The following is a 57,671-nucleotide window of genomic DNA, read 5'->3' as shown; positions in this document are numbered from 1 at the left end:
GGAGAGGGCATTTCGATCTGGGCATGAAAACTCTGAGGGAGCTAACCAAGCACGGTTCGAGCGAGTTTGCGGTCCGGTCGTTCGTCAAAGCTAATCCTGAACGCGCCCTGAAGATCATGACTCGCTGGGCCCGCGACAAGAACGAGCACGTCCGCCGTCTCGCCGCCGAGGGCTCCCGGCCGCGCGGTGTATGGGTGGCACATATAGAGGCCTTTCGCGAGGATCCGGGACCGGTGATCGAATTGATTGACCTGCTTCGCGATGATCCCTCGCTCTACGTGCGCAAGGCCGTGGCCAACAACCTCAACGACATCTCCCGCGACCATCCCGATCGGGCGATTGCAACTGCCCTGTGCTGGCAAAAAGACAATTCCCCGCGTACCGACTGGATCATCAAACACGGCTGTCGCACCCTGATAAAGACCGGCTATCCCCCGGTGTTTGAGCTGTTGGGATTCACTCCCAATCCCCGCGTTAAAGTAGAGCGCTTCGATTTATCTCCCGCCGATCCGATTATAGGAGCGAAAATCGGCCTGACTTTGATTCTGTCGTCTGCTGCGCGCAAGTCCCAGCGCATCGTTATCGATTACCGTGTGACTTATGCTCGCCCCAACGGTCGCAGCGGTCTCAAGGTATTCAAATGGTCGGAGAAAGAACTTCCCGCCGGGGGGAAGTTAGAACTGGTTACTTCGCTATCTCTCAGGGATCATTCCACGCGCAAACATCATCCCGGGAAGCATAAGATAGACCTGATGATTAACGGGGTGACGGCCGCTACGGCCGAGTTCACTACGCGAGGTCAAGGCTCTTAATCGTGTAGCCCGGGGGGCCCGTGCGATCCTCCGACTACCTGGAATTGTCAAAAGCCCCTTACGAAATAATCCGCTAGAGCTTTTTTATTCGCTCCAGCTTATCGATCAACTCCGCCGCCTCGCGTTTGGAGAGACCCTGTTCGACAAGTGCCTCTTCCGTAGTTTCAACCGCTGCAAGGGCCGGTTTAAGTACCGTTAATTCCTGAGCCGAAAACGACGCGGCGTTGAGAATGTAATCCTCGAACGCTTCATAAGCTAGCGGACAGACCGCTTTCACCATTTTGGTCATTACCTCGGCGTACAGCCGAATTTCCAACTGGGCATGTTTATCGAGTCGCAAGCGCAGGAAATGGAACAGGTTGTGCAGGTCGATTTTCCAATACCACTCAGTGTAAAGTGAAAGCGGCAGGTTGATCCGGGCCAGTTCGCGGGCGAGGCCGTCCTCGACCAGTTCATGATACCGAGCATAATTCGATCCCTGAGTCTGATTGAGCCAGTCGACGAACCTGGCTTTCAAACCGGCGGGAACTTCATCAAAGGTTCGGCCTTGTTTGTTGTCTTTCGCCTGGGAACCGATATGGGCTTCGTTCGGGATGTAAAATTCTTCTTTCATCACTGAATAACGGCCGCTTAACTCGTTGACGTTGGCGGTGCGATGGCGGATCCATTGCCGGGCGACAAAAATCGGGAGTTTGACATGAAATTTGAATTCGACCATCTCGAACGGCGAAGTATGCCGGTTGCGCATCAGGTAGCGAATCAAACCGCGATCCTGAGAAACCTTCTTGGTACCGGCTCCGTAACTCACGCGCGCCGCCTGAACGATGGCGGCATCGGAACCCATATAGTCAATCAGCCGGACAAAGCCGTGATCGAGGACATTGAATTGCTTATCGATTAAGGCGTCGGCTTTTTTTATTCTATCGTTAGCCACTGTTTTCCTCCGTGAAAAGACGATCCGGGTCGAATATAAGGCGCGACGACTCTGATTTCCAAAGGATTTCGAACCGGCATGAGATTCGATACTCAATTTGTGACGATGGTTGTTTCTGCCGCAACTTTTACATATCTTAGCCGTTCAGATTAGGAGTGTGATAAAGGAATCCTGTACATAGACTAAGGAGCAAACATGTCCGCACAAGACAGCTATAAAAAACTGATCGAGAGCATTCGCGAAATCGCCGTACTGGCTTCGGCTGCGGGAGTGCTTGGCTGGGATGAGCGCACCCACATGCCGCCCGAAGGCGCCCAGATACGCGCCGACCAGCTTTCTCTCCTTTCCGGCCTGGTGCACGAGCGCTTCACCGATCCCAAAATCGGTGATCTTCTTGCCGAACTGGAGCAGTCCGAACTCATGAAGGACAGCGGCAGCATCGAAGCCGCCAATATCCGCGAAACCCGCTACGACTACGATAAGGCAACCAAGCTGCCCAAGGATCTGGTCGAGGAAATGTCGAAGACGACCACCCTTGCTCAGAGTGAATGGGTTCGCGCGCGAGCCGCCAATAATTTCAAAGCCTTCCAGCCCTGGCTTGAAAAGGTTCTGAATCTTACCATTCGCAAAGCCGAGGCTTTTGGCTACGAAGGTGAGCCCTACAACGCGCTGCTCGACAACTACGAGAAGGGTATGACTGTCGATGTCGTCGCCGATACCTTTGAGGGACTTCGTAAGGAGCTGGTCGAACTGCTCGGGAAAATCAAAGACGCCCCGAAACGCCCCGATGTTTCGATTGTCGAGCGTGATTATGATGTCAATCTCCAGCGGGTTTTCGGTGAGTCCGTAGCTCAGGCGATGGGGTACAGCTTCACCGCCGGTCGCCTTGATATAACGACCCACCCGTTCTGTACCGGTCTGGGCCCCGGCGACACCCGCATCACTACTCGCTACAATCCGAAACGGCTCAACGATGCCCTGTTCGGTATTATGCACGAGGCCGGTCACGGGCTGTATGAAATGGGTTTGAACAAGAAGGACTATTTCGGTCTTCCGGCCGGCGAATCGGCTTCACTGGGGGTGCATGAATCGCAGTCCCGGATGTGGGAAAACCAGATTGGTCGTTCTTTGCCGTTCTGGCGCTATTTCTTCCCGCAGGCGCAAAGGATTTTCAGGGACAGTCTCAGCGGTGTCAAGATCGAGGATTTTTACGCTGCGATCAACAACGTCACCCCCTCTTTCATTCGCGTCGAGGCGGACGAGGCTACATACAACCTGCATATTCTTTTGCGCTTCGAACTGGAACGGGCGATGATCCGGGGCGATCTCAAACCGGCCGATGTTTCGAGTGAATGGAACAGTCGTTTCAAGAAATACTTCGGCATCGAAATCGATTCCGACAGCAACGGTTGTCTCCAGGATGTCCATTGGTCGAGTGGTCTTATCGGTTATTTCCCGACCTACAGCCTGGGCAATCTGATGTCGGCTCAGTTCTTCGCCAAGGCTCTCGAAGATATGCCCGACCTGTACGAGCAATTCGAGCGGGGCGAGCTTCTCAAACTGCGCGAATGGCTCCGGGTGAACATTCATCAGCACGGTACCCGCTATCGGGCGCCCGAGCTGTTGAAACGGGTTACCGGTCAGGAGCTGTCGTACAAACCGCTGGTTGACTATATGTACGCCAAGTACTCGGACATTTACGGATTCTAATCCGGGTATCATGGTTTTTATGGGGCCGGAGTCGATGACTCCGGCCCTTTCTTGTGAACGTGATTTTGTCCGAGAAGTCGTCTTCCCGATTAAATGGTTGCCAAGCCCGGTCTATCGCCTGCATTTTGTCGCTGAAAAAGGAAGCCGAGCCCAAAAAAAACGGAATCAGCGCGAGTTATGAGAATTGTCATTGTTGGCGGCGGTGTAGTTGGTTATTCGCTAGCCGATCATCTGCTTAGAGATAAACATCATCTGTCACTGGTCGAGTTGGACGCCAATCTCTGCCGTGAGATCTCGGAGAAATTAGACCTTCAGATCATTAACGGATCGGGGAGTTCACCGGCGGTGCTCCATGAGGCAGGTCTTCCGGAAGCCGACATGGTGCTGGCCGTGACGCCGAACGACGAGGTTAACATGGTCGTGTGCGCCATTGCGGCTCAATATGAGGTTCCCCGCCGTATCGCTCGTATTCGCAACCGCGAGTTCAACAACGACAGCGCCTCACTCAGCAAAATCGGTATCACCTCCGTGATTCACCCTGAGAAAGTTCTGGTGGACAACATCCTCCAGTTTGTCGAGACACCCCATGCCGTCGAGTCGGCTGATTTTGAAGAAGGCCGGATTTTACTTCGCGGTTACCGCGTCCGCGAGAATATGGAGATTGCCGGTAAAACTCCGCTGCAAATCAGACAGGAAATAAATCCGCATATCGTTTTGTTTGCCGCTCTCGTCAGAGCCGGGGAAGGGATGATCCCCGACGGCTCCACCGAGATTCTTCCCGGCGATATCGTTTATTCGCTTTTCCCGCGCGAATCATTGCCGCGCTTCCTGCAGATGATGGGTTTCGAACACAAAAAGCGCCGCAAGATAGTCGTCAGTGGTGATTCCTATGCCACGGCCGAACTGGCTCTGGCTCTCGATAAGACCGACAATAATGTCATTCTGGTCGATCCCAATCTCAAACATGCCGAAGAAATAGCCGCCCAGTTCGAAACGGTCCAGGTCATCCACGGCGATTGTACCCAGGCCGACATTCTCCGTGAAATCAACATCGAGTCTGCTTCCTTTTTCATCGCCAGCTCCAACGCCGCCGAATACAACATGCTCTCGACCCTGCTGGCTAAAGTCGAGGGGGCTCACGAGGTAATTGCCACCACCACCGACAACCAGCACGATGCTCTTTTCCATTCGATCGGTATTGACCATGTTCTCAATCCTCGTCTTACCACCGCTCGCGAAATTCTGGAAATCATCTCACGCGGACAGATCGGAGCGGTTGTGAGGCTGCATGATGTTGATATCGAGGCGGTCCGGTTCAACGTCAGCCCAACCAGCGATGTCGCCGGCATGCAAATCCGTAAGCTGGCATCGAAACTCAAGCGTGGGTCTATTGTGGGCATCATCGTACGCCAGGACCGAATGATCCTTCCGGGCGGCGACACCGTAATCGAAGCCGACGACCATGTCATTATGATCACCCGTCATAAAAACCTGGGGGCGATCTCGAAACTCTTCAAGGCTCGGGGATGATCCATGCATAAGACCGCAGTGGCGCTGGCCACAGGCAAGCTCATGCAGGTTATGGGACTGGTTTTGATTGTCCCGCTTGCCATCGCTTTCTACGATGACCGGTCTCTTGGTCTGTTGCAGGCGTTCGGCCGTCCGGAGACACTCGGATTCGTGATCGCCATCGCTTTCTCGCTGATTTTCGGAACGGCTGTCGCCTGGCTGTTCCGGAGCGCCCGTGAATTGCAGGGTACCAAAGAGGGCTATGCCGTGGTGACGATCGGCTGGATGATGCTTACACTCATTTCATCAATTCCGTTCTGCCTCTATTTTATGGAAGTCCGGCCGCCCGACAGCAACGGTTTCATGCTGGCCTTTACCGATTCTTTTTTCGAAGTCATGTCCGGCTTTACCACTACCGGCGCCTCGATTCTGACCGACATCGAGGCCGTCCCGCGCTCGCTTCTGTTTTTACGTGCGTTGACCCACTGGCTTGGCGGCATGGGGATCATCACTCTCGCTCTGGCGATCTTCCCGGCCATGGGTGTTTCCGGTTACCAAATGTTTCGCGGCGAAGTCCCCGGTCCCTCCAAAGATAAACTCGGTCCACGTCTGACCCATACCGCCTCGATTCTCTGGGGTGTTTATTGTCTGCTTACCGCCGTAGAGACAGGGCTGCTCATGATTGCCGGAATGGACTGGTTTGAGGCGATCTGTCATTCGTTCGCGACTATGGCCACCGGGGGATTTTCCACCCGTAACGCTTCTGTCGCCGGCTTCGAGTCCGACTGGATCACCTGGATTATCAGTCTCTTCATGTTTCTTGCCGGGGTAAATTTCGTACTGCATTTCAAGGCTCTCCGGGGTGATATCCGCGCTATGACCGACAACCGTGAATTTCGTTTCTACACCGGGGTGATCCTGGTCGCGATCGTTCTGGTCTCGGCTGTTTTGTACTTCGGCGGACCGAAACCGGTCAAGGAGGCCTCCGATCACTGGCGGCACCACCAACTGACCGCCGAGGAGTTTATTGATCATCACCAATTACACGCGTCTAAATATACGACTGTTTACGGTACGGTCCGTGAGGCGACTTTTCAGGTTCTCTCCATCACTACTACCACTGGTTTTGCCACTACCGATTTCGACATCTGGCCGGATTTCCTTCGTATTCTCATGATCGTGCTGATGTTCTTCGGCGGCTGTGCCGGTTCTACGGGTGGCGGCATGAAGATGATTCGTATCATGGTAGTGTTCAAGATGGCCATAAACGAACTGCGCAAGCTGACCTTCCCGCGTCTGGTGGCTCCCTTGAAGATCGGATCGAGCGCAGTCGATGACAAGATGTCAATCAACATAGTTTCCTTCTCGATTTTGTTTGTCGGTCTATTCGCCCTGGTCGCTATCCTGATGACCCTTTTCGTGCCTGATTTGACCACCGCCGTAGCAGCCTCGATCGCCACCATCGGAAACATCGGCCCTGGTTTGTCCGGTGTCGGAGCGGTTGAGAATTACTCCTGGATTCCGATCCCCGGGAAATGGATCCTGGTGGTTTCGATGCTCCTTGGTCGCCTCGAAATTTTCACGGTCCTGATCGTCCTCAGACCGGCCACCTGGCGTAAATAAAGAAAAGGCGCAGGGACAAGCAGTGCGAAAAAAGCGATAGATTTCCGTCTCGGCGCGTATAAACTGATCGAGGAACCCAGGAGACCATGCGAGAGCTTTTCCCGATTATATTCTCCACTATTGCCATTCTGGTTGTGGGTGGTTTGCAGGTGCTGTTGCTTTATGCCCTCAATCGGCCCTGGTGGCGACGGACCTGGATGCGGCGCTCATCCTGGTCGCTGCCCCTGGCCGGGATAGTTTTCGTAGCTCTCTGGGGTGTGGGAGCCTGGTTCTCGCTGACCTGGTTGTCGGATGCCGCTTCGCTGGCGGCAGTGCTGGTGTTCGTTCTCGAAGTGGCCCTTATGATCGCTCTGCCGATTTCCGGGATTCTCCATCTGACCGATTCCCTTGCTGATTTCATCGCACGCAGGATTAAAACCGCTGTCCCGGACAAACTCAACACCAACCGGCGTGCTTTTCTCAGAACTACGGCGTTGATCCTTCCGGCCGCAACTGTCGGGATGTCGGTCACCGGTGTCGCCCAGGCTCTCGGTTCGGTGAAAGTTTACGAGGAACCTCTCGCTTTTGCTACACTGCCGCCGCCGCTTGCGGGTCTCCGGTTGCTGCATCTTTCCGACATTCATCTGGGACACTATGTCAATCTCCACACCTTGGAACAGGTCCTGACCGAGGCCGAGCAGTTCCAACCGGATCTGGTGCTTGTCTCGGGGGATGTCTCCGATGAACTCGAAATGCTCCCCGAGGCTCTTCGGATGTTCGACGGTCTGCACCCGCGTTTCGGCGTTTATGCTACTCTCGGCAATCACGAGTATTTCCGAGGGGTAAAAAAAGTCATTCGCATTTTCGATGCCTCCCCGGTACCGCTCTTGATCAATCAGACTGTCATGGTCAACGCCAATAATGTCCCGCTGGCGATCGCGGGACTCGATGATCCCCGCTCGATGAGCAATGTCGGAGAGAGTTTCTTCGTCGATTCTCTGGTGCAGACTCTGGATGGAGTCCCCGAGGGAACATTCACGATTCTGATGAGCCATCGCCCTTACGTCTTCGAACCGGCGGCACGCCTAGGTGTCGATCTCACACTGGCCGGTCACACCCACGGTGGTCAGATAGGCTTCGCGGGACGTTCTGTCTTCGAACGTTTCTTCGGAGGAAGCTATCTCTGGGGGCATTATCGTATCGGTGATAACCGGCTTTTCACCTCGGCCGGAGTCGGTCATTGGTTCCCGTTCCGGCTCGGTTGCCCTGCCGAAGCACCGGTGTTCCGACTGGAGCGCCCCGATCTTATCTAGCCCGTTTGACATTGTCTCTTTTTCATAGACAAAATGACTTCATAAAAACTTTTTTTTGTTGCAATAGAGTTTCAAACTCCGGTAGATTTCGCTCGGTTGGATCGGGACGCGTAGCTCATTCTTGATTTGATTTGTCTATAGATTGCCTAACGAAGACAAAAGAGTACATAATAAAACTAACCAACGACCTAATGTTACAAAGGAGCACATGATGCCCGTAGCGAAGAAGAAGGCGCCGGCCAAGAAGAAGGCCGCTCCGAAGAAGACCACGGCCAAGAAGGCTGCCCCGAAGAAGACCACGGCTAAGAAGGCTGCACCGAAGAAGAAGGTCACGACCAAGAAGGTCGCGCCGAAGAAGACCACGGTTAAGAAGGCTGCTCCGAAGAAGGCCGCTCCGAAGAAGAAGGCCGCTGCGAAGAAGCCGGCTGCCAAGAAGGCCGCTCCCAAGAAAAAGGCCGCTGCGAAGAAGCCTGCTGCGAAAAAAGCCGCGCCTAAGAAAAAGACAGCGTCTAAACGTAAGCCGAATCCGGCTTTTATGCGTCCGATGGAGCTGTCTGCTGACCTGGGCGCTATCGTAGGCACTAAGGCAATCCCGCGCACTGAAGTCACCAAGAAGCTCTGGGAATACATCAAGAAGAACGGGCTTCAGGATACGGCTAACAAGCGCATGATCAATGCCGACGAAAAGCTGAAGAAAATCTTCGGCGGCAAGAAGCAGGTCTCAATGTTTGAGATGACCAAGCTGGTCTCCAAGCATATGAAATAGGCGAGACCCATTTTAGGTCCGGACCGCCACACGCCGGACTGTTGACGTCATAGAACGACACCGTGAAAGGCTGGAGCACCCGCTCCAGCCTTCGTTTTTGTATCCCATTTGTTGTATCCATCGTATCGGGTACGAAATCCCGGAGCACGCAGTAAAATCATGATCTTGCGTAGCGAGCGGCTTCGTGTCGCTCGTGTTACTATTGTGTTTTCTCGAAACTCCGGGCGTACACCTTTTTCAACCATCCCGACGAAGTGGGTCACAGAGCCTGGAGGATAAGGCCTTTGAGATACTGAGTCTCCGGCATAGCCTGGAGGACAGGGTGGTCGACGGCCTGGGTCAGGGAGCTAATGATGCGGAACCTCCGGCCCGAACTGCGAGCGGCCTGAAAAAGAATTTTGGAGAACTGATCGATATTGAGATTCTGCGAGCAGCTAAAAGTAGCCAGAATTCCCTCGGGCGCCAACAAACGCGCGGCAAGGCGATTGATGTCGCGATAGCCGGCCATTCCGGTTTTAAGACGGCTTTTTGATTTGATAAAGGCCGGCGGATCGAGGATGACCAGGTCGAACCGCTCCTTGCGCTCATTCAGGTCGCGAAGGATGTCAAGGCAATTGCCCTGCCGTGTGGAAACGATTTTCTCGACACCGTTCAAGCGAGCGTTATCGTTCAGGATGTCGAGAGCGGGGGATGAGCGGTCGACCGCGAGCACTTCGGTGGCGCCTCCGAAAGCGCAGTTGATCGAGAATCCGCCGGTGAAACTGAAACAATCGAGCACGCGTCGATTCCGAGCGAGCCGGCGTACGGCAGCGCGGGCATCACGTTGATCGAAGAAAAAGCCGGTTTTCTGTCCCTGCATGGTATCCACGATAAAACGCGCACCGGCTTCCTCGATAACCACCATATCCGGTACGGTTCCAGCCACAACGGAAGTGGCCTCGACAGGCAGGCCTTCGAGTTCGCGAAAAGGAGAGTCACATCGCAGAACGATGCCCGCGGGCTGGAAAACCCGATGGAGTGCCTCGATAATCCGGCTTCGCAGTCGTTCCATACCGAGAGTGAGCAGTTGTACAACTAGAATGTTCTCGTATTTGTCGACGATCAGACCGGGAAGAAAATCACTTTCAGAATAGACGGTGCGAAATGAACGCAACGAATCCAGCATCTCTTCGCGGTAGCGTAGAGCGCGACGCAGGCGTTGCTCGATAAAAGCGGTGTCGATTTCCTCGTGATGTGAGGTCAGCAGGCGGGCGGCAATGAGGGTATGGCGATTGTAATAGGCACATCCTAAAAAACCGCCTCGGGAGTCGGTCACATCGACAATCTCGCCCGAACCGGGAGCCTCTTCTACCCGCGCGATTTCGTTACTGAAAACCCAGAGATGACCGGTGCGAATTCGGTAGTCTTCTTTGGGCTTGAGGACAAGTCTGCTCATCTTCCGTCCTGACAGGAGTTATCGGACGCAGCAAAGTACAGTGTTGCGACTACGGTGTCAAGCCGGAGTGGCGGTGCGGTGTTCGCCGATCAGGAACGGTAGCGATCGATCACGGCCGTGCTGACCCAGTGCGCGCTCAGGCCGTTGGCAGTGTTGCTAAGAAAGAACAAGTATTTCCCATCGCGTGTTACGTTCGGCGCCGTCTCGTTGATTCCCGGTTTGTTGAGCTCGGTCATGGGACGAGCCAGGCCCCATTCACCGTTCGGCTTGCGGAAGCTGATGAACAGATCGGCGCCTTTGTCCTCCGAGGAAAAATCGACCCGTGAAAAGATGAGGTAGCTCTGGTCGGGTGCGATAAACGGTGCGTGTTCGTAGGTGGCTGCGTTGACGGTCGCCCCGAGGGCTTCGGGGACAGCCCAGGCGTCGTCAATAAAACTCGAGGAGAAAATATCTCCACCGCCTGAATTGAGCGAATGGAAATACAGATCGCCGTTGGCGGCCACGGATGTTTGCCAATGTACGCCCATCCGGTTGATATTGTTTCCTGCCGGCGTTGGTGTTCCCCAGCCATTCTCGTTTCGGTCGCTGAACCAGACATGTTCCCGGATGTTGTCGGCGATATTCATCGGTTCGGTCGATACAAAATAAAGGCGGATTCCATCGACCGACAGGATCGGGGCATCGGAGTTATCAAACCGATGGGGAAACTCGATGGGTGTCGGCGCCGTCCAATGGCCGTCGACCGTTCGTGAGCACAGCACATGTTCGTTGTTCATAGGCTTCCAGTAGACCTCGAGTCCATCGGGTGTGAAGACGGGACAACCGTGTAAATCGGGATCGATGAGTCCTTCGGCAAAGACCTGTGGGGTCGTTCCCGGTGGTGTTTGTCCGAGATAAGGACCGGTCAGATGTTGGAAATCTGGTTGTTGGGCGTGAACGGCAAGAGCCGTTAAAGTCAAGAGCAGGATGACGGGGCTGGTCGTTGTCATTTATACTCCCTGGTTGCTGAAGTTGCCGATAGGACGTTTGAGACGCCGTTTGGGTTTAACGATATCCGTTGATTCTTCCGGAGAGCAACCTGGCCGGAGAGCCACAAGCGGTCAAAAAAACATATATGATCCGGCGAGGTTGCTTCTTAATTTGAGGTCGTATGAAGTCGCCTTCGGTGAACAAGAAGCTGCTTCCGGTGCTGGCCGGGATGGTCTGGTCCGCGGTCGGGATTATGCTTTGCGTAGTAGCGGCGCATTGGCTGACGATGGAGGAGACGGCCTGGATTGTACCGGTGACGATCGGGGCGGCGGTCGGCTTAGTGGTTTATCGGTTCGGTTTTCTGAGGCTCGTGCGCAAAAACAAAATCCGACTCCTGACCCAGGCGACCGACCGTGAACGGGTATGTCTGTTCGCCTTCCAGAGTTGGCGTAGCTATTTGATTATCGTTATCATGGTGGTGATGGGCTACGGCCTTCGGCATTCTCCCATTTCCCGTCTTTACCTCTCGCCGATTTATCTGGCGATCGGGCTTGGTTTGTTTTTATCCAGTCTGCATTATTATTCTTCTAGTACCCAGGGTTGAGCTTGAACCGATGACGCCAATGGGGAGATTATGATTTTTGGATCGGCCCTGGTTTTCTGTATGAAAAACCGGGGCAAACTCCGGGCCGTTTGACCGATAAGTCGCGCTTCCAATGGCAATGGCTCAACCACTGTCTTTGTGAGGAGCTATGTGAAAAGGCAATCTCTCGGCCGAATTATCCACAATGCGAATTCGCACCTCCGCCCGAACCTGATAGATGTTTTCGGCTTACGGCGAAATGGGTTCGTTTTGCATATTTCGCATCTCGCGGGCGGCTGACCTCCCGGTCTGCTTCTCTACATCATGGGCTCACATCGGATTTTTCACAGAGCTTGTAGGGAATGTGAGGGGGGCTTGGAACCGTCGAACGGTGCGAGGAGCCCTGTAGGTCGAAACCCCTGGTCCCACGAGGCGGGACTCGCGAAGCGAGGTTTCGACAATCCCCTGAATACGGCCCCCCCGAGGTTCGACAAACCGTTGATCTTGTTTGCCCGACTTGCTACATTCCGCCGTGACCAATATCCGACGTTACAAAGGGAAAGAACAGGTTTACTTCTTGTCCCACGTTGTCGAGAAACGTAACCCAATCCTCGTTGACAATGCCGATCTGATCCACGCGGCGTGGCAGAAACTGTCCCGTGACGGGAAATGGCTTCTAATGGCATGGGCTATTCTCCCGGATCACGTTCATATGGTGGTCGATCCCCTCAATCACGACGTTTCCAGTCTGAGCCGTCGCTGGAAGCTCTCCTTTTCGTCGTTGTATCGCAAAAGGGTTGGTGTCAAGGCCGGTAAGGTGTGGCAGAACCGATTCTGGGACCACGTCATACGAGATCAAGAGGATCTGAACCGCCACTTCGACTACGTCCACTATAATGCCGTGAAGCACGGCCACGCCGATCGAGCTTCTGCCTGGCGGTACTCCTCATTCAAGATGTTTGTCGACCTTGGTGTTTACGACGAGACCTGGGGTGTGTCTGGGAGTATCGATCCAAAAGGAGATTTCGGGGAGTGAATTGAATGTCGAAACCTCGCTTCGCGACCCGCCTGCGGCGGGCAGGGGATTTCGACCTACAACGGGATCGGGCCGAGATTGTGGACACCAGCGGCCCCTTCGCTCGCCCCTCCAACTCCTCCACAAATCCTGCGCACAATCCTGTCTCAATCCTCCCAAAAGGAGATTTCGGGGAGTGAATTGAATGTCGAAACCTCGCTTTGCGACCCGCCTGCGGCGGGCAGGGGATTTCGACCTACAACGGGATCGGGCCGAGATTGTGGACACCAGCGGCCCCTTCGCTCGCCCCTCCACTTCCTTCACAAATCCTGCGCACAATCCTGTCTCAATCCTCTCTTGTATGAACAGGACAGCACCACAAACCTTGGAAATCAATCACCGAGCGGACCCCGCGGCCGCAATCACTACAGCTTCTGTTACCCCAAAACAAAAATACGCAAAACGAACCCAATTCTCTATAAGGGGAAGGGATATATACTGTTATGGAAAATTCGGATCCCCTTACGCGACGCTGCCAAAATGTGGATAAACTGCTTGCCAAACTAAAGCCAACCATTATATTTACAGGCTCCAGTGCGGCTGGACAGGTGGATAGGCTCCCAGGAGCTCCAGGTTGCCCAGACCGCGATGGAGAGGTCTGGCCAATAGTTGGCCGTTTTGTGTTGGATGAAATTTCGAGGAAACGATGTTTAGCTCGCTGTCTGAAAAACTGGATGTGGTCTTCAAGAAACTCCGAGGCGCCGGTCGCCTGACGGAGAAGAACATCCAGGACTCCATGCGCGAGGTCCGTCGCGCGCTCCTCGAAGCGGACGTCAATTACAAAGTCGCCAAAGACTTCATCAAGGCAGTCGAGGCCAAAGCGGTCGGCGTCGAAGTCCTTCAGTCGATCGACCCCGGTCAGCACGTGATCAAGATCGTCCACGACGAGCTGGTTGCGCTCCTCGGCGGCAAAGCCGAACCGCTGCATCCGATCGACAAGTCCCCCACGGTTTACGCCGTCTGCGGTCTTCAGGGCTCGGGTAAAACCACTCTGACCGCCAAGCTCGCTCTCTGGGCCAAGCGCAAAAACAAGAAGCCGATGGTGGTCGCCTGCGATATCTATCGCCCGGCCGCGGTCAAGCAGCTCAAGGTGCTGGCCGACCAGATCGACGTCCCGCATTTCCACGTCGAAAACACCAAGCCACCGGAAATCGCCCGTCAGGCGATCAAGTACGCCGAGAAGAATTTCATTGATCTGGTTCTGATCGACACCGCCGGACGGTTGCATATAGACGATGAGTTGATGAACGAATTGGAGGAGCTCAAGAAAGTGGCTCCTCCGGATGAACTGCTGCTTGTGGCCGATGCCATGACCGGTCAGGATGCGGTTAAAGTGGCCGATGAGTTCCACAAGCGTCTCTCCGTCACCGGGGTGGTGCTGTCGAAGCTCGACGGCGATGCCCGAGGCGGCGCGGCGCTGTCGATCCGTCATGTAACGGGCTGCCCGATCAAGATGGCCTCAGTGGGCGAAAAGCTCCCCGAGTTGGAGCCGTTCCATCCCGAGCGGATGGCATCGCGCATTCTCGGTATGGGGGATATCGTCTCGCTGGTCGAAAAGGCTCAGGAGACGATCGACGCCAAAGAGGCCGCGAAGATGCAGGAGAAGATTCTCAAGGCCAAATTCGACTTCGAGGATTTTCTGAGCCAGATGGAGCAGCTTAAAAAGATGGGTCCGCTCGAATCGCTGCTGGGTATGATCCCGGGCGCCGGTAAAATGCTCAAGGGAATCAAAGTGGATGAACGCGACATGGAGCGGATGGTGGCGATCATCAAGTCGATGACTGTCCAGGAGCGACGCAACCCGGTGATGATCGATGGATCCCGCAAACGCCGTATAGCGGCGGGGTCGGGGAACTCAGTCCAGTCGGTCAACCAGTTGCTCAAGCAGTTCTTTGCGATGCAAAAAATGTTTCAGAATATGAATAAAAAGAAGTTCCGAGGTCTTCCGAAAGGGCTCATGCCCTTCTGACCCGGACAGAAGTAACGGAGGATTTGTTGGCTGTACATGTAAGACTTCGCCGTATGGGAGCTAAGAAACGCCCGTTCTACCGGATCGTGGCGATCGATTCACGTCGCGCCCGTGACGGTAAGTATCTGGAGAATCTTGGCACCTATAATCCGATTACCAAGCCGGCCGAGATTCATGTCTTCGAAGACAAGCTGGTGAAATGGTTCAACGACGGCGCGCAGCCGTCGAACACGGTCCACGCGCTTTTGTCCCAGATCGGTTTTCTCACCAAATACGAGATGCTGAAGAAGGGACAGGATGTGTCGACGGTCGAAATCAAGACCACGATCAAAGAGCGTCCGAAGAAGACGCGTCAGATGAAGAAGGCGGCTCTGGCTAAAGCGGAAGCGGCGGCTAAGGAAGCTGAAGAAAAAGCCAAGGCGGCCGAAGCGGCGGCCAAGGCTAAGGAAGAAGCGGCCCAGGCGGCCGAGGCGCCGGCGGAAGAAGCCGGTGAAGCGGCGGCGGAAGGCTCCGGAGAGTAACGACCCGATTGCGGATAATCCACCGGCGTCGCAGGACGCCGTTCACAAACGAATTTTGAATGGAACACGGTATCTCCTTCTCAACGGATAATCAGAAAGGGCCCTGGCAATGAAGGAATTCATCGAACTGATCGTCAAGTACCTCGTGGACAATCCGGACCAAGTGGATGTTAAGGAAGTTGAAGGCAGCCGGACGACCGTTTATGAACTGCGTGTCGCGCAGCCGGACCTCGGCAAAGTGATCGGCAAACAGGGCCAGACGGCCAAGTCGATTCGGACCCTGCTCGCCGCCGCCGCTGCCCGTCAGGGCAAGCGCGCCGTGCTGGAGATTCTGGAATAGACGGTGTCCCAGGACGAAATGGTGGTGATCGGTCGACTCGGCCGACCCCGCGGCGTGAACGGTGAGATTTTCGTCACGCCCCAAACCGACTTCCCGGAGCGTTTCGTGGGCATGAAAACGATTCATGTCCACAATCGCCAGGGATGGCAAAAGCTGAATATCGTCTCGTCCCGAATCGTATCGGGGCGACCGGTGCTGCGATTCGAGGGAATCGAGAATCCGGAACAGGCTCGACTGCTGACCAATCTCGAACTGGGTGTTGTCTCGGACGAGTTGGTGGATCTGCCCGAGGGCAGTCATTACCTGCATGAGCTGGTCGATTGCGAGGTGGTCGACGAGACGAACGGTGAAAAGATAGGTGTCGTTGAATCGGTGGAGCAATACCCGGCCAACGATGTTTATCGGATCGCGGCGAGCGACGGCCGCAGGCTGTCAATAGCGGCGGTTCGGAAGTTCGTGAAGCACGTTGATGTGAGAACGAAGAAAATCGTGATTGATGCGGCCGGTCTGGTGGAAACGGCCTGAAGGCTCGGTCGATGAAGTATGAGATAGTAACGCTTTTTCCGGATTACTTTGCCCTGTCATTGCGGCAGTCGTTGATCGGCAAAGCGCTGGAGAAGCAGCTCTTTGAAATAGAAATAATCAATCTCCGTGATTTCGCCACGGACCGTCATCACACGGTTGATGACACCCCGTACGGCGGCGGCGGCGGGATGGTGCTCAAACTGGAGCCGCTCGATCGTTGTCTGCAAAGCCTGGGGTGGCAACCGCGCGATAAGGCGGTCGCGTCGGGTGAGAACCGGCGCCTGTTGTTGACCTCGGCGGCGGGAACACCGCTGACTCAGCATGAAGCGGTGAAGATGTCGCTTCTGGACCGGCTGACGATCATCTGCGGCCATTATCTGGGCGTTGATGAACGGCTGCTGGATTTGTACGACATCGAAGAGATCTCGATCGGCGATTACACCCTTTCCGGCGGTGAACCGGCAGCGGCAGTGATTGTCGACTGCACCGCACGCTTGATTCCGGGGGTGCTGGGGAATTTCGAGTCGGCTATCAACGACTCACACATGGAATCCACGCTGGGCTGGCCGGTTTACACCAAACCGGTCGAGTATGCCGGGCTGAAAGTTCCGGAGCCGCTGGTAAACGGCAACCACAAGGAGATTGAACGGTTTCGGCGCGAGGCGGCCCTGCTCAAATGTGCGGCCAATCGCCCGGACCTGTTGGAAAAGCAGGAACTGACCGCTGAGGAGCGGGCCCTGTTGAACAAGACGAGAAAAAAAGAACATTGATCGATATAGAAAGGGTTAGCCAATGAAACGTATAGCCCAAATCGAAAAGAGCTTCATGCGGGAAGATATCCCCCCGTTCAGCTCGGGCGATACGCTTAAGGTCCACTACAAAATTAAAGAGGGCGACAAAGAGCGTATTCAGGTTTTCCAGGGGACAGTGATCGGTCGCCGCGGCAGCGGTACCGGGGCTACTGTCACCGTGCGCAAAATCTCTTCCGGCATCGGCGTCGAGCGTGTTTTCCCGCTTTGCTCGCCGAACATAGCCAAAATCGAGAAAATCAGAGCCGGTAAGGTTCGTCGCGCCAAGCTCTACTACCTTCGTGAGCTGACCGGCAAATCCGCTCGTATTAAAGAGCAGATTATGGATGCCGAAGAGCGCGAGACTCTGAAACGTATCAGCGACGGTGAAGTTACCGCAGAGGTGGCTGAAACCGTGACCGAAAAAGTTGAGGAAGCAGCTCCCCAGGCCCCGGTCGAAGAGGCCAAGGCTGAGGAAACTCCGGCTGAAGAAGAAGGTAAAAAGGAAGAGTAACTAACTTCAATTTGCCATTCACGGGCGCTCTTAATCGGGCGCCCTTTTTCTTTTGGGGTGACGTGGGCCGGGTGAATTCGAAGACGGATCCGCCCTTGTACAAACCAGACATAGGTAGCTTTGGTGCCGCACCTCTATGGTGGGAAGTTTGAATCACCGTGCCGTAGGTCCGTCTTTGAACCGGCGCGGATTTATTGGTCAGACGAGGATGTCGGCCGCCCACATGAAGGAAGATGGGTTGATCGAGGTTTGCCTTAGGTTTCCAGTAGAGGGAATCTGATAGCCGGGAATGATGGGTTTATCCGAAATTTGTCGGGTTTCTGCGTTCACGGGGCTTCGCCAGCGCTCACTCCGGAACCCGACCTACCACTGCTAATCCCCACCCGTGGACGGGTCGGCCAGACGCTTGCTCTCGCTCGAATCGTGGCTCATTTGGGCTCGGAAGGGGACAGGATCGTGTAGGTGGTGTTGCCGTATTTGCGCTGCTGCAGGATCGGCCAGGAGCCGAAGTTTATTTTACTCGTTTCGGAGGTGTCGTGCTGGCAGAGAATGAGAGCATCATCGCGGACAATGCGATGGTCCGCGAGGGCCTGCATAGTTTGGTCGATGACTCCCCGGTATTGCGGCGGGGCGATCATGACAATGTCGAACAACCGGCCGGTGACGGCGAAGTCGGAAATCGCCTCGAAAACATCGGCCTGAAGACAAAGCAACCGGTCGGCGACGCCGAACTGCTCGGCGTGATGATTGATCGATTCGACCAGTCGTTCGTCCAGTTCAACTCCGGTAGCCTGATCGACACCACGACTGACCGCTTCGAACAGGTAGGAGCCGGTACCGCTGAAAAGATCGAGATAATTCGCTCCGATGAGATATGGATTGAGGAAGTCGAAGATCGACTTGCGCATCCGGCTGAGCGGCGGACGGGTACCGGCCAGCTTGGGGGCGCGGATGAGTTTGCCCTTGAGCTCACCGGCGATGATACGGAATTCGAAATCGTTGTCGTCGTCTCTTTTTGCCATGCCTGGGCACTTCTCAATCTTATGTTCGGTCGCGGTGGAGACAAGCCCCGCCGTTACGCGGTGAATGATTCAATCCTCGTACACAATTTATCAAATCCCCGGTACCAGGTGCCTCACCGCTCGGGTGGGGGATCAAGGTTTGGGCCGCGAGATTTCGACAAAGCCGTTGGAAGTCCGCTAATTTGACCCAATATAGCCGCAAAAAGCGCTAATAAAAGCCTTTTTGGCGGCCGACTAGGTCAATAGGGAAACATTAACTTGCACCGTTTATGAGCGGTGGGCATAATTCAACCATGAGGCGAGCGATGAAAGCAGATCCTAAGCTGATGGCCGAGATGTACGCCAATATCGAGCAGATGCTGACGGACAAGGGATTCAGCGCCATCTGCGGCGTTGATGAAGTTGGTCGGGGACCGCTGGCCGGGCCGGTTGTCGCCGCCGCCGTAATCATGCCGCCCGATCTTAAAATCGAGGGATTGACCGATTCCAAGAAACTTTCGCCCAAGCGGCGTGAGATAATTTTCGAGCAGATCGCCGATCTCGAACTGCCCTGTGCGGTGGGGATTATCGACAACGAATGTATCGATAAAATGAACATCCTCAAAGCCTCGCTGATGGCGATGCGTAAAGCGGTCCAGGACCTTCAGCCTAATCCTGATTTTCTGCTGGTCGACGGAACCTTCACGATTCCCAAAATGACCCAGCCGCAGTATGCCATCGTTGGCGGTGATGCTCTCTGTGCGTCGATCTCGGCAGCGTCGATCGTGGCCAAGGTAACGCGTGACCGGATCATGGATCGTTATCAGACGCTGTATCCTTCGTTCAGTTTCGCTCAGCATAAGGGTTATCCGACCAGGGCTCATTTAGAGGAACTGCGCGAACACGGTCCCTGCGAAATCCATCGCCGGTCGTTCAAACCGGTGGCGGAGCTGGTTGATCAGTATGTCTTGTTCTGATTATCGAGAGTCCTCCACCAACAAGCCTCTTAAATCCTGGCAGAAATACGAAAAACTAGCGTCCGAATATCTGAAGCAACACGGTTTTGATATTCTCGCCGCCAACTGGCGTTCCGGCCGCTATGAGATTGATCTGATCGCTCGCAAGGGGAAGCAGGTTGTTTTCGTAGAGGTTAAATCCGTGCGGGATGTTTCGTTCGGCCATCCGGCGGAGCGGGTGGATGTGAAAAAGACGATCAACCTGACGCGAGCGGCGCAGGCTTATGTGATCGAGAAAAGCCTGAGCGACTGCGATTTACGGTTCGATGTGATTACTTTTATCGACGGTCGTCTGGAACATTACCCGAACGCCTTTGAAGCGGCGGATGAGGCGGACTAGCTCTCCCGAAAAGCACTTCATTACAGCAGAGATAAGTCCCGTAGCTATACGTTCTATGACTTAGACTTTTTTCCATGCGTGGCGGGCGGCCTCGTGTCGCCTGCATGACGGTTGGAAGTTGGGGAATTACCAGGGGGCTGCCCTTCCGACGGAGTTCAGGGATTTTCAGACTCGGCAGCTTCGAGCGAATCGAGGTCGATATCGCTTTGTTCCAGCAAGGGACTGGTCAGTGAATCCACGTAGTATTTAACCATCCTGGTGAAGTAGTAGTATTTCTCCGGTTCTTCCTGATACTTGTTCAGATAATCGCGAAGATCTTCGGCGGATATGCCGGATGCCGTCAGCAGGGAATCGCGGAACTCGGTGTAACGTTCCGGATTATTGCGATAGGTGGCGGTTGCGACCCAGGCCTGAGCGGTGACCAGGGCGTTTTTTTGACCGGCATCGGTGAATCGTTGCCGATTAAGATGGCGATTACCAAAATAGATCCCGAGAGCTATCAGCAGGATCACTATAATTGAAAGTTTTTTTAGCCAGATCAAATTCGTCCATCTTCCGGTTGCTTGTCTGCGTAAAACTATCTAAACTACGTTTTTCATGTGACTCCGGTCAAGAGAACAAAGAGCTAAATGGAAATAAACTATCCCGTTAAGCGGCGCGAGAGCCGCGCAGTTAAGGTCGGTGATCTGATCATCGGCGGTGGTTTCCCGGTGACGGTGCAGTCCATGACGACCTCCGACACCCGAGATATCGCGGCGACGGTGAAACAGATCAAACAACTTTTTGAGGCCGGAGCCGAGATCGTTCGCCTGTCGGTACTCAACCAGGAAGCGGCGCGTTGTCTTAAGGCGATCCGCGAACAAACGACCGGTCCGCTCGTGGCCGATATCCATTTTCATTATAAGCTGGCCCTGGCGGCAATCGAGGCCGGTTTTGACAAAATTAGAATCAATCCCGGCAATATCGGTGAGGAATGGAAAGTCCGCGAGGTAACCAGGGCGGCCGGGGAGGCCGAGGTTCCGATCCGGATCGGCGTCAATTCCGGGTCGCTTCCCAAGGATCTGCTGAAGCAATACGGTCATGACGATCCTCGGGCGTTCGCCGAAGCGGCGTTGCGCGAAGCCGCCGTGCTGGAGGATATGGATTTCCGGGATATAATAATTTCGGTCAAGTCAACCTCACCGACTGTGGCGTTTTGGGCTTATCATATTCTGGCCGAAAAATGTGATTACCCGCTGCATCTCGGCATTACCGAAGCGGGCATTCTCGAACCGGGGACCATTAAATCTTCAGTAGGGATCGGGGCGCTTCTGCTCACCGGTATCGGCGATACCATTCGGGTCTCACTGACGGCCGATCCGATTCACGAGCCGCGCATCGGCAAACAGATATTGGCTGCCTGCAACCTGAAGCCCGACGGGGTAGAGGTTATAAGCTGTCCCACCTGCGGACGCTGTCAAATCGACTTGATTCCACTGGCCGAATCGATTACCGCCAAGACACGTCATATCAAAACCCCCTTGAAAGTGGCCGTGATGGGTTGTGCCGTAAACGGACCCGGTGAGGCCCGGGCGGCCGATGTCGGTATTGCGGGGGGAGTCGGCAAAGGCACCCTCATTAAGAAGGGTGAGGTTATTGCGTACACAAAAGAAGATGAGCTGGAAAAGGCCCTCCTTGACGAAATCGAGGCCATGACCGGCGAAAAAATACCACGGTAACTTCGTCTCAAACCAATCAACAATCCGCGCTCTCTCATGGAGAAGATGTCGCAACTCATAGCGGCGGGTGGAATCCGAGGCGATGATCCGGACAAACGTTATTTGACTTTGTCGTGTTGTCGCTCTAAAATATATCAACGAAAAACAACAGCATTATTGATTGGGGATCCGCTCTCATGAAAAAAACGATCGTATCTCTGGCTTTCCTGGTTCTGATGGCGACCGGATCGGTTTCCGCCGAAGCTACAATAGATTTTCAATTGACCCCCTCAATTTCCTGGCAGAGTGGATATCACGACTATGAAATCAACTTCGCCTATTACGCTCTTTACGGCAATGATACCGTGATCGTACGCGGCCGGAGTAAGCTCGAATTCCCGCTGGATGGGATTTATCCCACGCTTCGGATCGGGATCAATAATCGCTTCGAATCCGAAGGATTTTATTTTGTCGAGGCGGAAGCGAGTCTCAATGTCTCCGATCCCGGTGATGCTATGAAGGATTCCGACTGGGAAACCAATCCGTATACCCACGAAGAGGTTCTCTGGAGTTATTCCGAGAGCGATGTCGAGCATGATTTCATAATGTTGCAGGGATTGATCGGCCGTAAGGTGGTCAAATCGCCAAAAGGACTGATCGGGGTTGTGATGGGTTTCAGGTATGTCAAGATCAAGCAGGATATTATCGGTCTGAGCCTTCGTCAGTGGGAAGGGAGTGAATGGGTGAATTATGCCTCGGACGGGAAAGTCGGACATTATGAGGTTACCTACAAGATGCCGTTTATCGGGGCGCGGGCGATTTATAAACCCTCATCGATGCTGCAGGCACAACCGCAAGTGCTGGTTTCGCGTTTGTTTGCCTCCGATCTGGACGACCATGTTCTCCGAGGAAAAACGGCCGAGGGCAGCCCTGAAGGTATCGCTGTAATCGGTTCATTGGCAGGTCGATACGAATTCAAAACCAGGGGGCCGTCAACCCCTTATATAGAGCTGTCGGCCGAACTGCTCTGGCTTCATGCCACCGGCAAGCAGGTTCAGACCTGGTACGAGGATGAGACTTATTACGATGAGGCTGTCGGTGAGGATGTTACGGTAGAAGCGGGGACGAAGATTTCCAATATCCCGCATGAAATTAACAATACTACGTACCGTATCGGATTGGGGATCGGAATGAATTTCTGAGGGAGGCTGTAACCAAGGCGCAAAATCTGCTGAAAGGCTGCACAGGGATTCATCCTATAGTTTTCTTGTTGTTTTTCAATTGCTTAACATGCAGGATCAAAGGGGTTCCCGGCAATTTGTGAGTGGAAAAGCTCTCCGGAGGCTACAGGGAAATCTGAAATGGCTCTAAAGCCTTGACAATAGGCCATAAACGGGTATATTGACGGCGTGTATAGTTGAACTGATATCCTTCTAAGGGGGGGTATCTACAACTTACTTCTCATGGTCTAACAAACTGGTTTAGAAAAAGAGTTGGATAAACCAAACGCTTTTTCTGGTCTAACATTGCCGGTCTGGTACGGGTAGAGGTTGCGTTCCTGGTTTTTTTGTATTGAGGAAGCTAGACCTTGGCGACTGAAAAAGCGACGATTCATTCTAAGAATAAACAGGCAGTGAGACTGCTCGGGATGTGGTATGTCCATCCCGTTTTATATGTGTCGAGAAAAATTACATCATTAACACTTAGTAACTATGGAGGTCACGAGAATGAGGTTTAGGACTCTCTTCATTCTTGCCATGATGCTCTTCTGTAGTGTTGGATTAGTCAACGCTCAGAGCATCTCACTTGAATCGGTCGATGGTGTCAGTACCGTTGATGATGAAGTTCTGCTTTCCGGTACCGATATCACATTCTACCTGAGATTCACCAACGGCTCCGATGTCCTGGCCGGTATCACCAATGGATATCGCATTTATTCCGAGGATGGAGCCACCTGGAATTCGGTATCGGTCGATACGACCGGTGCGATCGGACGTAACTACTTTGACGGCGGCGTCTTCTTTACGAATAATTCCGACGGCGCCGGCGCCGATACGGTTGGTATCGGTGGTTTCAAGATGTTTGGTTCGGGCGTTCCGGCCGGAACCGATGTTGTCTATGCCACTATCGGTATCGGTCCTCTGAATGCTTCCGATGCAGGCAAGACGGTCTGTTTGGACTCGGCCTGGTATCCGCCGTCGGGTATTTGGAAATGGGCCGCGGTCTCAACGGATGTTTTCCCGACCTGGGACGGTCCGCACTGCTATTACATCGACAGCAAGCCGGTTGAGGCTTCTCTGGTCAGTATCACTCCGAACAGTTCAACCGAGGGTTTGACGGGTCAGACTTTCACGATCGTCGGTGAGAATACGGCTTTTCTCTCTGAAACCCCGGTAGTTAACCTGGGTGGCGTGTTTACGGCTACTTCGGTTATTGCGTCAAGTGACACGCAGTTGAGTGTTCTGTTCAATTTCCCGTGCGGTTCCGCCGCCGGTTTGTACGATCTGAACGTTTCGTACGGCGAAGTCTCGTTGACCCTGGCGGATGCTTTTACGCTGAATGCAGCTCCGGCGGCCAACCTGGTCATGAGCATCGATACGCTGTTCTTCGAAGCCTGTGAGGGAGATACCCCTGAGGCTAATTACTTCACCGTCCGTTCCGATGCCTGCCCGCTCGATTTCACCGTTAGCGAGAATGCTGACTGGTTGACCGTTGATCCGACCAGCGGCACCACCGAGGGGACCGTCAACGTAACGGTTAGTGCCGGCAGTCTCATGGCGGGTGTCTACACCACCGCCATCAATGTGCTGGCCGATGCCCCCAACTCACCTCAGTCGGTTGCGGTTAAGTTCACCGTCAACCCGACGCCGCAGGTCATTTGCCCCGAAGAAGCGGCTGAAGTTACCATTTGCGGTGCGCAGGATGTATGTGTCGATCTCGTTATTACCGATGCTTCCGATGTGACGGTTGACGGCGCTACCTGGGCTGACGATAAGCTTTGTTTTGCGGCCGATACGAGCGGTTCATACGTCTTTGATGTTACGGCCACCGGCGACTGCGGTTCCGATGGATGCATCATAACGGTCAACGTTACGATTGCCGAACCGCCGGTCATAACCTGCCCGGATCCAAGCACGGTTGAGGTGTTCCTCTGTGAATTGGGTCAGGTCGATGTTAGTGTTCCGATTGAGGGCGCCACTTCGGTGTTAACCAGCGTGGGCGCCTGGGCTGATGGCGTTTTCTCGTTCACGCCCGCTGAAGCCGGTAGCTACCCGGTTACGGTGACTGCCGACAACGACTGCGGCCAGACCACCTGTGAGTTCACGGTCGTAGTGTCCGTGGGCGGCGCGCCCGAGATCGTTTGCCCGACCGAGCCGTTCTCAGTCGCTCTGTGTGCTGATGATGTGACGGCATGCATTCCGCTTGAAATTACCGGTGCGACCGATGTCACGGTGACCGGTGATGTGGCCGGCACCTGGGAGAACAACTCGCTGTGCTTTACTCCCGAAGTTTCCGGTACATACGTTTTCAACGTTGCGGCCAGTTCCGACTGCGGCAATGCCTCCTGTGATGGTATCACGGTCGAGGTTACCATGGGCGATGTCCCTGTCGTTACGTGCCTCGATAATTTCTCGACCTACCTCAGCGAAGATGAGGTTTGTCTGCCGGTGACGATCGAAAGCGTCTTCGGCTACAGCTATAGTGAAGTTATCGTTGGAACCGACGGCCTCACGGCCCGGTTCAATAAAGAGACCGATGAATTCTGCTATACCGCTCCGACTGCGGGCGAGTATCCGATTACGTTGATCATCGGCAACGACTGCGGCAACGACACCTGTCAGTTCACCATCACGGCTCAGGAATGCCCGATGGCTGTGATCAATTGCCCGGCCGAGCCGGTCAATGTCGAGCTTTGTGAGCTTGGCGAGGTTTGTATCGAGCTGACGATCACCGGCGCCGATGAAGTTACCACTTCGGTGGGTGCCTGGGACGGCGGCATGTTGTGCTTCACTCCGGAAGTTGCGGGTGAAACCACGGTTACTGTTACGGCGACCAATATCTGCGGCGATGTCACCTGCGACGTGGCCTTCAATATCAGTCTCATGGCAGAACCGATTATCGGTGTAACCGATCCCGTTTCCGTCACGCTGTGCTCCGCTGAGGAAGTTTGCCTCGGTGTTTCGGTTGAAAACGCCACCAGCGTGACTGTCAGTGACGGTTTCACCTGGACCGACGGCCAGCTCTGCTTCACGCCGGACACTGCCGGTACCTATATCGCGACCATTACGGCCGCTAACGGTTGTCATGAGGTCTCTGAGACTCAGAGCTTCGTGATCGACTATACGCCGGCCCCGTTGGCCGAATTCCTGGTTGACACCGACACCGGTATGATGCCGTTCAGCCCGGTCTTCACGAATACCTCGACTGGCAGCGATCTCACTTATGCCTGGGATTTCGGCGACGGTGGAACTTCGAGCGACTTCGAGCCGCTGTACACCTTCGAGGCATACGGTGAATACACCGTAACCCTGACCGTTACCGATGTGTGCAATCGCACCAACACATATTACATGACCATTTACGTCCTCGATAACGAGGTCGTGATGCCGACCGATGCCTGGATCGTCGCGTACTGCAACGAGCCGATGCTCGAGGGCGTGCCGATGGTATCGGGCGACATTATCAAGGCTTACGATCCGGACGGCGTGCTGTGTGGTAAGGCCGTGGTGAAAGAAGACGGCTCGTTCGGAATGATGAACATTTACCACGACGATATGTATACGCTCGATGTGGATGAAGGCGCCGTCGAAGGCGACGTGATCACTTTCTCCGTCAACGAGGTAGTGGTTGCCACCGACCCGACGATCACCTGGACCGAGAACGGTGATGTCTACCAGGTTTGTGATTTCGTGGCCGAAAGCTGCGTTACGTACGAACTGTCCGAGGGTTGGAATCTGATTTCCTGGAATGTGGCCTTCAGTAGCGACATCGAGAGCTTCATCAGTGATTACGCCGGATGCATCGACGTGATCCTGAGCTTCGATCAGGACGGTCTCACTTATGATCCGAGCCTGCCGCAGTTCTCGACTCTCGAAGATGTCGATTTCTACCATGGCTATTGGTTCCGTCTGAGCTGCCCGATCACTTTCGAAATCTGTGGCGGCGTAATCAGCCCCAACGACTACATCCAGATCTACAGCGGCTGGAACCTGGTCAGCTACTGGCCCGATTACTCCATGCCGGTCGAAGACGGTTTCGCCTCGATCATGGAGAATCTGCTGGTGACATACGGCTATGACGGCGGCGCTATGGATTATGTCCCGGGCGACCCGCTTCATAATACCCTGACCGATCTGTATCCGACCTTCGGTTACTGGGTCAAGTCCTCAACGGCCGACATGCTCTATTATGACGATGCTCCTATGCCCGTGAAGAGCAATGTCACTTCGCTGGCCTCGGCCGACCGTGAAATCACTGCTTCCCGTGACTGGATGAACGTCTACGGTGCGGGGATCAAGCTCGATGGCGCGGAACTGGCCAACGGTTCGAAGATCGAGGTCTTCACCGAGGACGGTATCCTCTGCGGTTCCGGTGTCTACTCCGGCGGTTTGCTGAAGTTTACTCCGGTCTACGGCTATGACGTCGACTTCGAGTCCTATCCGCAGAGCGACGACCAGTTGACGATTAAGGTCAACGGCACGTCCGTTGAAGAAGAGATCACCTACATCGGCGGCGGCGCCCGGGTGGCTCTGTCCAGCCTGACCAGTGGTGCTCCGATTCCGGGCGGCTTCACGCTCGCTCAGAACTACCCGAACCCGTTCAACCCGACCACGTCGATCAGCTTCACCCTGACCACTGCCGGTCAGGTCGAACTGAGCGTGTTCAACATCATGGGCCAGAAGGTTATCACCCTGGCTGACGGCGTCTTCTCCGCCGGCACCCATGAGGTTGAATGGAACGGCGCCGATGAGAACGGCAACCTGGTTACTTCGGGTGTTTACTTCTACCGCATCAATGCCGGTAACGACAACCAGACGCGGAAGATGATTCTGATGAAGTAACTTCTCTTAACAGAGAATACTCCAAAGGGCAGGTCTTCGGACCTGCCCTTTTCTTTGGTTTTTTCGCGACTAAACGATTGAGAGGTTGGTCCGTCCTTTGAACGGTTGTTGCCGGGGGAGCATCGATTCATCCCGGTACGTCGGAGACAAGCCCCGCCGCTACGCGACAACGCGTCCCAATCTCCGCGTAGCGGACGGCCTTGTGTCGCCCGCAACATAGTAAGGGTTTCGTGGACAGCCGGGCGTACCGGCACCTTGACATGCCCCGGACGCCGGACCTCGACCTACCAAAGACGTTGACTTTGAGGCCTCAGAGAGTATATTGCCGCGTGATCAAGAGCATCGACAAACTCAAACGACCAGCCTTTCGACTGCTGTCCACAGGGCTGATCGTCTTTTCTTATAGTTCCGTTTGGGCGCAGGCGGAACAGGCTGCTCCGTCGGTATTTCGATTCGATCGCATTAACGCAATGGTGCTGGTGTTGATATTCTCCAGCGCCGTGCTTCTTTATACCCGCTGGGCTCGGCAGGGTAAAACCCTGTTCCTGCGTAAAATCCCGGGACTGGAGGCAGTTGAGGAAGCAGTCGGTCGAGCGACCGAAATGGGCCGACCGGTGTTGTTTATCCCGGGCATTTCCGAGCTTGATGAAATCGAGACGATTGCCGGGATTTCCATTCTCGGACGAGTGGCCAGAATCACGGCTCAGTACGAGACGCCGTTGATGGTTCCGGTGCGTTATCCGCTGGTGTTGGCGGCAGGGCAGGAAGTGGTCGAGCAAGCCTATATCGAACAGGGGAAAAAGGACGCCTTCGACAAGGATATGGTTCGTTACGTGGCGGGTGAGCAGTTCGCTTTCACGGCCAACGTCAACGGATATATGATGCGTGAGCGACCGGCTACCAATATCTACATGGGAGCGTTTTTTGCCGAGTCGCTGCTTCTGGCCGAGACCGGCAATGCGGCCGGATCGATTCAGATTGCCGGGACCGCTCGTCCGGAGCAATTGCCGTTTTTCATTGCCGCCTGTGACTACACCCTGATGGGGGAGGAGCTTTACGCCGCCTCCGCTTATCTGTCCAAGGAGCCGATCATGCTGGGCGGGCTTAAGGGACAGGATTTTGTCAAAATGCTGATCGCCATTATGATCATTATCGGGGTGATTCTGGTAACTTTCGGATACGGAGATTTCTTCACCGGCTGGTTTAAGGTCGTTTAGGGATACTGATTTATGCTCAAGACCACCGTTCCCGTAGCAGTAGCGTTTATCGCCGGTCTGGCGCTGGTGATTTCGTTTTTTTTCCGTGAGGGGACGTTCATCGGTGACATCTCGCAGGAGTTAACTGTCTGGCTGACGATTGTCGGCGGTTTCACTCTGCTGTTGGGAGTAGTCTCGATCACGCGGGTCAACTGGTCGGCGGTGCGATCGCGTCGTGAGGGCTGGGGTTACCGCGTACTGACGCTGATCTCGATTTTTGCCATGGCGATTCCGGCCGTTTGGCCGGCCAAGTGGGCGCCCGAAAGCTGGGCTTCTCTGTTCGGACGTGGTTCCGGTTCGATCTATGACTGGCTCTTTCTCAATCTCGATTCCCCGATGATGGCGACCATGTTCGCCACCCTGGCTTTTTATATCGCCTCGGCCGCTTATCGTGCTTTCCGGGCGCGTACCGCGGAATCAACTATCCTGCTGCTGACCGCTACGGTGGTTATGCTCTGGCGGGTTCCCATGGGCGAAGCGTTTCTGAATCTCTTCCCGGGGGATATCCCGAACTTCCTGAATACTTACATCATGAACGGCGCCAACCTGGCGGTGCAGCGCGGTATCATTATCGGCGCGGCGCTGGGCGCGGCTTCAATGTCGCTTCGCATCATCCTTGGCATCGAGCGTACTTACATGGGGAAGGGCTGATCGCATGACGTTCTGGGAACGTATGGAGAAGATGGATCGGCGCTGGGTCTACCTGATGGTGGGACTGGCGGTGATCATTCCGTTTATCTTCCCGGCTGATTTCCCGATCAACACCACGCCCGAAGCGCAGATGCTTTTTGACGCTATCGAGGCACTGCCGGATTCCTGCACCGTGATGTGTGTGTTCGATTATTATCCGTCGACTATCGCCGAATGTGAACCGATGACCCGCGCAGCCCTGCATCATTTCTGGCGCAAAGATATCAAGGTCATTACGCTGTCGAATATACCCCTGGGGGGACCGTCGATGGCCGAGACCGTAACCCGCGAAATCGCTCCGGAATACGACAAAATCTATGGTGAAGATTTTGTCAATCTCGGATACAAGGCCAATTATGTGGCGGTGTTATCCGGGATGGGGATCTCGATAGAGTCGATCTTTCCGACCGACAACAGCGGGACACTGCTGGCGGAACTGCCGATGATGGATTCGATCGTTAACTACGAGCAGATTTCGTTCATTATGGAAGTGGCCGACAACGCCACCGCCGACTATTGGGTGTCAATCGTCAATGCCCAGTACGGGGTGCCGATCGGCTGCGGTACGACGGCTGTTTCGGCGCCGAAATACTACGCCTTCGTTGGAGCGGGGCAGTTCGTGGGACTGCTGGGCGGAATGAAGGGTGCGGCCGAATACGAGCAGTTGGTCGAAAAGCGCGGCTCGGCCGTGATCGGTATGGGAGCACAGTCACTGGTGCACCTGTTGATTATCGGTCTGGTGATTCTGGGCAATCTGGGTTTCTTCCTGTCGGGACGCCACAAGCGGAGGATTGGCGCATGAACGGCTGGGAGATTTTCGAAATCTGGGTGATAGCCTTCGTGACGCTGGCTCTGTTCAGTTTCATGTATAAGGATAATCCGTTCTACAAGATCGCCGAGCATATATTCGCCGGGCTTTCGGCCGGGTATTATGTCGGTTTGATCTGGGATACGGTAATCGTGCAACAGCTTTGGGTTCCGATGATCGGCGGCAAATGGACCCTGATCATTCCGGGGATTTTGGGTTTTCTGATGTTTGCCCGCTTTACCAAAAACTATACCTGGATTGCAAGGACCTCGCTGGCGTTCGTGATGGGAGTGACTTCGGGAATCTTCCTGACTTCGCAACTTCATGGATTAGTCTTGCCGCAGATGCGGGCAACGATGATGCCTCTTGGCGGCGGTGGTGGATTCGGAGCGGCGATGCTGGCGATTATCGTGGTGGTTGGTGTCATCTCCACCCTGATCTACTTCTATTTCTCCAAGGAGCACACCGGCGCCCTGGGGGTGACGGCAAAAGTCGGCATCTGGTTTATCATGATCTCTTTCGGTGCTCATTTCGGCTATACCGTAATGGGTCGTGTTTCGCTGCTGATCGGGCGGGTGCAGTTCCTGATTGAGGACTGGGTCGGCTCATTTCGATATCTTTTCTGATCCCCAAATCGACTGCTTTGTATTATCTTATATGGATTCACCGGCCGTGGTTGAGGTCGACAACTTGATGGAATATCCGAACGAGGAATATATATGCGATCCTTTCTTTTATTTTTAGCGGTTGCCTGTCTGGCAGTTTTTATCGGTTGTTCCAACGATTCCAAATCTGAGATCGACCAACCGCCCTATGATCTGGTGGCTAATCCGGACGGATTCCCCGACCGAGCGATTGAGTTGCTGCAGAAGATCGAGGACGGCCAACTCGTGATGTACGATCTGATCGTGGACAACTTTGCTGATCTGTACATGGTGCATCCGGATCTGTTGGAGAACGAAAAATGGCATCGGGTGATAAGGCAGGTCGGCCGTCGGTTCGAAGACAAGGCGGAGCGGCTTTCCGCTCGGGGTATTCAGTTTTATCTGCAAGCGGCGGGATATTACCGTCTGGCTGCTTTTGCGGATCCGGACGACGACAAGTTGAGTGAGATAAGTCGATTGTTCGATACCTGGAGCGAAGGGATGGCAGCAATGGCGGCGATTGATCAGGTGGTGCGGGATTTCGAGGATCTCGATGAAGCCTGCCGCGTCGTGCGTTATTTCCTGTTCGGTAACGAACTACAGCAGCGGTTCGGCCGGGAATACCTGACCGACAAATATCTGAAAGCACTCCTCGACAAGGAGCCTTCGACAGTGCGTTTGCAGTCGCTGGAGCCGGTGAACCAGGCGCTGTTGGCCTGGATGGGTTATTATCCGGCCTACGAAGCCTCACCGATCGGTGAATTTTCGAGAATACCGGTGGAATTACAGGCAACGGCGATTTATCCTCTTGATTCGATCTGGACTCGTTTTGAGTTCTTTGTTATAGCAAAAGATTCAACGCTCGATATCGGTGAGATGACCGCTCTTTGCAACAGCGCCGTTGAGAGCGATATGCCGACACCGGTGGGATTGCAGGAGAGACCGGGCATGGGAACCGGATTTCCGATTACGGTTGCCTGGGGACGAGCCATGAGGCCGAATGAGCCGGGGGTAGTCGGTCTGATCGCGGCGCCCAACGGAAAATCCGATACTCTTTGGATGGGTTTGTAGCATATCTCGTAAAAAGTCAAATAAACCTTGATACGCCGCAGGCGATCATCTAAAATGGGGCGAGCTAAGCGGAAGGGTATATCGTGAAAGTTATAATTCCGGTGGCCGGTGTCGGGACACGCCTGCGGCCGCACACATTGTCAAAGCCGAAGCCGCTTCTTCGCGTTGCGGAGAAGACTATTTTGTCCTATGTGCTGGACCCGCTTCTGGCCTTAAATCCCGAAGAAGTTATTTTCGTTATTGGCCATAAGGGGAGTCAGATTCGGCAGTTCGTCGAGGAAAATTACGACTTCAAGGCGACTTTTGTCTGGCAGGATCGCCTTCTCGGACTTGGTTATGCCGTACAGCAGGGATTACTCCATGTCGGCGACGGCCCGGTGCTCGTTATTCTTGGGGATACGATTGTCGAATGCGACCTGAAGGAACTGATCAGACATAAAGAGAATATCCTGGGAGTGCGACAGGTCGATGATCCCCAACGATTCGGAGTGGCCGAAGTCAAGGACGGCATGGTCGTAAGCCTGCAGGAGAAACCAGCCGAACCCAGGACCAATCTGGCTTTGATCGGTCTTTATTATTTCTATGATTCCTCCGAGCTTAAACAGGCTCTTAACGACCTGGTCGTATCCGGTCGCCGAACCCGGGGAGAGATACAGCTCACCGATGCCCTCGAAACGATGATCGACAACGGTGCTCGTTTCCGGGCTTTTGAAGTGAAGCAGTGGTACGACTGCGGTAAAAAAGAAGCGGTGTTGGCGACTAATCGTCATTTTCTGATGAAACTGCCTCCGACTTCTCCCCCTGAAGGAGTGACAATCGTTCCGCCGGTGTACATCGCTCCGGGGGCGAAAGTGTCCGAATCGGTGATTGGACCGTACGTGTCGATTGCCGACGGCGCCGAGGTGCACCGCTGTATTATCAAGAATTCAATTATCTCGACCGGAGCCAGTATCGACAATGCCGTGATCGAACGTTCCCTGGTCGGGATGAATACCACCGTGAAAGGGACTTCACAGGTGCTCAATGTGGGTGATTCTTCGGAGGTCGACTACGATTAGTCTCCGTCCGTCCAGCCATCTTTTCCCCTCATCGGTGGTTTTCTTAAGGAGATCATGAAATGATCGCAAAAGATTTCCTGTTTACATCGGAATCGGTAACCGAGGGACATCCGGATAAACTGAGTGACCGTATCTCGGATGAGGTGCTCGATGAAGTTCTTCGCCAGGACCGCTTCGGCCGAGTGGCCTGTGAAACGTTCGTAACCATGGGATTGGTGATTGTCGGCGGCGAAATCACCACCACCGCCTATGTCGATATTCACGAACTGGTGCGAAGGGTGGTCAGGGAAATCGGCTATGTCGATTCCTCGCACGGTTTCTCTTATGATTCCTGTGCCATTCTCAATGCCATCGGGGCACAATCGCCCGACATCGCACAGGGTGTCGACACCGGCGGCGCGGGTGATCAGGGTCTCATGACCGGCTATGCCTGCCGGGAGACGAAAGAGTTGATGCCGATGCCGATCATGCTGGCGCACAAGTTGACGCGTCGTCTCGCTCAGGTGCGCAAACGGCATATCCTGCCGTTCCTCGGACCCGACGGTAAGTCGCAGGTGACGATCGAGTATCGGGCGGGGAAGCCGCATCGGGTGGAATGTGTGGTTATTTCTACTCAACATTCCAGTGATATTCTGGATCGAACGGGTAAAAAGATCTCCAAAGATGCGGTTCAGGCCATTATCGAAAAGATAATCAAACCGATGATTCCGGCTCGACTCATGGACCGCAAGACCCGAATTCTGATCAATCCGACCGGAAAGTTCGTGATCGGCGGACCGCAATCGGATACCGGCATGACCGGACGCAAAATTATCGTGGACACTTACGGCGGTATGGCAACCCACGGCGGTGGTGCTTTCTCCGGTAAGGACCCCTCGAAGGTGGATCGTTCCGCGGCTTATATGGCGCGTTATATTGCCAAGAATATCGTCGCGGCGAAACTGGCGGATAAATGTACGGTACAACTGGCTTATGCTATCGGTGTCGCCGAGCCGGTGTCGTTGACGGTTTTCACCTATGACACCGGTAAAATACCGGATGAACGGATCGCCGAACTGGTTCACAAACATTTCGACCTGACCCCGCGCGGGATCATCAAATCGCTCAAGCTGCTGCGGCCGATTTATGCGGCGACATCGGCCTATGGGCATTTCGGCCGTCACGAGCCGGAATTTACCTGGGAAAAAACCGACAAGGCAGCCAGACTGGCAAAGGATGCTTGACCATGGCCATTAAACGTGATGTCGCCGATATCAAACTGGCGGCTAAGGGAAAAGACAAAATCGAATGGGCTGAACGGAACATGCCGGTGTTGAGGCTGATCCGGGAGCGCTTCAAAAAAGAGAAGCCACTCAAAGGGATCAATCTGGCCTGTTGTCTGCACGTCACTACCGAAACCGCCAACCTGATGCGGACACTCAAAGCCGGCGGCGCCAACGCCGCCCTCTGCGCTTCGAATCCGCTCTCGACACAGGACGATACCGCGGCGGCGCTGGTGAAGGAATACGGCATTCCGGTTTTCGCCGTACGGGGCGAGAACAACAAGACCTATTACAAGCACATTCATCAGGCCCTGGATTTCAAGCCGCATATCACTATGGATGACGGCGCCGATCTGGTGTCGACCTTGCACACTGATCGCAAGGAGTTAGCGGCGGGCGTGCTGGCCGGGACGGAGGAGACCACGACCGGGGTAATCCGCCTGCGGGCAATGGCAAAATCCGACTCACTGCTGTTCCCGGTGATCGCCGTCAACGATTCCAAAACCAAGCATTTCTTCGACAACCGTTACGGCACCGGGCAATCCACTATCGACGGGATTCTTCGCGCCACCAACATGCTCCTGGCCGGGTCGGTCGTGGTCGTGGCCGGTTACGGCTGGTGCGGTCGCGGCGTTGCGCTTAAGGCCAAGGGAATGGGTGCGGAGGTAATCGTTACCGAAGTTGACCCGGTACGCGGGATCGAAGCGGCGATGGACGGTTTTCGGGTGATGCCGATGTCGCGGGCGGTGGCGGTCGGCGACCTGTTCGTTACCCTGACCGGTGATATCAATGTCATTCGCATGGAACATTTCAGGCGGATGAAGGACGGCGCCATTGTAGCCAACAGCGGTCATTTCAATGTCGAACTGGATCTGACCTCGCTCAACAAAGCCTGCAAGAAGCGGCGCGTGGTGCGTCCGAACGTCGAGGAATACGTACTGAACGGCAAGCGGATTTTCGTTTTGGGCGAAGGCCGTTTGATCAATCTGACTGCCGCCGAGGGCCATCCGGCCATGGTGATGGATATGTCGTTCGCCAACCAGGCGCTTGCGGCCGAGTACGTGGTGAAGAATCACAAAAAACTCGAACGACGGGTGTACACGGTGCCGGAGAAAATTGACAATCAGATAGCAGCGCTCAAGCTCAAGTCGATGGGCATTTCCATCGACCGCCTCACCCCGGAACAGCGCAAGTACCTCGCCTCCTGGGAAATGGGGACTTGAGCCTAGTTTAAGATGGAAAAACGATAGGGTGATGCTGCGGCACCACCCTATTTTTATGGCTATTATTGATTAACTCGATATGTCTCAGGGTTTCACCGCCTTGAGTGAGAACAACAGGGGATAGCGGGGCGGGCCGTCCGGCGGATACCAATAGCTGTCCCGCTTGATCCAGTCGGCTCGAACGGCATAATAGCCCTTATCATACTCGTTAAGCTCGACAATTCGCAGTCCGGCTCCGATGAAGCTGTTCACGATCTCACCTATCGGATGCTGGAATTCCACCAGATCGGACTGAATTACATAGTCGCGGTCACAATAATCGGTTTCGCCGGAATAAGTCACCGGTTTCTTATCGAGATAACCGACATCCTCGGTTTCATAAAGGGCGGTGATAGGGTGACCGTCGACCACAAAAAATATCCCGCCCGGTTTCAGGTAGTGCGCTACGACCCTGGCAAGTTTGTTCATGTCGGACAGCCAGGTGAGGACACCGTGCGACATAAAAACGATATCGAATCGGGAGTCGATTTTGCCGATCAGGTCGAGCACGTCCGATCGGATAAATTCGGCTTTAAGGTGTGTTTTGGCGGCCAGTTTGCGGGCCAGCTCAATGGAATCGTCCGAGATATCGACTCCGGTGACTTTTGCACCTCTGCGCGCCCAACAAAGGCTGTCCATTCCGAACTGACACATTAAATGAAGGAGGGTCTTGTTGTTGACGTCCCCCAGCGCATCCAGTTCGATTGGTTTAAGGCTGGACCAGCCTCGGAGGAATTCATCGAGGCAATAGTCGGGATGGTCGTAATGGATTCGGACTATCTCGTTCCAGGCTTTGCGGTTTTTTTCGTGGTTATGGTCAGGCAATGCTATTTCCTTGCTGCAATCAATGAAGTCAGGCCAATGATAAAAAAGAGACCGTTGACACCCCAGACAGCCAGCTCCTGAGGTATTTTCTCACTATATCCGGCCGACTGAAGAGTACGGAACAGTACGAAATACGCCAGAGAAATGCCGGCGCCCACGGCTATCGAGACGGCAATCCCGCCGCGCCGCGGATTAGAGGCGAACGGGATCGAAAGTAAAACGACGATGCAGGACGAGATCGGATAAGAGATTTTTACCTTCAGATCGACCGCCTCGCGAGCGTAGGGGCCGCCGGTTCGTTTCATCAGTTCGATATAGTCCTTGAGTTCGTCGTAACCCATGTCTTCCGGTTTACCGATCCGCTTGCTGAAATCAGTCGGTTTTTCCTTGATATCATCGAGGATTAAAACCGCCTGTTCGTGGTACGATTCGCCTCGTTTCGGGTCGAAAGTGCGTACGACGGCATCGGTTGCTATCCAGCGGTGATCAACATACTCGATTTTGGGGGCAGTGGTGATCTCGCTAATGCGACCGCCTTCAGCTTTGTAGATTCTTATATCGGATCCCTCGCCGCGATCGACGTTAAAGACCGCGATGGTGTAGAAATATCCCTTGGAGATTTGCCGGTAGATGTTACTTACGCGGTTGATCGCCTGTCGCGAGCGTTTCTCGATCACGAATTCCTTAATTTCGACTCGTCGTTGATTGGCGGGAGGGAAAACGTATTCGTTGTAATAAAAATGGCCGGCGGCGATAAGTATCGACATCAACAGAATCGGCGCTGTCAGGCGATACAATGACCGTCCGCAGGCTTTCATGGCGAGAATCTCGTTACGTCGGGCGAGAATCGATATCGAGAAAAGAGTCGCCAGGAGCACGAACATCGGCATGAACGATTTGATCACCCAGCCGCCGAAGTAGAAGTAATACTCCAGGATCGAAAGCAGCGGAACATCGTGGTCGATGAAATCCTGCAATTCCTCGACGGCATTAATGACGATAATCGTCAGGCCAACCGCCAGAGTCACGACAGTCAGTGAGGACAGGAAAGCTTTTATGAGGTAACGGTCGAGTTTCTTTATCATCGGCGTCATTTCTTTATGTTGCTAAACAACAGCAACGGGCGCTCGGTGACAACTATGAATATCAGATACAATCCAATAGCGGACATCAGGAAATTCGCCGCCCACATTGCCCAGAACGGCGACATCAGCCGCCGGTCGGCCAGGTCCTCGCCGCCGATGAGGAATGCCCAGTAGAGAATGAACAAGACGATAGAGATGGCGATCGCCACTCCCATGCCGCCCTTGCGAGCCATGATGCCGAGCGGGGCGCCGATCAGGATGAAGGCTACCGAGGCCGCCGGCAGGGCGTATTTTTTATAAATCTCCAGATCGTATTTGCTGACCGTTTTGGCCTGTCCCTGGATGTGTGTTTCGGAACGTTCGACCAGGCGAGAGAGCAGAGCCGCCTGATCGCGAACGTGCTGGTAAGCCTGAGTGCTGTCATCGGTCTCGGGTCCGTTATAGATGAGGGTGTCGGACAGGATCAGATCGACGCGGGCAGCTATGGATGAATTGATTTGCTCGCGAAAGGGATTCATTGATTCCGCGGCGGCATCGACTTTGGCCTGCATGTCGGCGATGCCCATCTCGCGGTCGTTACGGTGTTCGCTTTCGGAACGAACCAGTTCATCGCGGGCATCGGAAACATTGATGACGTAATTCTGGAAATCAACCCTGCGGTAATTCGCCGGATCCTTGAGGTCCAGCGAATGGATTTCGCCGTTGTAAAGGGTAAAACGCATGTTGGTGTTGTGTTCGGTCATTTCCAGAAAGCCGTATTTGGCCGTGATAATGCGCGGCTTTTCGCGGTCTTTCGTCTCGGTTATATGGACTCCCTCCACTCGTGAGGTGGTATGGTCGATCTTATCGATCAATACCAGGAAGCCGGGCAGGTCGGTGATAAACGCTCCGGAACGAAAAACTAGGGTGGGGCGCATCGCGGAAATATCTCCCCACAGCAGACGCGCCCGTTTGTTCAGGTCCGGGAGGATGCGGTCGTTGAACTGAATCATCCCGACCATAATCACGCCTGCGGCAATCATCAGGGGGAAGATCACCCGCAGAAGGTTGATGCCGGAAGCTTTGATGGCGGTGATTTCGAAATCACCACCGAGACGCCCGAAGGCCATCAACGTGGCCACCAGTACCGACATCGGTACCGACAATGCCAGCATCCAGGCCAGGTTGAGAGCGATCAACTCAAGAACCACACTCAATTCGAGGTCTTTGTCGATGACGTTGTCGACGATTTTAGGAACCAGGTCGATCACCAGCAGGAAGGTAATCGTAAGGAAGGCGAATATGAACGGCCCAATATGTTCGCGGAGTATGTACCTGGTTAAAATCTTCATAAGTCCCGTCAATATATGAGTTATACAACCCGGGGCCAACGTTAACTTGCGAACTGTTCGTGGGAGCTTATTAAAAAAGCCGCCCGCCGGTTCAGGCGGACGGCTTTGACGTTTTAAGCCGTGGTCGACTTGAAAATCAACCGGCCTTCTTCTTTTCAGAATGGGTTATGATCTTGGGCTTTTTGCCGTTTTTGATCGTGGCGGCCGTGATAACAATCTCGGCTGTCTCGGGCATCGACGGCGCATCGTACATAATGTCCAGCATGGCCGATTCGAAGATAGAACGCAGAGCGCGAGCGCCGGTTTTACGCTCCTGAGCGATCTCGACGGCTGCTTTCAGGGCGGCCTTATCGAATTTCAGCTTGATCCCTTCCATCTCGAGCAGCTTGGCATACTGCTTGGTAAGGGCGTTTTTCGGCTCGGTGAGAATGCTGAGGAGAGCTTCTTCCGAGAGCGGTTTCAATGCGGCTGAGACCGGGATACGCCCGACCAATTCCGGGATCAGACCGAAGTTGATCAGATCGACCGGCAGGACATGGTCGTAAATATCCGGGGAGCTGTCGTTGATATAGGTCTTCTCGGCCTCGAACCCGACCACATTGCGCCCCATGCGACGAGCGATAATTTTATCGAGACCATCGAAAGCTCCGCCGCAGATGAACAGGATATTGCTGGTGTTGATCTGCACGAACGCCTGTTCCGGATGTTTGCGTCCCCCTTTGGGAGGGATATTGGCGACGGTGCCTTCGAGGATTTTGAGCAGACCCTGTTGAACGCCTTCGCCGGAGACATCGCGGGTAATCGAGGGATTGCCGTCCTTGCGGGCGATTTTGTCCAGTTCGTCGATGTAGATAATGCCGCGTTCGGTTTTTTGCTGGCTGAAATTAGCCGCCTGGAAAAGGCGCACCAGGATGTTTTCGACATCCTCGCCGACATAACCTGCCTCGGTGAGCACCGTGGCGTCGGCAATGGTGAACGGTACCTTGAGGAATTTGGCCAGGGTGCGGGCGATCAGGGTTTTACCGGTTCCGGTCGGTCCGAGCATAAGAATGTTGGATTTCTCGAGTTCGACATCGTCGGCATCGGCCTTATGACCGGCAAGTTTCGCCTCGAACTGGGAGTTGATCCGTTTGTAGTGGTTATAAACGGCTACCGCGACAGTTCGTTTGGCATGTTCCTGACCTATTACATACTGGTCGAGGAAATTCTTGATTTCAGCCGGAGTCGGCGGTACCCCGATTGTCTCGGGGGTAGCTGATTCGGGAGCGTTGTGGAGCAGATCACTGCACAGTTCAACGCACTCGTCACAGATAAACGACTCATAACCGGAAAAGAGCCGGCGTACCTGTCCGGCCGGTTTGCCGCAGAATGAACAACGGCGCGGCACCCTGGATTGATCGGTGTCTCGGGGCATGAGATCCTATTCCCGACTCCCGCCGTCGTGACGGGAGCCATTATTACTCCGACTATTTTTCCTGGCGCTGGAACTCGTACACCTTATCAATGATGCCGTATTCCTTAGCCTCTTCCGGTGACATGAAGAAGTTCCGGTCGGTGTCTTTTTCAATTCGTTCCAACGGTTGTCCGGTGTGGTGGACGAGGAGGTCGTTCAGGCGCTTCTTGGTTCGGCTGAACTCCTCGGTCATAATGACGATATCGGAAACCTGTCCCTGAGTGCCGGCCAGCGGCTGGTGAATCATCACGCGGCTGTTCGGCAGGGCGGCCCGTTTTCCTTTGGTTCCTGCCGTGAGCAGGAAAGCGCCCATGGAGGCGGCGATACCCATACAAGTGGTGGTGACATCCGGCTTGATGAACTGCATCGTGTCGTAAATCGCCATGCCGGCCGTTACCGAACCACCCGGTGAGTTGATATACACGAAAATATCTTTCTCGGGGTCTTCCGCTTCGAGGAAGAGCATCTGGGCGATCACCAGGTTGGCCACTTGATCATCGATCGGTGAACCGATGAAGATGATCCGGTCCTTGAGCAGTCGCGAGAATATGTCGTAAGCCCGCTCGCCCCGGCCGGTCTGTTCGACCACCATTGGCACCAGGTAGTTATTCAAAAGCTTGTCGTCCATAAAACCTCACTCGATATCTAACGAATCCTTGTTATCCGGTTCGGTTGTTCTCTCAGCCCTTATTCGGCTCGGTGTGTTCCACCGTTGCTTTTCCGACCAGGAAATCGAGAACTTTTTCCTCCGTAATGGAGTCCTTGATGTCGTCGATTGTACCGGCGTTCGCCAGAGCCTGCTTGGCTTCTTCGACGCTCATCTGGTAGTTGTCGGCAAACATCTTAATCCGATTTTCGACATCAGAGGGCAAAACTTCAATATTTTCTTGCTGGGCAAGCTTTTGCAGGATCATGTTCCAGCGAATTGTGCGTTCTCCGACCGATCGGTAGTTGTCGCGCAGTTTGGTTTCGTCGATTTCACTGTACCGGCGTTTGAAATCCTCAACCACCTTATCGAGATAACTTTCGACCAGGCCGCCCGGAACCGGAATCTCGTTCTGGGTGCACATCTGCTCAATTAGCTGGCCGCGCTTGTTGCGATCATGGTTCTTGTCGATACGGTTTTTCAATTCCTCACGGATTTTTATCCGAAGTTCCAGCACGGTTTCCGCCTGACCGGTCATTTTGGCGAAATCATCGTTGATCTCCGGAAGAATCCGCTCTTTGACATTTTTTACCGTGACGTTGTATTTGATGGAAGCGCCTGCGAATTTCTCGTCCGGGTAGTCCTCGGGATAGACCACCTCGATATCCTTGCTTTCACCGGACTTCATGCCCTGGAGGTTGTCGCGGAATTCGTTCACGGTGGCGGCGTTCTCGAGGTCGATCTCTTCGTCCTCATAAAGGTCCGAGTCGAGAATCAACTGCGGATCGAGGAGTTTTTTCAGGTCGGCGACGACCACATCGCTTTCCTGTACTTCGCGATTGACTACACGCAGTTCCGCGGCGCCCTTGCGCATGGCATCGACGAACTCGTCTACATCCTCGTCTTTGACCTCGATTTTCGGCAGCTTCACCTTGAGATCGTTGTAGACGATGTTGCCGATTTCCGGAAACACTTCTACCTGGGCGGTGTATATGAATGCCCCGGAGTCATCGAAATCGGCCTCGGTTACGGTGGGGTGTGAGGCAACCCGAAGTTGATGCTCCCGCACGGCATCGGGATAGGTCTTGCGGATCAATTCCTCGACTACTTCGGCCTTGACCTGTTGTTCGTACATCCCCTTGATCCGGTCCATCGGGGCCTTGCCCTTGCGGAATCCCTTAAGGGTGACTTCCTTGCGAAGTTGGGCAAACTGCTTCTCCATCTCGCTGTTTACGGCTTCGACCGGGATCTGAACGGTCACCTCGCGGAGGAGGCCTTCAGTTTCCTTGACTTCGGATTTCACTTCATACTCCAGTTATGTCTTGTGTCGCGGCTCAATCGGCCGCACCGTCTTGTTCTTATCAAGCAATACAACCGGGTCAGGAATAGTTCTGTGCCCGGGTCGATATTTATTGCGAAAGGGGGGACTCGAACCCCCATTCCTTGCGGAACTGGATCCTAAATCCAGCGTGTCTACCAATTCCACCACTTTCGCTTGTTTTGCGGGCCGAATATAGCGCCTGGGTGGTTTCAAGTCAAGGTAATGGACAGAGGGCAAAAGCGGGACAAGTTCTCCGAGAGCCAAAGGAAAGCGGGCTCAGAAGAGCCCGCTATAAGTCTTTATGTTCTATCGAACAGCGGCGCTCAAGGACATTGGAGGTCAGGGCCGCCGGTGAACATGTAATTAACCAGGTACACGAGGTCGGCAATGTCCGGTCCCGAACCGTTGCCGTCGACATCACAGACCGGTATGTAAATCGGGGCCGGTCCCTGCTGGAACATATAATCGACGAGGTATACCAGGTCTGTCACATCCGGACCGGAGGAATCGCCGTTGATATCGGCGCATACGGTTACAAAGGCGCCGTATGTTTTATAACTGGCGTATATATCGTTGTTCAGATTCCCCGCTCGCTGGTCTTCCCAGGTGAAGAGGAAATTTCCATTGAACGATGCCAGAGTGGGATAAGATTGAACGGCGCCGGTGGGATCTGCCGATACTTCGATAGGCTCACCCATTATTCTACCGCTAACGGAAAAACGCTGAGCAAAGGTATTTTCATCCTCATCACCGACCGTGTACCAGACTCCCACGAATTCACCCGCGACACCGGGACAGATACGAGCGCTGGGATTGTAATTGACTTCATCATATTCGAAATAACGGAACTGATCGCTCAAAGCAGTTCCCGAAGCATCGTACACCCGAGCCCAGAGACCATAGTATTCTGAATTATAGCCGCCGGTCCAGGCAAAAGCGTAGTTGCCGTTATCATCGACGGCAATATCAGGCGGTATTTCCTCATTGGATGAACTGACCACTCCGAACATGTCATCGCTGACGGTAAAATCACTGCCGCCGGCAATACCCTGAGAATCGTAGAATCGTCCCATTATGTAATAGGCGTCCCAGGGCCAACTGCTTTCTTGTCCCTCGATCCAGGTTACAGCACAGGAGCCATCGGAACGCATCGCAATTCGAGGAGAGAGGAGGAACGACAGCCCGTCCATGCCCAGTCCTATTTCATAACCGACTGAACTGTTTACCTGTTCGGCGCTTCCGATTTTAACTATTGCGGAGTTGAAACGCTGCATGAATACATTACAGATTTCATCTTCGTCGCGATTACGATATACCACCGCAAACGATCCGTCCTGAGCCACGCCGACGTCCGGCCAATAATAACTCAAACTGGTTTCGCCCGCGTATACCAGGAACTCATTGCCGTTAGGGACAAAGTCTTCCCCGTCAAGAACTCGGCCCACAACAGAACGATAGCCCAATCCCTGTCGTTTCACCCAGACGGCAACCAGCCGGCCGTTTTCATTCGATACGATTTCAAGCTGGCTGCAATTGCCCTCACCGGGATCGCTTTGACTTATCTTAAAATTCACGCCCACCGGATTACCGGAGACATCATAACGCTGGCCGTAGACATCGCCGTTCGATGATTCACGGTAGTCAATCCAGGCAACGAGGGCTGTTCCGGATCCGTCGAAGGCTACTACCGGGAAGTTTTGGGTCGCACCGATGTCGTCATGCACTCGTTGGGCGGTAAATAACTCTCCTACGCCAATCTCGTATCCCAGCGTGAAGATATCGTTCGAAAATGTCCCCGGATCGGACAGCCAGGTAATGGCATAGGTGTTGTCGCCAATTGTGGCTGCCGCCATATAAGGTAAAATCTCATCGGGAGCCGAGGGATAGACCTCGATCGGTGAGGCGATCGGCGAGCCATAGGTGTCCATTTCATAGATATTGAAGCCGGTCGCACTAAGAACTCGAATGAGAACGAAGCCGGTCGAGGTGGTAAGAAGATCGCCGTTGGAGGCCGATTGAGCGGCGGTGTTGTTGGCGACAGGTTGACGGGGATTGATGATTGTACCGGAGGTTTCGGCGACCCAGGCATGAGTGCTGTCGTAGGCATAACTGTATCCATTCATGCCTATCTCTTCCCACATCGTCCCTGTCCAGACAACACAAACTCGTCCCGAGGAGTTGATATCCATTACCGGATGTTCTACTTCGTAGCGACCCACGCCCTCGGTATTGTAGGCGAGGTCAATTAGCGTCTCCGGAACAACGGTGGTTAAGGGGTATTGCAACTGGCTGTAGAGGACTGAGGGGTAGTAGTCAACGGCTCCCAACCAACAACAACCGATCACGTCCCCTTCGGTCATTGCTGCCATTGTTGCTTCGTCGGGGTCGATGCTGTGATTCTGGCCGATCTGGAAATTATCACCGACAGTCCCTGTGTTAAAATCGAAATACTGTCCCATCAGGTACTGGACGGTGCCTCCTTCCGGGACGGCAGAAAAGAAAACAATACCATGGCCGGCGTTGTTCATTGCCACCGCAGTATTGAAACCGAAGTTGATCGTTTGACCAATTCCCGACACTTGTATTATATCGTCGGTAGCTGTGCCGGTGTTGTCGTAACGTGCCAGCAGTACATCGCCCGACGAAGTCCACCAGGCAATAGCAATTTGACCGACATCATTCATTGCCACTCCAAGGGGCAGGTTACGCGTGTTTGAACACATTGCGTCTACCCGAATGTTGCCGCCTCTGATCTGACCGTCCGGATCGAATATCTGAAAATAAACAGCCGGATCGTCGCCGCGAAAATCTCGCCAGACAACCACATAGTTGCCGGCGTTGTCGTACGCGGCGTTGACCATATCCTGATCAAACAGACCGGGATAGTTTTCCTCATTTACCATGAAGTCGGAGACCTCAACGGCGAGCAAGGCCGGCGCCGTAGCGAACATGACCAGAACAACCAGAAAATACTTAACGTATTGCATGGTAGCACTCCCTCCTGACGAGGTATGTTGCCGGTTTTGGAGCCATTTTTTCAAGAAGCACACTCCAATTGGCAAGATATTTGGAATTCTAAATGAAACCCTTCGCGCATTTATAAAATACGAAAATTGACCGTGAGGTCAAGGATTAATGGCGTTTTCGGTTGGGGGATAAGAGAAGTGGTCGGGGATAATACCCCGACCACCTATGCTCCGAATTCCGGTTTATCAGGTCTGCCTGTCAGCAGATCCTGAAAAACTAGTACGATTTTGCGAACAGGGCATCGGTCGTGGCCGGAGCGCCGCAAACGACACATTTCCCTTCGGTGCCCGATTGCTCGAACGGCAAACAGCGAATGGTCACTTTCATATCAGCCGCTTTGGCCTCGCATTCCGGATTGTTACAGTATTTGGCCAGAACGAAACCGCCGTGAATTTCCGGTTTCTCCTCGTCTTTGGGCGTAAAGAACTTCACGAAAGTTTCCCAATCGTTGATATCCCGGTAAGTTTGCTGTTCCAGCAGCACCTTGGCTTGATCGTACAAAGTCTGCTGGATGGCTCCAAGGGCGTCGATCACGACGGAATCGAGTTCCGCCCGCTTGACCGTTTCGGCTACTTTGATCGACTGATCTCGGCGAGCCATGAAAACAGCGTCATTCTCGATATCGCGAGGGCCGATCTCCAGGCGGATCGGAGCGCCGCGTTTGACCCATTGCCATTTTTTGTCGATCGGGCGCATGTCGCGGTCATCGAGATATATCCGAACCGGGAAACCGTTCCAGTACAGGTCTTTGAGCGATGACTCCACCTGGCGACAATAAGTCATGATCACATCTTCTTCGCCCGGTTTGTTAAGCATCGGTATGATTACCACCTGCTTCGGGGCGATACGCGGCGGCAGGCGCAGGCCGTTGTCGTCGGCGTGGACCATGATCACGGCTCCGATCATCCGACTCGATACTCCCCAGCTCGTGGTGTAGGCATTTTCCAGGTCGCCTTCGGTGTTGGAGAATTGGATCTCGAACGCCTTGGAAAAATTCTGTCCGAGATAATGTGAAGTGCCTGCCTGGAGCGCCTTGCGGTCCTGCATCATGGCCTCGATGCAATAAGTGTTGACCGCCCCGGGGAAACGCTCGGCGGGAGTTTTTTCACCCGCAATTACCGGAAGAGCCAGTTCATCCTCGGCGAATGAACGATACACTTCGAGCATCTTATAGGTTTCTTTAACCGCTTCGTCGTGAGTCGCATGAGCGGTGTGGCCTTCCTGCCAGAGAAATTCGGTCGTGCGAAGGAAAATCCGAGGGCGCATTTCCCAGCGAACGACATTGGCCCACTGGTTAATCAGCAGCGGCAGGTCGCGGTAAGACTGAATCCATTTGGCGAACGACCGTCCGATGATCGTCTCCGAAGTCGGACGCACGATCAGCGGTTCTTCCAGTTCGCCGGTCGGGACCAGTCGTCCGTCTTTTTCCACCAGCCGGTGATGCGTTACCACGGCGCATTCCTTGGCGAAACCCTCGACATGCCCCGCTTCTTTTTCAAGGAAACTCAGGGGAATGAAAAGCGGGAAATAAGCATTTTCGTGTCCGGTCTCTTTGATTCGCTGGTCGAGGCCGTTTTTTATCAGCTCCCAGATTCCATAGCCCCAGGGCTTTATCACCATACAGCCGCGGACGTGCGACATCTCGGCCATATCGGCTGCTTTGATCACCTGCTGATACCACTCGGGATAATCATCTTCACGAGTCGGTGAAATTGCTGTCTGCTGTTTCTTTGCGCTCACGATTCGGTCCAACGTCGGTTTGAGTTTGGCGGCGGAAGTCTCCGACAGCCCCAGGGCTTTTTCGGCCAGTTCCCGCCCGGTTCGATTAGACTCGACTATAAGATGCAAAGCCGGTTCAGACAACGAAAAAAACCGATCCGGGCGAACGGAGTACGGGCGACACGAAGCCGCCTGCTACGTGAGGGCGGGGATTTTCAGACGCTTAGCCGGGGGGCTTGTTTCACCGCTGGATATCAGCCTGCGCAGAATTCTCCAAAATCTCCCCTTACAAACGCTAAAGTCCCTAATCGGCGGGCCGATGAAATAAGTAGATGTTGCAAAATGAAACGACAGGGAAACATGGATACGTTTGAGTTTCAAAATGAAGCGGCGTTTGCGGACACGGCCTGGTCAACGGCCGATCTGCGTGGTGCCGCCGAATCGCTCGTCGTGAGCGATACGGAGCAGGTAACACTGCTCATGCTCGGTCTGACTCGTCGCGGTCGACTGACTGAGCCGGAAATGGCCTGGCTCGATTCTATTGCCCCGCGCGATCATCTGACTTTCCTGGTACAGGGGGACAATTATCTGCATCCGCAGGATTTGCCTCTCTTTCCGTTGGAGCTGATCGATGCTGCCGTAACTCAGGGCGGCATGGCTCAATTCTCACATCGCTATCGTCCTCAGCACGGTTCCTTGGCCGGACAAAGCTATGAGATACGCACGGCCGTGATCGGTGAAAATGAGCGAGGTCCGCTGGTGCTGGGTTTGTTCGGTCCCGAAAGATCGGCACAGACAGACCTGTTGGATCAGCAGTTCGGCGATGTGATCCGCCGCTTCCGGGAAGGATTCGCAACGGCGCTGACACTCAACCGTGCGGCCGACCTGACCTGGGTCGATAACAAGGCTGAGTTGCTTCTGGCCGGTCGCTCCGGCAGAGTGATCGACCTCAGTCCGGCTGCCGCCCAGATTCTCCCGAAGGCTGAAAATCGCCTGATCGGGCGAACTTTTGACCAGCTCGAAAATCTGCTGGCCGAGTTGATTCCCGGTCGCAAGTTGACGCTCCGGAATATCGACCAGGCGCCGGTGCCGGTAACGATTCTGACCTTAACGGTGAAGAAGGAGTCGGCCCCGACCGGTTCGGGATTGTCGCAGTCGCCGCTCCTGGCTGATTGTCGTAATCGTCTTCAGGATATTTCCGACGGTGTCGGCAGGCTTGAAGAGATGGTCTATTCTGAAGAATCCCAGGAAGAACTGCAGCAGATCGAGAATCATGCCGGAGTGTTGATCGACAGGCTGAATGATTTATCGATCCTGTTCGATTGTGACCGTCTCCCGGTTAGCCGGGTAAGTGTCGCGAATGCTATCGAGGCCGCCTGCGAACAGATTGATCCCTGGTTGCGCCCCAGCGGTCGAGTCGCGGTGGAGATGCATCAGCCCAATCTGTCGGTTGAAGCTCCCGGTGAAGCTCTGGTTGTGTTGATCAAATCTGCGCTGGGAGGACATCTCGCCTGCCACGGGACCGCCGGTGTGACGGTCGTAAAGGTGACCGGCGATGGCTCCACGAAACCGGTTTCGATCTCGCTCGTTACCGAGAATCCGGGAAAAGGTGATCAGGATCGACAGGAATGCCTTCATGACCTGGCGCGTCGTATGGCCGACAAACTGGGGATTGACATGGTGGAGTCGGAGCAACCTCGCATAAACGTTAAGACGAAACTCAATTTCAAGCAGACGGCATAGATATGTTGGACGATAGAAAGACAACTCAGACAATACTAATTGCCTGTCGGCAAAATTACTCGAATCAACAACTTGTACAAACACTTCGGGGACCAGGACGTACGATTGTTACGATCGAAAGCCTCGAAGAGAAGCAGAAACTGCCGGTCGATATAGTTCTTACCGACTCGCAGGAGCTTGATAATATCAAAGCTCTTCAGACTTCCGGCCGAATCGTGTCGGACCTGTTTTCCGAGACGTTGCTGTTGAGCGACGACATTCCTGACGTAACTCATCGTTGGCAATTGCGGCCGATTGGATTTAATCATGAAGCACACGATCTTGAGCTGATTGTCGATCAGGCCCTGGAAAATATCCGTCTCAATCGCGAAGTGATACAATTGCGCGAGACGGTGGCGCAATCTTATGGGTTCGATAATATCGTCGGTATCTCCAAACATATCGAACAACTCAAAGAAACCGCCGCACGCCTGGCCCCAACCGATATTGCCCTGCTTATTCAGGGAGGGCCCGGCACCGGTAAGAAATTGCTGGCGCATGCCATTCACCATCATTCCGAGCGACGCAACGGACCGTTCGTATCGATCGATCTGAGTGCGGTCCCGGTTCGTTTGTTGAAACGGGACTTGTTCGGGATCGAGGACGATGACCTGCCGATGTCCGGTCGCAAGAGCCTTGTCGAACAGGCCGACGGCGGTACGTTGTTGCTCGAAGAAGTCAGCCAGGTACCGCTCGATATGCAAACCGTGCTGGCTGATTTCCTTCAGGATTTCCGTCTGCCGGAGGGACATGCCGAAGCGGGACGCAAACTTGATGTGCGGGTGATTTCATCGACCGACCAGGTGTTGACCTCAATGGTTCGGGACGGCGAGTTCGAACAACGATTACTCGATCGGTTGAGTGTGATCCCGATCAAAATGGCCACGCTGGCCGAACGAAGCGAGGATATCGAAATCCTGACCGATTATTTTCTGCGTCGTATTTGTCGAGACCTTGACCGACCCACGCTGTTCATCACTCGTGAAGCGGTTGACCGCCTGCTGGCTTATTCCTGGCCCGGCAATGTTCGCGAATTGGAAAACTGCCTGCGCCGAGCGGCCACGCTTTGCAAAGACGATACCCTCGATGTGCGCGATATCACTTTCCTCGGGGTGGAGGGACCTTCGATCGAGGAACATTATGATGTCATGAATACGAGAGTGGTGGATCGAGGCAAACGCGGACTACTCGATACCAATCAACGTTCGGTGATCGAACAGGCTCTCGACGAAAATGACTGGAATTTCACCCAAACCGCACAAGAGCTGGGTATCGGTCGTACCACCCTCTGGCGCAAGGTGAAGAAATACAAACTGACACGAAGTTCATCACTCGAAAACGTCTAGGGGGATGTATAAGCAACGATGAATGATCTGAAGGACGGAACTTTCGATATCGCTTCCTTGCCGGTGCTGGCCGAAGAAGATGGTCCGTCGCGCGAGCCGCGTTTTCGGGATCGCGGCGATTTGTCCGAGACATTCTTCTCGATCACGCGTGAGTTGAGCAAGAAGTACGATATCGACAAAGGGGTGCTGGTACTGCGTCACGATCAGGACGGCAAACTGGCGGCTATTTCAACCTGGCAACGCGGCTTTGGCCGCGACGGCCTCGCGCTGAATCTCCCGACCGAGGCCTCTCTCCTTGAGAAGGTGGCGGAGGACGGGCGCATTTACACCGAGGAGTTCAGCGGCAGTTTCAGCGGGAATTTTTTCGAACGTAAACTCCTGCTGGACGACGACACCAGGTCGTTCGTGGTGCAGCCGCTCAAATCCGATGGGCGCGTGCTCGGATTGATGGGTTTTTCATCGACCCAGCCCTGTGCTTTTGCCATGTTCGAGGAGGGAACGGTCGACCGTCTGGCCGATCAACTGGGCGCCCTGATCCAGCGTAAAATCTGTTATTGACGGCCGCTTTCAGCGGTTTTGTTGAGCCTCGCGATGCAGTCGCTCACGAGCGCGATTGTGCTCGGCGTTGGTACGCGAGAAAACATGCTTTCCCCGATTATCAGCCACGAAGAAGAAGTAATCGGTTTCAGCCGGATGCAGGATGGCTATGATTGAAGCCAATCCCGGTGAATTAATGGGCGTCGGCGGCAAGCCTTTGTGCAGATAGGTGTTGAACGGTGTCTCGCGTTCGAGATCTTTCAGGTACAACGGTCGATCAAGCCCCCCCAGGCCGTAGATGACGGTCGGGTCGGCATCCAGTTTCCAGTCCAGACGCAGACGATTGAGATAAACCGACGCGATCGTGTCCCGGTCGGAATCGAGTCGGGCTTCCGCCTCCACGATCGAAGCCAGCTTGATTACATCCTCCCATTCCAACTCCAGCGGCGTTTCGTACACTTGCAGCGAATCGGTTTGAGCACGGAACATCAGCACCATTTCCGCCGCGACATCACGTACTTCGCTGCCCCACGGGATAAAATAGGTCTCGGGGAAAAGGTAGCCCTCAACCGACGGCAGGCCCAGTTCCGAAAGGAAATTCCGGTCATCGTTGAGCGATACGAACTCGGTCGAATCCAGTTCCAGGGCTCGGCTCACGAGTGAGGCAACCTGCCGGATCGTGGCTCCCTCCGGGACGGTCAGCTTGATCCGCACGAAATTGGATTTACGAAAGATTTCCAGAACCGAAGCGCATGAATTCTTGCCGGTGAAATCGTAACGACCGGGGGTGAGTTTGCGGTCAACGCCCGTCAGTCGCGCCGGCAGTTTAAGCCAGAAAGATCCGGCAACGACCCCGGAATCTACCAGCCGATTGGCCGTAGCGCTGAAGCCGTCACCGGGGGCAACGATTAACGAAACGTTTCTGTTGCCGAGGTCGACCGTCGACCAATATCCATAGGCTGCCCAGACGATAACGATCGCGATAACTATCAGAGCTAAAACCGTAATCTTACCGGTGATTTTATTCATATCGTTTGTTCATCCAGGTAACGTTGAAGAATGATTACCGCCGCCAGGCGGTCGATACGTCTTTTATCCTTGCCGGTTTTCTGGCCGTGGGCATGGATGATCGAGGCCGCTTCCTGCGATGAATGACGTTCGTCGACCAGGTGAATTGGGCCTTCGTAGATGCTTCGCAGTTCTTCCACGAAGCGGTCAATCTGTCGACATTTCTCACTCTTGTCGCCGGATGCGAGCAAAGGGTAACCTACGATTAACGCCCGGGGGTGATGTTCCGCGAACTGTTCCTGCAATTGCTTCAGAGCATCTTTTCGCGAGTGAACCTCGAGCGTCACCAGCGCTGAGGCGATCAACCCGGTCGGATCGCTTTTGGCAAGACCGATGCGACGTTCGCCGTAGTCGATACCTATATATGTTTTGTCGGGATCGGAAATCATGCCGCCAAGGTAGGCTGTTGAGATTGATCTGTCAAAAAGAATGAATCGAGAAGTCGACAGCCGGATCAGGTCTTACGTTCTTTTTTCTCGGCGGCCGGGAAGAGGACATTGTTCAGAAGCAGTCGATAACCGGGGGAGTTTTTATGCAATTTCAGATCAGTCGGCGGATCGTTGACCATGTGTCGGTAATCCTCCGGGTCGTGGCCGGACAGGAACGTAAACGTCCCCCGGCCGAGGTCCCCGTGGATGTAACGTACTTCGTCGTAATTATCCGGTTGTCCCAGCACGACTACGAATTTTTTGAGTAATGATTTACGAAATCCGGTCGTTTGACCCATGAACCCGTCGACGGTGTTGGTGTGACACTGCGTGAGCATGGTCGGCACCGGGTCCAGCTTGGCCGCAAAATCAAACAAGTAGAAAAAGTCGTCATCTTCGTTGACGAAACGAACCAGGCGGTCGGGGTAGGTGTCGATATCGCTGTGACGGTATTGCAAAGGATTGAAGTCAGGGGTAAAATTCTCGAAAGCGAACGTTTTACTGTAATCCAGCTTGCTCATTGCATCGGGATCGACCGGGTCCCCGTCGAACTCTCTCGGAACGATGTCGGTGTTTTCGGCCGCCAGAGCGATATCGATCGTCTCCGGTGCGGAGCACATGCTGAACAAAAAGCCGCCGCGTCGGACGTAATCGTAGATCGTACGGGCGACATCGAGTTTCATGTCCGAAACTTTGGTATAACCCAGCTTGGCTGCCATTTGTTCGTTTACTTCCACATCGGCCTGATACCAGACGGCATTGCGATAGGCACCGTAGAACTTGCCGTATTGCCCGGTGAAATCCTCGTGGTGGCAATGCAGCCAGTCGTAGTTCTCCAATTCCCCGGCAAGGACTTCCTCATCCCAAACGACATCATAGGCGATCTCAGCATAGGTCAGCGCCAGAGTCACGGCATCGTCCCAGGGCTGGCTCGACGGTGGAGAGTAAACGGCTATCTTGGGGGCTTTCCGGAGTTCGACTCGCTCCATGTTTTCCACTTCGATCTGACGCATGATATCGGCCACCTGGCCGGAGGTGACCTCCTCGTAATTCACACCCATCATCAGACACATACTCATAGTGGCTTCGGTCCGGTCGAGCAAAAACGATCCGTTACGGTAGTTAAGCAGCCATTGGGCCGTTTGTCCCTGCTGGAGAACCTTGAACGTTACACCATAAGCTTTGAGGTGATCGGTCTGAGTCTGATCCATCGGGATCAACAGGGAGGTGGCCGACAAATTGGCGGCCAGCAGGAGCGTGATTATAATCGTAACGAGTTTCATATTAGTTTTATACTAAGAAATAAGAACAATCGGGCAACATTTGTTTTTGCCGGCGGACCATTTCTAAATTTCCCCTACCGTTCGATTTGAAGGGCGGCCAGAAACGCTTCCTGAGGAATTTCAACCGATCCGACCTGCTTCATACGGCGTTTTCCTTCGCGCTGTTTTTCGAGGAGCTTTCTCTTTCGGGTAATATCACCGCCGTAACATTTGGCCGTGACGTTCTTACGCAGCGGCCGCACCGTGGCTCGACTGATAATGCGGCCGCCGATAGCTGCCTGCAACACCACCTCGAACATCTGGCGCGGGATCAGCTTGCGCAGCTTCTCGTTCAGGTTCAAACCCCAGCGATAGGCTTTGTCGCGATGAATAATAACCGAGAGGGCATCGACCGATTCGCCGTTGACGAGAATATCGAGTTTAACGACATCGGACCGCTTGTAAAACGGGATTTCATAGTCAAACGAGGCATACCCGCGGGTAACCGATTTCAGCTTGTCGTAGAAGTCAAAAATTATCTCCGACAGGGGGAACTCATACGTCATACTGACCCGGCTGGTGGTGAGATATTCGGTTGTTTTGTATTCACCTCGGCGCTCCGTACCGAGGCGCATGATCGCCCCAATATACTCGGCCGGGACGATGATCTGTGATTTGACGTACGGCTCCTCGATAAACTCCGTCTCCGATGCCGGCGGCATGCCGGCGGGCGAGTCGACATTAATGATCGAGCCATCGGTTTTGTGCACCCGATATTGTACGTTCGGGACGGTGTTGATCGTGACCTGATCGTATTCGCGGGCGAGACGTTCGGTTACGATTTCCATGTGCAGCAGACCGAGGAATCCCACCCGGAAACCGAATCCCAACGCTACCGAGGATTCCGGAGTGAAATCGAGCGAGGAGTCGTTCAACTTCAGTTTTTCCAGAGCGTCCCGCAGTTCGGCGAAATTTTCCGCCACGGCCGGGTAGATGCCCGAGAAGACCATCGGTTTGACATTGATGAATCCCGGCAGCGGTTTGTCGGCCGGTCGGTCGACGGTCGTAATCGTGTCGCCGATACGAGTGTCGCCGACATTTTTAATCGAGGCGTAAAAATAACCGACTTCACCGGCGGCCAGTTCCGAGGTTGGGTATCCCTCCAGTCGCCGGAATCCGACCTCGTCCACGTCATAAGTAAGCTTGGTGGCAAAAAAGCGAATTTTATCGCCGGGTTTCAAGCGGCCGTTGATTACCCGAATGAACGGCATCGCCCCGCGATAGCTGTCAAACACCGAGTCGAACACCATCGCCTGAAGCGGTTTGTCGGGATCACCGGACGGCGGCGGGATGACTTTTACGATCTGTTCCAACAACCGATCAACCCCGATTCCGGCCTTGGCCGACACCGGGATTACCTCCTCCGGTTTGCAACCAATCAGGTCTACGATTTCCGCCGTGACCTCTTCGGGACGGGCGTTGGGCAGGTCGATCTTATTGACCACCGGAAGAATCTCCAGGTCGTTTTCCATGGCGAGGTAGAGATTGGTCAGAGTCTGGGCTTCGATTCCCTGGGAAGCATCCACCACCAGGATCGCTCCCTCACAGGCGGACAGCGCTCGGCTGACCTCGTAAGTGAAATCGACATGGCCGGGAGTGTCGATCAGGTTGAACATATAATCGATCCCGTCCTGGGCGCGATACATGAGCCGGATGGCGTGAGCTTTGATCGTAATGCCGCGCTCCCGCTCGAGGTCCATCGTGTCGAGCACCTGGTTTTTCATCAGGCGGTCGGAGATAGTCCGGGTAAGCTGGAGCATCCGGTCGGCCAGGGTCGATTTGCCGTGGTCGATATGGGCGATAATCGAGAAATTACGAATGTGACTCAGCTTGCTCATGTTTTCTTTTTCCGCTTTGGTCAGACATATCGGCAGGTTGTGAGGAATCCGTCAGGCGACCGAAAATGCTGCCCACAGGCAGGCGAAGATACCGCCGGGGGATCATTTTGTCAAATGGAGTTGGTTACGACAGACGTTTATAAGGATTTATCGGATAACCCAAAAAACGCTATTTCGCCATGTATGTTTCCAGTTTGGCGCGGAAGTCGGTTTTGTTGATATCCGCATCGAGGATACCGTTGTAGGCGATTGATATTTTGTGCGTTTCCTCGGAGATCACGACCACGACCGCGTCGGAAACCTCGGAAACCCCGATTGCCGCCTTATGGCGCATGCCGAACAGCTTGCGATAACGCATGTTGGAGGTCAACGGCAATGAGGCCGCGGCGGCCACGATAAGATCACCGGAAACGATCACGGCGCCGTCGTGGAGAGGGGTGTAGGGGGTAAACAATGTTACCAGCAATTCCCAGGAGATTTCGGAGTTGATCATTTTGCCGGACTCGGCGAAATTCCGCAGACCGGTGTTGCGTTCGATCACGATCAGTCCGCCGTAGCCGAGATCGGACAACCGAGTTACGGCCCGGTTGACTTCCTCGATGGATTTACGGTGCTGGACCGCCATGAAGCGACGGAAAAACCGGTTTTGACCCATTTGCGCCAGAACCCCGCGCAACTCCGGCTGGAAGACTATCACCAGCACCACCAGGCCGAACGGGGCAAGAGTGGAGTAGAGCCAGGTCAGTCCCTGGAGCTGGAACCAATAAGCCACGAACGCGGTCAGGGCGATCAACGACAGGCCGACGATAATCTGGGCCGAGCGGGTCCCCTTGACCAGTTTCAGAACCTGATAGATGATGAAGCCGACGATCATGACGTCGACCGCATCCTTCAGGCCGAACGAAATGAAATCATACCGAAACAAGGTCATAGCTTGCTTCTCACCCCTTGTACCACTTTAAGAGCCTCAACCGTTTCAGGAACATCATGCGCCCGTACGAGACTAGCGCCGTCCATAACCGCAATAACCGCAGCGGCAATCGATCCCCCCAGCCGGTCGCTGGCGAGACGTTCGGAATCATGGAGCATCCCGATGAAACTTTTGCGCGAGGCGGCGATCATCACAGGAACCTTCAATCGGCAAAAATCACCGAACCGGGCCAGAATATGGAGATTGTCTTCGAGTCGCTTGCCGAAACCGATGCCGGGATCGATGATAATCTGTTCGCGAGCAATACCGTGCTGCTCTGCCAGGTTGATGCGTCGCTCGAAAAAGTCACATATCTCCGTAACGCAGTCATCGTAATGCGGATTAATCTGCATCTCTTTCGGAGTCCCCTGCATGTGCATCAGTACCACCGGCGCTCCGGATTTGGCCATAAGGCTCACCATGTTGGTATCGAAGCGCATCGCGGAGATATCGTTGACGATATCCGCACCGGCCTTGAGCGCTGCCGAGGCGACGGATGATTTGTAGGTGTCGATCGAAATCGGAATATCGGATAAATCTCGCAGTCGTTCGATCACCGGTATGACCCGTTGCAACTCGACTTCTTCCTCGACCGGCTCTGCTCCGGGACGAGTCGACTCGCCGCCGATATCGATTATATCCGCGCCCTGTTCTTCCATGCGCAGGGCATGTTCCACCGCCTTGTCGACCGTGGCATAAAGACCGCCGTCGGAGAACGAATCCGGTGTCACGTTCAGGATACCCATAACGTGCGGACGGGTCAGGGTAATCTGACGCCCGCGGGACAGCCGAATGACTTTGTTGCCGTCGTTGTTTTTTTTGAAGCTGTTTTCTTTCATGCCGCCTCTGTTTCTATATAACGGCTTTCTATGGACAAAAATCAAGCGACAAAGACATATACGCTCCACAAACAACTTGCTGTCGCATTATTGTTAAGATATTGTGGGATTTACGTTAAACCCGTATCACCGGAGATCTGCCATGCGACGAAAAGACCGCGAAATCACAAATCCCACCGTTATAGCGGAGATCATCCGCAAGGCCGAAGTTTGCCATATCGGTCTGTGCGATGAGGGGGAGCCTTATGTTCTGCCGGTCAATTTCGGCTATCGCGATCGCATTATCTATATCCATTGCGCCCATGAGGGGCGGAAGCTCGATATTATCCGTCGCAATCCGAGAGTCTGCGCGGTATTCGATATTGACCACGAGCTGGTCAGGGGGGAGGAGGCGGTTAAGTGGAGCTGGAAATACCGCTCGGTGATAGCGTTCGGGACGGCTGAAATTCTGGCCGATGATGATCTGACCGGCAAGACCGAGGCGCTCGATATTTTGATGAGTCAGTACAGCGATAAAAGCTGGACCTATCCGGAGAAGACGTTGCTACGAACGGGGATCATCCGTATCACGATCGACCGCATGACCGGCAAAGCCCACGAGT

Annotated in this window: 49 protein-coding genes, 1 tRNA gene and 1 pseudogene (1 of these 51 running past the window's edge); 31 read left to right on the top strand and 20 right to left on the bottom strand. The window is 54.2% G+C overall.

Annotated elements, in window-relative coordinates; genetic code table 11:
* Positions 1-812, top strand: partial view of a DNA alkylation repair protein gene (locus PLF13_13655; GenBank protein ID HOP08320.1) — the 3' portion only. Its footprint begins 313 nt before the window's first position; 812 of the gene's 1,125 nt are visible here — the last part of the coding sequence; its start codon lies off the left edge, out of view; the stop codon is at positions 810-812.
* Positions 813-885: 73 nt separating this feature from the next.
* Here PLF13_13655 and thyX read toward each other — a convergent pair whose 3' ends face one another.
* Positions 886-1,746 (bottom strand): FAD-dependent thymidylate synthase, encoded by an 861-nt coding sequence (gene thyX / locus PLF13_13650; protein HOP08319.1) that lies wholly within the window; start codon positions 1,744-1,746, stop codon positions 886-888.
* Between the two features lie 195 nt (positions 1,747-1,941).
* On the opposite strand from thyX, the gene PLF13_13645 reads away from it, so the two are divergent.
* The 5 genes from PLF13_13645 (at position 1,942) to PLF13_13625 (ending at position 8,646) form a co-directional block, all read left to right on the top strand.
* Entirely contained in the window at positions 1,942-3,456 is a 1,515-nt protein-coding gene (locus PLF13_13645; protein HOP08318.1) for a carboxypeptidase M32, read from the top strand.
* Positions 3,457-3,633: 177 nt separating this feature from the next.
* The gene (gene trkA / locus PLF13_13640; GenBank protein ID HOP08317.1) at positions 3,634-4,986 is read left to right on the top strand and encodes a Trk system potassium transporter TrkA; all 1,353 of its coding nucleotides are present in this window, start codon (positions 3,634-3,636) and stop codon (positions 4,984-4,986) included.
* Between the two features lie 3 nt (positions 4,987-4,989).
* A complete protein-coding gene (locus PLF13_13635) occupies positions 4,990-6,588 on the top strand; it encodes a potassium transporter TrkG (GenBank protein ID HOP08316.1) in 1,599 nt (532 codons plus the stop codon).
* Positions 6,589-6,674: 86 nt separating this feature from the next.
* Positions 6,675-7,880 carry a metallophosphoesterase gene (locus PLF13_13630; protein ID HOP08315.1) on the top strand — a complete coding sequence of 402 codons (1,206 nt, stop codon included), beginning with the start codon at positions 6,675-6,677 and terminating at the stop codon, positions 7,878-7,880.
* Between the two features lie 211 nt (positions 7,881-8,091).
* Positions 8,092-8,646: an SWIB/MDM2 domain-containing protein gene (locus tag PLF13_13625; GenBank protein ID HOP08314.1), complete on the top strand. Its 555-nt coding sequence runs from the start codon at positions 8,092-8,094 to the stop codon at positions 8,644-8,646.
* A gap of 259 nt (positions 8,647-8,905) precedes the next feature.
* Here PLF13_13625 and PLF13_13620 read toward each other — a convergent pair whose 3' ends face one another.
* Together PLF13_13620 and PLF13_13615 are read right to left on the bottom strand one after the other, a co-directional pair.
* Positions 8,906-10,081: a class I SAM-dependent rRNA methyltransferase gene (locus PLF13_13620; GenBank protein HOP08313.1), complete on the bottom strand. Its 1,176-nt coding sequence runs from the start codon at positions 10,079-10,081 to the stop codon at positions 8,906-8,908.
* 89 nt (positions 10,082-10,170) lie between these two features.
* Entirely contained in the window at positions 10,171-11,070 is a 900-nt protein-coding gene (locus tag PLF13_13615; GenBank protein HOP08312.1) for a hypothetical protein, read from the bottom strand.
* A gap of 161 nt (positions 11,071-11,231) precedes the next feature.
* Here PLF13_13615 and PLF13_13610 point away from each other — a divergent pair, with 161 nt between their 5' ends.
* From PLF13_13610 to rplS, 8 genes and pseudogenes are all read left to right on the top strand, one after another.
* Entirely contained in the window at positions 11,232-11,654 is a 423-nt protein-coding gene (locus tag PLF13_13610) for a hypothetical protein (GenBank protein HOP08311.1), read from the top strand.
* A 556-nt stretch (positions 11,655-12,210) separates the two neighbouring features.
* Positions 12,211-12,669 (top strand): transposase, encoded by a 459-nt coding sequence (locus PLF13_13605; protein HOP08310.1) that lies wholly within the window; start codon positions 12,211-12,213, stop codon positions 12,667-12,669.
* A 685-nt stretch (positions 12,670-13,354) separates the two neighbouring features.
* Positions 13,355-14,677, top strand: a complete 1,323-nt coding sequence (ffh, locus tag PLF13_13600) for a signal recognition particle protein (GenBank protein ID HOP08309.1) — start codon at positions 13,355-13,357, stop codon at positions 14,675-14,677.
* A gap of 26 nt (positions 14,678-14,703) precedes the next feature.
* Complete coding sequence (gene rpsP, locus PLF13_13595) at positions 14,704-15,198, top strand: 30S ribosomal protein S16 (protein ID HOP08308.1); 495 nt, start codon at positions 14,704-14,706, stop codon at positions 15,196-15,198.
* 109 nt (positions 15,199-15,307) lie between these two features.
* Entirely contained in the window at positions 15,308-15,538 is a 231-nt protein-coding gene (locus tag PLF13_13590) for a KH domain-containing protein (GenBank protein HOP08307.1), read from the top strand.
* Positions 15,539-15,541: 3 nt separating this feature from the next.
* The gene (rimM, locus tag PLF13_13585; GenBank protein HOP08306.1) at positions 15,542-16,063 is read left to right on the top strand and encodes a ribosome maturation factor RimM; all 522 of its coding nucleotides are present in this window, start codon (positions 15,542-15,544) and stop codon (positions 16,061-16,063) included.
* 11 nt (positions 16,064-16,074) lie between these two features.
* Positions 16,075-16,833 (top strand): tRNA (guanosine(37)-N1)-methyltransferase TrmD, encoded by a 759-nt coding sequence (gene trmD / locus PLF13_13580; GenBank protein HOP08305.1) that lies wholly within the window; start codon positions 16,075-16,077, stop codon positions 16,831-16,833.
* 22 nt (positions 16,834-16,855) lie between these two features.
* Positions 16,856-17,191 (top strand): annotated as a pseudogene (rplS, locus tag PLF13_13575) (50S ribosomal protein L19).
* A gap of 602 nt (positions 17,192-17,793) precedes the next feature.
* Here the strand turns inward: rplS and PLF13_13570 are convergent.
* Entirely contained in the window at positions 17,794-18,387 is a 594-nt protein-coding gene (locus tag PLF13_13570) for an RsmD family RNA methyltransferase (GenBank protein ID HOP08304.1), read from the bottom strand.
* Between the two features lie 305 nt (positions 18,388-18,692).
* On the opposite strand from PLF13_13570, the gene PLF13_13565 reads away from it, so the two are divergent.
* Both PLF13_13565 and PLF13_13560 read left to right on the top strand, forming a co-directional pair.
* Positions 18,693-19,343 carry a ribonuclease HII gene (locus PLF13_13565; protein HOP08303.1) on the top strand — a complete coding sequence of 217 codons (651 nt, stop codon included), beginning with the start codon at positions 18,693-18,695 and terminating at the stop codon, positions 19,341-19,343.
* The gene (locus PLF13_13560; protein ID HOP08302.1) at positions 19,330-19,722 is read left to right on the top strand and encodes a YraN family protein; all 393 of its coding nucleotides are present in this window, start codon (positions 19,330-19,332) and stop codon (positions 19,720-19,722) included. Before PLF13_13565 ends, PLF13_13560 begins: the two co-directional genes overlap by 14 nt.
* A 155-nt stretch (positions 19,723-19,877) precedes the next feature.
* Here PLF13_13560 and PLF13_13555 read toward each other — a convergent pair whose 3' ends face one another.
* Positions 19,878-20,264, bottom strand: a complete 387-nt coding sequence (locus PLF13_13555; GenBank protein HOP08301.1) for a hypothetical protein — start codon at positions 20,262-20,264, stop codon at positions 19,878-19,880.
* Between the two features lie 87 nt (positions 20,265-20,351).
* Between PLF13_13555 and ispG the strand changes: the two genes are divergently transcribed.
* From ispG to ahcY, 11 genes are all read left to right on the top strand, one after another.
* The gene (gene ispG, locus PLF13_13550; GenBank protein ID HOP08300.1) at positions 20,352-21,440 is read left to right on the top strand and encodes a flavodoxin-dependent (E)-4-hydroxy-3-methylbut-2-enyl-diphosphate synthase; all 1,089 of its coding nucleotides are present in this window, start codon (positions 20,352-20,354) and stop codon (positions 21,438-21,440) included.
* A 176-nt stretch (positions 21,441-21,616) separates the two neighbouring features.
* Complete coding sequence (locus tag PLF13_13545; protein HOP08299.1) at positions 21,617-22,621, top strand: omptin family outer membrane protease; 1,005 nt, start codon at positions 21,617-21,619, stop codon at positions 22,619-22,621.
* A gap of 525 nt (positions 22,622-23,146) precedes the next feature.
* The gene (locus PLF13_13540) at positions 23,147-27,481 is read left to right on the top strand and encodes a PKD domain-containing protein (protein HOP08298.1); all 4,335 of its coding nucleotides are present in this window, start codon (positions 23,147-23,149) and stop codon (positions 27,479-27,481) included.
* A gap of 329 nt (positions 27,482-27,810) precedes the next feature.
* Positions 27,811-28,698, top strand: a complete 888-nt coding sequence (locus tag PLF13_13535) for a hypothetical protein (protein HOP08297.1) — start codon at positions 27,811-27,813, stop codon at positions 28,696-28,698.
* Between the two features lie 12 nt (positions 28,699-28,710).
* Positions 28,711-29,388, top strand: coding sequence for a hypothetical protein (locus tag PLF13_13530; protein HOP08296.1), 678 nt, complete (start codon positions 28,711-28,713; stop codon positions 29,386-29,388).
* 4 nt (positions 29,389-29,392) lie between these two features.
* A complete protein-coding gene (locus tag PLF13_13525; GenBank protein ID HOP08295.1) occupies positions 29,393-30,229 on the top strand; it encodes a hypothetical protein in 837 nt (278 codons plus the stop codon).
* A complete protein-coding gene (locus PLF13_13520; protein ID HOP08294.1) occupies positions 30,226-30,861 on the top strand; it encodes a hypothetical protein in 636 nt (211 codons plus the stop codon). The genes PLF13_13525 and PLF13_13520 overlap by 4 nt, the downstream gene beginning before the upstream one ends.
* Before the next feature lie 93 nt (positions 30,862-30,954).
* A complete protein-coding gene (locus PLF13_13515; protein ID HOP08293.1) occupies positions 30,955-31,950 on the top strand; it encodes a hypothetical protein in 996 nt (331 codons plus the stop codon).
* A gap of 83 nt (positions 31,951-32,033) precedes the next feature.
* The gene (locus PLF13_13510) at positions 32,034-33,008 is read left to right on the top strand and encodes a sugar phosphate nucleotidyltransferase (protein HOP08292.1); all 975 of its coding nucleotides are present in this window, start codon (positions 32,034-32,036) and stop codon (positions 33,006-33,008) included.
* A 59-nt stretch (positions 33,009-33,067) separates the two neighbouring features.
* The gene (metK, locus tag PLF13_13505) at positions 33,068-34,231 is read left to right on the top strand and encodes a methionine adenosyltransferase (GenBank protein ID HOP08291.1); all 1,164 of its coding nucleotides are present in this window, start codon (positions 33,068-33,070) and stop codon (positions 34,229-34,231) included.
* Positions 34,232-34,239: 8 nt separating this feature from the next.
* Positions 34,240-35,493 (top strand): adenosylhomocysteinase, encoded by a 1,254-nt coding sequence (gene ahcY / locus PLF13_13500; protein ID HOP08290.1) that lies wholly within the window; start codon positions 34,240-34,242, stop codon positions 35,491-35,493.
* An 84-nt stretch (positions 35,494-35,577) separates the two neighbouring features.
* Here ahcY and PLF13_13495 read toward each other — a convergent pair whose 3' ends face one another.
* The 9 genes from PLF13_13495 to proS all read right to left on the bottom strand — a co-directional run bounded on the left by PLF13_13495 (position 35,578) and on the right by proS (position 46,960).
* A complete protein-coding gene (locus PLF13_13495) occupies positions 35,578-36,357 on the bottom strand; it encodes a class I SAM-dependent methyltransferase (protein HOP08289.1) in 780 nt (259 codons plus the stop codon).
* A gap of 2 nt (positions 36,358-36,359) precedes the next feature.
* Positions 36,360-37,442 (bottom strand): LptF/LptG family permease, encoded by a 1,083-nt coding sequence (locus PLF13_13490; protein ID HOP08288.1) that lies wholly within the window; start codon positions 37,440-37,442, stop codon positions 36,360-36,362.
* 5 nt (positions 37,443-37,447) lie between these two features.
* Positions 37,448-38,773: an LptF/LptG family permease gene (locus tag PLF13_13485; GenBank protein ID HOP08287.1), complete on the bottom strand. Its 1,326-nt coding sequence runs from the start codon at positions 38,771-38,773 to the stop codon at positions 37,448-37,450.
* Between the two features lie 136 nt (positions 38,774-38,909).
* A complete protein-coding gene (gene clpX / locus PLF13_13480; GenBank protein HOP08286.1) occupies positions 38,910-40,187 on the bottom strand; it encodes an ATP-dependent Clp protease ATP-binding subunit ClpX in 1,278 nt (425 codons plus the stop codon).
* Between the two features lie 52 nt (positions 40,188-40,239).
* Positions 40,240-40,854 carry an ATP-dependent Clp endopeptidase proteolytic subunit ClpP gene (clpP, locus tag PLF13_13475; protein ID HOP08285.1) on the bottom strand — a complete coding sequence of 205 codons (615 nt, stop codon included), beginning with the start codon at positions 40,852-40,854 and terminating at the stop codon, positions 40,240-40,242.
* 52 nt (positions 40,855-40,906) lie between these two features.
* Positions 40,907-42,175: a trigger factor gene (tig, locus tag PLF13_13470; protein ID HOP08284.1), complete on the bottom strand. Its 1,269-nt coding sequence runs from the start codon at positions 42,173-42,175 to the stop codon at positions 40,907-40,909.
* 110 nt (positions 42,176-42,285) lie between these two features.
* Positions 42,286-42,367, bottom strand: a tRNA-Leu gene (locus PLF13_13465).
* Between the two features lie 149 nt (positions 42,368-42,516).
* Positions 42,517-45,180 carry a hypothetical protein gene (locus PLF13_13460; GenBank protein HOP08283.1) on the bottom strand — a complete coding sequence of 888 codons (2,664 nt, stop codon included), beginning with the start codon at positions 45,178-45,180 and terminating at the stop codon, positions 42,517-42,519.
* Positions 45,181-45,436: 256 nt separating this feature from the next.
* Positions 45,437-46,960, bottom strand: coding sequence for a proline--tRNA ligase (gene proS / locus PLF13_13455; protein HOP08282.1), 1,524 nt, complete (start codon positions 46,958-46,960; stop codon positions 45,437-45,439).
* 321 nt (positions 46,961-47,281) lie between these two features.
* Between proS and PLF13_13450 the strand changes: the two genes are divergently transcribed.
* From PLF13_13450 to PLF13_13440, 3 genes are read left to right on the top strand one after another with little or no spacing between them, the layout of a single operon-like run.
* Positions 47,282-48,682 carry a hypothetical protein gene (locus tag PLF13_13450; GenBank protein ID HOP08281.1) on the top strand — a complete coding sequence of 467 codons (1,401 nt, stop codon included), beginning with the start codon at positions 47,282-47,284 and terminating at the stop codon, positions 48,680-48,682.
* A gap of 2 nt (positions 48,683-48,684) precedes the next feature.
* Entirely contained in the window at positions 48,685-50,067 is a 1,383-nt protein-coding gene (locus tag PLF13_13445; protein HOP08280.1) for a sigma 54-interacting transcriptional regulator, read from the top strand.
* 18 nt (positions 50,068-50,085) lie between these two features.
* Positions 50,086-50,625, top strand: coding sequence for a GAF domain-containing protein (locus tag PLF13_13440; protein ID HOP08279.1), 540 nt, complete (start codon positions 50,086-50,088; stop codon positions 50,623-50,625).
* Positions 50,626-50,634: 9 nt separating this feature from the next.
* Here the strand turns inward: PLF13_13440 and mltG are convergent, their stop codons facing one another.
* The 6 genes from mltG to folP form a co-directional block, all read right to left on the bottom strand.
* Positions 50,635-51,633 (bottom strand): endolytic transglycosylase MltG, encoded by a 999-nt coding sequence (gene mltG, locus PLF13_13435; GenBank protein HOP08278.1) that lies wholly within the window; start codon positions 51,631-51,633, stop codon positions 50,635-50,637.
* Complete coding sequence (ruvX, locus tag PLF13_13430) at positions 51,630-52,061, bottom strand: Holliday junction resolvase RuvX (GenBank protein ID HOP08277.1); 432 nt, start codon at positions 52,059-52,061, stop codon at positions 51,630-51,632. Before ruvX ends, mltG begins: the two co-directional genes overlap by 4 nt.
* A 65-nt stretch (positions 52,062-52,126) precedes the next feature.
* Positions 52,127-53,383, bottom strand: coding sequence for an asparagine synthetase B (locus PLF13_13425; protein HOP08276.1), 1,257 nt, complete (start codon positions 53,381-53,383; stop codon positions 52,127-52,129).
* A gap of 74 nt (positions 53,384-53,457) precedes the next feature.
* Complete coding sequence (gene lepA / locus PLF13_13420; protein HOP08275.1) at positions 53,458-55,260, bottom strand: translation elongation factor 4; 1,803 nt, start codon at positions 55,258-55,260, stop codon at positions 53,458-53,460.
* A gap of 169 nt (positions 55,261-55,429) precedes the next feature.
* Positions 55,430-56,191, bottom strand: coding sequence for a diadenylate cyclase CdaA (gene cdaA / locus PLF13_13415; GenBank protein HOP08274.1), 762 nt, complete (start codon positions 56,189-56,191; stop codon positions 55,430-55,432).
* Positions 56,188-57,069 carry a dihydropteroate synthase gene (gene folP / locus PLF13_13410; GenBank protein HOP08273.1) on the bottom strand — a complete coding sequence of 294 codons (882 nt, stop codon included), beginning with the start codon at positions 57,067-57,069 and terminating at the stop codon, positions 56,188-56,190. Before folP ends, cdaA begins: the two co-directional genes overlap by 4 nt.
* 142 nt (positions 57,070-57,211) lie before the next feature.
* Here folP and PLF13_13405 point away from each other — a divergent pair.
* Positions 57,212-57,671 (top strand): pyridoxamine 5'-phosphate oxidase family protein (locus PLF13_13405; GenBank protein ID HOP08272.1); only part of this gene is annotated, 460 nt, incomplete at its 3' end.

Source organism: Candidatus Zixiibacteriota bacterium, from assembly GCA_035380245.1.
Taxonomy (GTDB): Bacteria; Zixibacteria; MSB-5A5; order GN15; family FEB-12; genus DAOSXA01.
Note: the sequence above shows the minus strand (reverse complement) of the source record. Positions and strands in the feature narration are given on the sequence as shown.

Coding starts and splice junctions, on each gene's coding strand:
- ruvX (HOP08277.1), bottom strand. CDS start 52,061: ATGATTTCCGATCCCGACAAAACATATATAGGTATCGACTACGGCGAA.
- clpX (HOP08286.1), bottom strand. CDS start 40,187: ATGCCCCGAGACACCGATCAATCCAGGGTGCCGCGCCGTTGTTCATTC.
- PLF13_13615 (HOP08312.1), bottom strand. CDS start 11,070: ATGACAACGACCAGCCCCGTCATCCTGCTCTTGACTTTAACGGCTCTT.
- PLF13_13485 (HOP08287.1), bottom strand. CDS start 38,773: ATGAAGATTTTAACCAGGTACATACTCCGCGAACATATTGGGCCGTTC.
- PLF13_13565 (HOP08303.1), top strand. CDS start 18,693: ATGAAAGCAGATCCTAAGCTGATGGCCGAGATGTACGCCAATATCGAG.
- PLF13_13570 (HOP08304.1), bottom strand. CDS start 18,387: ATGGCAAAAAGAGACGACGACAACGATTTCGAATTCCGTATCATCGCC.
- clpP (HOP08285.1), bottom strand. CDS start 40,854: ATGGACGACAAGCTTTTGAATAACTACCTGGTGCCAATGGTGGTCGAA.
- PLF13_13525 (HOP08295.1), top strand. CDS start 29,393: ATGACGTTCTGGGAACGTATGGAGAAGATGGATCGGCGCTGGGTCTAC.
- cdaA (HOP08274.1), bottom strand. CDS start 56,191: ATGACCTTGTTTCGGTATGATTTCATTTCGTTCGGCCTGAAGGATGCG.
- PLF13_13440 (HOP08279.1), top strand. CDS start 50,086: ATGAATGATCTGAAGGACGGAACTTTCGATATCGCTTCCTTGCCGGTG.
- PLF13_13530 (HOP08296.1), top strand. CDS start 28,711: ATGCTCAAGACCACCGTTCCCGTAGCAGTAGCGTTTATCGCCGGTCTG.
- trkA (HOP08317.1), top strand. CDS start 3,634: ATGAGAATTGTCATTGTTGGCGGCGGTGTAGTTGGTTATTCGCTAGCC.
- metK (HOP08291.1), top strand. CDS start 33,068: ATGATCGCAAAAGATTTCCTGTTTACATCGGAATCGGTAACCGAGGGA.
- PLF13_13545 (HOP08299.1), top strand. CDS start 21,617: ATGAAAAAAACGATCGTATCTCTGGCTTTCCTGGTTCTGATGGCGACC.
- PLF13_13560 (HOP08302.1), top strand. CDS start 19,330: ATGTCTTGTTCTGATTATCGAGAGTCCTCCACCAACAAGCCTCTTAAA.
- PLF13_13540 (HOP08298.1), top strand. CDS start 23,147: ATGAGGTTTAGGACTCTCTTCATTCTTGCCATGATGCTCTTCTGTAGT.
- PLF13_13590 (HOP08307.1), top strand. CDS start 15,308: ATGAAGGAATTCATCGAACTGATCGTCAAGTACCTCGTGGACAATCCG.
- ispG (HOP08300.1), top strand. CDS start 20,352: ATGGAAATAAACTATCCCGTTAAGCGGCGCGAGAGCCGCGCAGTTAAG.
- PLF13_13520 (HOP08294.1), top strand. CDS start 30,226: ATGAACGGCTGGGAGATTTTCGAAATCTGGGTGATAGCCTTCGTGACG.
- ffh (HOP08309.1), top strand. CDS start 13,355: ATGTTTAGCTCGCTGTCTGAAAAACTGGATGTGGTCTTCAAGAAACTC.
- PLF13_13460 (HOP08283.1), bottom strand. CDS start 45,180: ATGCAATACGTTAAGTATTTTCTGGTTGTTCTGGTCATGTTCGCTACG.
- trmD (HOP08305.1), top strand. CDS start 16,075: ATGAAGTATGAGATAGTAACGCTTTTTCCGGATTACTTTGCCCTGTCA.
- lepA (HOP08275.1), bottom strand. CDS start 55,260: ATGAGCAAGCTGAGTCACATTCGTAATTTCTCGATTATCGCCCATATC.
- PLF13_13620 (HOP08313.1), bottom strand. CDS start 10,081: ATGAGCAGACTTGTCCTCAAGCCCAAAGAAGACTACCGAATTCGCACC.
- PLF13_13490 (HOP08288.1), bottom strand. CDS start 37,442: ATGATAAAGAAACTCGACCGTTACCTCATAAAAGCTTTCCTGTCCTCA.
- folP (HOP08273.1), bottom strand. CDS start 57,069: ATGAAAGAAAACAGCTTCAAAAAAAACAACGACGGCAACAAAGTCATT.
- mltG (HOP08278.1), bottom strand. CDS start 51,633: ATGAATAAAATCACCGGTAAGATTACGGTTTTAGCTCTGATAGTTATC.
- PLF13_13450 (HOP08281.1), top strand. CDS start 47,282: ATGAAACGACAGGGAAACATGGATACGTTTGAGTTTCAAAATGAAGCG.
- PLF13_13610 (HOP08311.1), top strand. CDS start 11,232: ATGAAGTCGCCTTCGGTGAACAAGAAGCTGCTTCCGGTGCTGGCCGGG.
- PLF13_13515 (HOP08293.1), top strand. CDS start 30,955: ATGCGATCCTTTCTTTTATTTTTAGCGGTTGCCTGTCTGGCAGTTTTT.
- PLF13_13425 (HOP08276.1), bottom strand. CDS start 53,383: ATGAAACTCGTTACGATTATAATCACGCTCCTGCTGGCCGCCAATTTG.
- PLF13_13645 (HOP08318.1), top strand. CDS start 1,942: ATGTCCGCACAAGACAGCTATAAAAAACTGATCGAGAGCATTCGCGAA.
- PLF13_13635 (HOP08316.1), top strand. CDS start 4,990: ATGCATAAGACCGCAGTGGCGCTGGCCACAGGCAAGCTCATGCAGGTT.
- PLF13_13625 (HOP08314.1), top strand. CDS start 8,092: ATGCCCGTAGCGAAGAAGAAGGCGCCGGCCAAGAAGAAGGCCGCTCCG.
- PLF13_13445 (HOP08280.1), top strand. CDS start 48,685: ATGTTGGACGATAGAAAGACAACTCAGACAATACTAATTGCCTGTCGG.
- PLF13_13630 (HOP08315.1), top strand. CDS start 6,675: ATGCGAGAGCTTTTCCCGATTATATTCTCCACTATTGCCATTCTGGTT.